The sequence below is a fragment of the Actinomycetospora sp. ABD4_176 genome (assembly GCF_056311855.1).
In genome coordinates this window covers 2,994,094-3,050,978 of record NZ_CM149974.1, presented here as the reverse complement: position 1 = coordinate 3,050,978, position 56,885 = coordinate 2,994,094, and the positions used below count along the sequence as shown (strand labels likewise).

The following is a 56,885-nucleotide window of genomic DNA, read 5'->3' as shown; positions in this document are numbered from 1 at the left end:
ACCTGCTCGACCCGGTCGACGAGGTGCGCCGCGTCGCGCGCGGGGTGGTCGGCGCGCTGCTGGTGCGCCCCGCCGCCGTCGCGAGCGCCGAGGACTTCGCCCGCCTGCGCCGCCTCGCGGGGCTGCTGGCCGCGCTGGGCGACCGGCTCGCGGCCCACCCGCCCGTCGGGGACCTCGGGGGCGTGACCGACCCGGCTCTGCTGGCGGTCCTCGACGTGGCCCCGGCCCGGCCCGGTCCGCGGGGCGCGCTCGCCCGGTGTGCCGTGCGACGGCGGGAGCGGCTGCTGTTCGGCTCCTGAGACGCCGCAAGTCGTCCGCAAGCGCCGTCGCCGACGCTCACGGTGTGTCGATCACCCCGGTCGGCCGCACCACGAACGGAGCAGCAACGATGACCGCTACGGCCCCGACCCGGACCGAAGACCTCCTCGGCATCACCCTGGGCCACCGCGCGATGTGCGCCGACACCCGCCGTCTCGCCGACCTCGCCGCGCGCATCGCCTCCGGCGCCGAGCGTGTCGACCGGGCCCGGGGCGCCGCGCTCGCTCGCTGGATCGGGCGGGTGGCCGACGAGATCCACCACCACCACGAGGCCGAGGACGACGTCCTGTGGCCGGTGCTCGAGCGCTGGGCGGGCGACCGCGTCGACCTCGCCGCGCTCACCGACGACCACGCCGCCCTCGACCCGCTGCTGGGCGAGGTCCGCGCGGCGGCGGAGGAGCTGGCGCGCGTGCCGGCCGCGGCGATCCCGGGCCACCCGGCCGCCCGGCTGCTCGCCCAGCACCTGGCCGCCCTCGCCGACCTCCTCGCCGAGCACGTCGCCGAGGAGGAGCGCGACCTGTTCCCGGTCATCCTCGCGCACGTGCCGCAGACCGACTGGCACGCCGTCGAGACCGCGGTGCGCGACCGCGCCGGGGACATGCCGTTCGTCCTGCCGCGGGTGGCGGCGGCCGCGACCCCGGAGCAGATGGCCGACCTGCGCCGCGCCGCCGGCCCGGTGCTCACGGTCCTGCTGCCGGTCACGCGCTGGCGCCTGCGCCGCGCCGAGAAGGTGGTCTTCGGCGAGGCCACCCTGTGAGCGGCGGGCCTCAGACGTGGGCGTCCACCGCCCACAGCGGCGACACCGGGCCCACGCCGGCGCCCAGCGGGTAGGACTCGGCGACCGCGCGGCGGATGTAGCGCTCGGCCGAGGCGACGGCATCGGGCATCGCGAGGCCCCGGGCCAGCGCGGCGCAGGTGGCGCTGGCCAGGGCGTCGCCCGCGCCGTGGACGTGCGGGGTGTCGATGCGGGGGCCGGAGAACTCCCAGGTCCGCTCGCCGTCGAAGAGCAGGTCGGTGACCTCCGGCGACCCGCGCAGGTGCCCGCCCTTGACCAGCACGTACCGCGGGCCCAGCGCGTGCAGCGCCCGCGCCGCCTCGAGGGCGCTCGCCGCGTCGGTGACGGTCACGCCGACGAGCAGGCGGACCTCGTCGAGGTTCGGGGTCGCGAGGGCCGCGCGGGGGAAGAGCCGGGTGCGGATGGCCTCCATCGCGTCCTCGGCGAGCAGCGGCTCCCCGGCCATCGACGCCGCGACGGGGTCGACGACGAACGGGACGGCCTCCTCGGCGCGCCCGATCCCCACCTCGTCGACGACGTCGGCGACCGCCTCGATGATCGTCGCCGAGGCGAGCATCCCGGTCTTCGCCGCGCCCACCCCGATGTCGGTGACCACCGCCCGCACCTGCGCCGCGACCGTCTCCGGCGGCACGAGGTGCACCCCGGAGACCCCGAGCGAGTTCTGCACGGTCACCGCGGTGACGGCCACGCACCCGTGCACGCCGCACGCCGTCATCGCCCGTAGGTCGGCCTCCAGCCCGGCGGCGCCGCCCGAGTCGGAGCCGGCGATCGTCAGCGCGCGGGGCGGGGTCTCGGCCATCAGGACATCATCGCTGCCGGGTATGTGAGCAGTTGCCGACCCTATAGGGGCGGCAACTGCTCACGTGGGTTCCCACGCGGCCACCGACCACAGCGACGACACGGGCCCGTGGCCGGCGCCGAGCGGGTAGGCGTGGTCGACCGCGCGGGTGATGTACGCCTTGCCCAGCGCCACGGCGTCGACCAGCGCCATGCCCCGCGCCAGCCCCGCGGTGATCGACGACGCCAGCGAGTCCCCGCCGCCGTGACTGTGCACGGTGTCCCGGCGCGGCGAGGTGAACGCGTGCTCGGTGCCGTCGGCGCCCACGAGCAGGTCGGTGACCTCCGACGAGTCGGCGAGGTGCCCGCCCTTGACCAGCGCCGCGCCCGCCCCGAGGTCGATCAGCGCCCGGGCCGCCTCCCGCGCCGTGGCGTCGTCGACCACCTCGACCCCGACGAGCAGGCGCACCTCGTCGAGGTTCGGCGTGACGAGCGTGGCGCGCGGGACGAGCACCGTGCGCAGGGTCTCGAGCGCGTCGTCGGCCAGGAGCTGGTGGCCGTGCATCGAGGCCGCGACGGGGTCGACGACGAACGGCACGCGCGTGCCCAGCCCGACCTCGTCGCCGGCCGCGGCCACCGCCTCGATGATCTCGGTCGACGCGAGCATGCCGGTCTTCGCGGCGTCGACGCCCATGTCGCCCGCGACGGTGCGGATCTGTGCGGCGACGACGTCGGGCGGGATCGCGTGGAAGCCCTCGACGCCGACGGAGTTCTGCACGGTCACCGCGGCGATCGCGACGGCGCCGTGGACGCCGCAGGCGGTGAACGCGCGCACGTCGGCGGTGATCCCGGCGCCGCCGCCGGAGTCGGTGCCGGCGATCGCCAGCGCGACGGGCGGGGTGGGTGCGGGCATCGTCGTTCCTCCCATGCCGGCATGACCCGGCTGGTCCGGCGGTCGGCGGCCACCAGCCGCCCTCTCAGCCCGCTCCCGGCGGACTCCCGCGTGGTGCCGCCGGGGTGCCCGGCGACCGCGCGGACGCTAACCGCCGACCCGGGCGCCCGGCAACGCGACCGGCCTCGTGCGTGATCTTCTGAGCCATAGCTCGATGATCACGCACATGGTCAGTGGTCGGTCAGCTCCGACGGCACGGCGAGCACGTCGACCATCGCCTCGCCCCGCAGCACCGTGACCGGCATCGTCCGCCCGATCGAGGTCGCGAACAGCCGCCGCTGCAGGCCCTGCGCGTCGCTGACCGGCTCGCGGTCCGCCGACACCACGAGGTCGCCCGCGTGCAGCCCGGCGCGCGCGGCGGGGCTGCCGGGCACCACCTCGGCCACGCGCAGCCCGCGCGGGCGCCCCAGGCGCGCGGCGACCTCCGCGGGCAGGGGCGCGGGCGCGCCGACCAGCCCGAGGTAGCCGCGGCGCACGCGGCCGTCCTCGCGCAGGCTCGCGAGGATGCGCCGGGTGGTCGCGGTGATCGGCACCGCGAGGCCCAGGCCCACCCCGGCCACCGCGGTGTTGATGCCGACCACCCGCCCCGACGCGTCGGCGAGCGCGCCGCCGGAGTTGCCCGGGTTCAGTGCGGCGTCGGTCTGGATGACGTCCTCGACCACGCGGCTCGCGGTGCGGCTGCGCACCGGCAGCGCCCGTCCCAGCCCGCTGACCACGCCGGCGGTGACCGATCCGGCGAGGCCCAGCGGGTTCCCGACGGCGACGACGAGCTGCCCGACGACGAGCCGCCCCGCGTCGCCCATCTCCAGCGCGGGCGGGGTCGGGTCGGTGGTCGTGAGGACGGCGAGATCGGAGAGCGGGTCGGTGCCGCGCACGGTGACCCGGCCCTCGCTGCCGTCGGCGTACGCCACCTCGCCCGCGCGGTGCCCGCCGACGACGTGGGCGTTCGTGACCAGCACCCCGCGGTCGAGGACCACCGCCGACCCGCTGCCCCGGCCCGCCCGCACCGCGGCGACCGACGGGCCCACGGCGGCCGCGACCGTGCTCACGGTGCGGGAGTAGGCGTCGAGCTCGTCCATGCTCTCGTGCTTACACCGTTGCAGAGGGGCGGGTCGTCCTGTCCGCTGTGGGCGGAAGCGCGGGTGATCAACGGGGCGTTCGCGCGCGTAGAGGCAGCGAACAGCGCGTTCGGTGCAACACCCCGGACCTCAGTGGCCGAACGGGTCCGGGTCGACCCCCGGCATCCAGGAGTTCCCGGGGACGCCCCAGCCGTGGTCGCGCACGGCGCGCTTGGCGGCGCGGCGGTACCGGCCGACGAGGCGGTCGACGTAGAGGTACCCGTCCAGGTGGTCGGTCTCGTGCTGCAGGCAGCGGGCCAGGTAGCCCGTTCCGGTGACGACGACCTCGGCCCCGTCGACGTCCGTGCCCCGCACCTCGGCGTACGCCGCGCGCCCCGTCGGGAACGACTCGCCGGGCACCGACAGGCAGCCCTCCTCGTCCTCGTCGGGGTCGGGCATGGTGCCCGGCGGCGGGTCGGCGGTCAGGACGGGGTTGACGACGACGCCGCGTCGGCGCTCCCCGCCCAGCTCGGGGTCGGGGCAGTCGAAGACGAACACCCGCCGGTCGTCGCCGATCTGGTTGGCGGCGAGCCCGACCCCGTTCGCGGCGTCCATCGTCTCGAAGAGGTCGTCCACGAGCGTTCGCAGCGACTCGCCACCCAGCTCCTCGGGCGCGACGGGCCGCGTGGGCCGGTGCAGCACCGGGTCGCCCAGGATGACGACGGGCCGAACGGTCACGGCGGGCACCGTAGTGCCCGCCGCCGGTCGCGTTCCCACGCCTGGAGTCCCCGCGCTGTCGGGGCGTCGTGCTGTAATGGAGGGGTCCGAATGACAGGCGTGTCATTCGGTTCGGCAGGCGTGCTGGGCAGGAGGCGAGGAGCGTGGCGGACGCCGTTCGGGTGCAGCCCCCGCAGGACGAGCCCTCGGACGGGCTCGACCGGCGCGATCGCGAGATTCCTCGCGTTCGAGCGCCAGTGGTGGAAGTACGCGGGCGCCAAGGAGCAGGCGATCCGCGAGCTCTTCGACATGTCCGCCACCCGCTACTACCAGGTGCTCAACGCCCTGGTCGACCGGCCGGAGGCCCTCGCGGCCGACCCCATGCTCGTGAAGCGCCTGCGGCGCCTGCGCCAGAGTCGGCAGCGGGCCCGTGCGGCGCGTCGCCTCGGTGTGGAGCCCCGTTGATGGTCTCCTGATCCCCGAACGGTCATCCGCTCGAGCGAGCGGCGAGGCGGACGCGACGTCCGCTGAGGGGAGCAGGAGATGACAGGGCCCGGGTCCGACGCCTCACGGATGCGGATCGCGGGCATCGTGCTGCTCGCGATCGCGGGCGTCGCCGCCGTCGTCGGCCTGCTCGCCCTCGGTGGTGAGGGGCCCTCCAGTCCCACGGCCGCGCCCGCGAGTCCCGCGCCGCCCCTGCCCGGCGCGACCGGCAACGGCTCGCCGGTCCCGCCGCCCCCGAACCAGGCCGGGGTCCCCGGCGCGCTCCCGGGCCAGCCCGGTGGGCCCGGCCAGCCGGGCCAGCCCGGCCAGCCCGGTGCCCTCCCCGGCGGTGTGCCCGGTCAGCCCGGCGGGCCGGGCGCGCCCGGTGGCGTCGGTGCCGGTCCCGCGGTCGGCGCGCCGATCGTGCCCGGCGGCGGTGCCCCGGCGCCCGGCGGCGCCGGCGCGGTCGCCGGTGGTTCCGGTGGCGGCTCGGGCGGTGGCTTCGGTGGCTTCGGCGGCGGGTCCGGCGGTGGTGGCGGCAGCGCCGGCGTCAACCGCGCGGTCGAGGTCCGGGTCTTCAACAACTCGACGATCGTCGGGCTCGCCGACCGTGCCGCCGGGCAGATGCGCGCCGAGGGCTGGAACGTCGTCGAGGTCGGCAACTACCCGAGCGGCGTCATCCCCGAGAGCACGGTCTACTACCGGCCGAACACCGGCGAGCAGGGCGCCGCGGAGGCCATCGCCCGCGACTTCGGGCTGCGCGTGATGCCCCGCTTCGACGGCATCGCCGGCGCCTCGCCCGGCGTCATCGTGATCGCGACGAACAACTGGGGCCAGAACCGCGGCTAGCGGCCGGCGACGGAGCGGATCCGCGGACACTCAACGTCAGCGGAGCCACTCCGCTGACAGTCAGTTCTCGCCGGCTAGTTCTCGCCGGCTAGTTCTCGCCGGCGTAGGCCTCCAGCGCGGCGAGCTGGCGCGGGTCCAGCGAGGGCCGCACGGCCTCGCGGGCGGTGGCCAGGTCCTGCGCCGACACCTCGGTGGACTCCAGCGAGGTCCGCATCGCGGTCAGGGCCGCCTCGCGGACCAGCGCGGCGCAGTCGGCGGCCGAGTACCGGTCGAGGTCCCGGGCGAGCGCGTCGAGGTCGACGTCGTCGGCGAGCGGGGTGTCGCGCGACGCGGCCCGCAGGATGTCCGCGCGGGCGGCGGCGTCCGGCGGCGGCACGTACACGCGGCGCTCGAGGCGCCCGGGCCGCAGCAGCGCCGGGTCGATGAGCTCGGGGCGGTTGGTGGCCCCGAGCACGACGACGTCGCGCAGCGGCTCGGCCCCGTCCAGCTCGGTGAGCAGCGCGGCGACGACCCGGTCCGCCACGCCGGCGTCCGTCGACCCGCCGCGGCGCGGGGCCAGCGCGTCGATCTCGTCGAGGAACACCAGCGCGGGAGAGGCCGCCGCGGCGCGGGCGAACAGCGAGCGCACGGCCCGCTCGGACTCGCCGACGTACTTGTCGAGCACCTCCGCACCCTTGACCACGAAGACGTTGAGGGCCCCCGTGCCCGCCAGCGCCCGCACGAGGAACGTCTTGCCGCACCCGGGCGGGCCGTAGAGCAGCACCCCGCGCGGCGGTGAGACACCGAGGCGCGCGAACGAGTCGGGGTAGCGCAGCGGCCAGAGGACCGTCTCGGTGAGCGCCTGCTTGGTCTCGACCATGTCGCCGACCCGCTCGAGCGTCAGCCCGCCCGAGGACAGCGTCTGCGACCCCGACGACAGCGACGCCGGGCGCACCGAGCTCACCGCGCCGAGCAGGTCGTCGGTCTGCAGCGTCGGGTCCTCCTCGCTGGCCCCGACGCGCAGCGCCGCCCGCACGGCCGCCTCGCGGCGCAGGGCGACGAGGTCGCCGGCCACGAACCCCGGGGTGCGGGCGCCGACGGCGGCGAGGTCGACGTCCTTCGCGAGCGGCACGCCGCGCAGCAGCACGCGCAGCAGCTCGGCGCGGTCGCGGTCGCCGGGGGCGGGGAGGGTGAGCTCGCGGTCGACGAGGTCGGCGCCGCGCAGCCGCGGGTCGAGGGCCTCCGCGTGCCCCGAGGTCACCACCAGCGCGGTCCCCGGCGTCGCCACGGCGCGGCGCAGCGCCTCGAGCACGAGGGTCGACAGCGGCGGCGGGTCCGTGGCCGGCAGCAGCACCTCGCCGTCGGTGACGATCAGGACCGTCGGGCCGCTCGCGGTCGCGTCGTCGACGGCCTCCCGGACGCGCGCGGCGGCGGCGCCCGCCTCGATCGCCGCGGCGGCCGGGGCGTCGAGGCGCACCACCCGCACGCCCTGCTCGGCGGCGACGGCGCGCACGAGCGTCGCCTTGCCGACCCCTTCCGGCCCGCTGACCAGCACACCCAGTCGCGGCGCGGCCCCGAGCCGTTCGAGCAGGTCGGGGCGCTGGAACACGAGGTCGAACCATTCGCCGAGACGGCGGGCGGGCTCGGCCTGGCCGATGAGGTCGGCGACGGCGACGGTCGGCTCGGCCGGTGCCTCCTCGGGGGCGGGGGTGGGCACGGAGCTCAACGTGGAGGCAGCCGGTCCGGCGGAGCCGACGACCGACGCCGGCGACCTCCCCGCGCGGGCGCCGGGTCCGGGGCCCGCGGCGTCCGCGGCGGCGACCCCGGCGGGCATCGCGGCGGGTGAGGCGGGGGGTCCCGTGCCGGTGCTCGCCCCGTTGCGCCACCTCACGACCGTCGTCGGTGCGACGACGAGGGCGGCCGCGGGGTCGGCGCCGCCCGGGGGCTCGGCGGCGGTGACGGTGACCAGCTCGGTGGTCCAGGTCCCGCCGAGCGCCGCGGCGAGGCCCCGGCGCGCGCCGGCGGCGTCGGCGCCCGGGACGGGCGCGAGGTCCTGGGGCAGCAGGGAGAGCGTGTCGCCGGGCAGCAGGACCTTGCCGGTCAGCGCCAGGCGCAGCGTCTCCGGGGCGAGCGCCGCGGTGGCGAGCCGGGAGCCCGCGAGCTCGACCTGGCGCGCGACGGCGACCGGTGCGGCCGCCACCCCGACCGTCGAGCCGTCGACGACACCGGCGTTGACCATCGTCGTCTCGTCCAGCACCGCCGTGCCCGGGCCCGCGTGGTCGCCGGCGGGGGCGACGAGGGCCGCGGTCGTCCGCACACCGGTCACGCGCACCGCGTCCCACGCCTCGACGCCCAGGGCCGCGATGACCTCGGGGTGCAGGCGCACCACCCCGCGACGCGCGTCGCCGGCGGAGGTGCCGAGCCGGGCGAGGAGGTCGATGCCGTCCGGGGCGCTCACCGGCGGCCGTCCCGGTCGCGGCGCAGGCCGAGCCGGCGGGAGCCACGGGGCCGGGGTCCGCGCTCGCCGTCACGGGCTCCGTCCCGCCGCCCGTCGCCCCGGCCGTTGCGCTCGGCCGGAGGGGCCGGCGGGGCGGGCGGGAGCGGCGGGGAGTCCCCGGGTCGGAAGCGGTCGCGGTCCCGCTCGCGCTGGTCGCGGTCGCGGCCGATGTTGCGGGCCGCGGAGCCCGCGCGGGCGGCGGCGCCCGCGACCCGCCGGCGCAGCGGGCGCCCGGGCGGCGCGAGGCCGAGGCGACGGTGGGCGCGGCGCACGGCCCGGCGCTGCCGCGGCGGCACGTGCCAGACCTCGGGGTGCCGGCCCAGCCACCGGTAGCGGCTGACCGCGTAGGGGATGTGCAGCAGGTAGGCCGCGACGGCCACCCCGTAGACCACGAACGGGAACGTCACGAGCGCCGCCGCGGCGAAGGCGACCGCGACCAGCAGGGGCGCGACCAGCGGGGGCGGCACGCGGACGCTCTTCAGCGAGGCCGTCGGCACCCGGCTGATCATGAGCGTGCCGACCAGCACCGTCCACACGGCGACCACGACGGGCTGGGACCAGAACCCGGGCCCGAGCTGGATCTCGAGCGCCAGTGGGGCCAGCGCCACGAGCGCGCCCGCGGGGGAGGGCACGCCGACGAAGAACTCACCGGCATACGGCGGCGCCTCGTCGTCGTCGGAGAGCGTGTTGAAGCGGGCGAGGCGCAGCGCCGCGGACACGACGAGCACGAGCGCGACGACCCAGCCGATCCGGATGTCGTCCAGCGTCCAGAGGAAGAGGATCAGGGCCGGTGAGACGCCGAACGAGACGCAGTCCGACAGCGAGTCCAGCTCGGCACCCATCCGGCTCGTCGCGTCGAGCAGGCGGGCCAGGCGCCCGTCGAGCGCGTCGAACACCGCCGCGAGGGCGATCGCGGCCAGGGCGGCGACGGGGTTGTCCGAGATCATGAACTGCACGCCCGAGAGTCCCGAGCACAGCGCGAGGACGGTCACCGCGTTGGGCAGCAGCCGCACCCCGCGGCCGCCGGGGCGCTCCGCCACGGTCTCGGGGGTCATCGTGTGCCGCGACCGGCTCGGTCGGCGGGCGGCAGGTCCGCCAGCACCGTCTCGCCGCCCACGGCGCGCTGGCCGGGCTCGACGTGGATCGTGCTGCCCGGCGGCAGCAGCAGGTCGACCCGCGAGCCGAACCGGATGAGCCCGTACACCTCGCCCGCGCGGACCTCGTCGCCCGCTGCGGCGTCGCACACGATCCGGCGCGCCACCAGCCCGGCGATCTGCAGGACCACCAGGTCGTGGCCGCCGGACTGCTCGGTGCCGTGCACCCACAGCGCGGTGCGCGCGTTGGTGTCGCTGGCGGCGGGGAGGTCGGCGGACAGGTACCCGCCCGGCCGGTGCTCCACGGCCTGGACCTGCCCGTCGACCGGCACGCGCTGGACGTGCACGTCGTAGACCGACAGGAACACGCTGACCCGCGGACGCGGACCGGGCGGCAGGCCGAGCGCGACGAGGTCCTCGGGCGGCTCGGCGGTGTCGACGAGGCTCACGGTGCCGTCGGCGGGCGCCACGGCGATGCCGTCGCGCCGCGGCGTCGTGCGCGGCGGGGCGCGGAAGAACGCGGCGACGCCGGCGGTGGCCGCCAGCGCGGCGAACGTGCCGCGACCCCGCAGGGCCCGCAGGCCGAACGCGGCGGCCGCGACCGCCCCGATGACGGGGGCGCCGCCGGGGTGCAGCGGCGGGATCGTGTCGCGGACGAGGGCGAGTGCGTGCCGCACGGTGCCGGCGGGGCCGGTCGGGACGGCGTGCTGGGCGGGGGAGTGGTCGGACGAGACCATCGGCGGTACGGATCCCTCTTCTCGACGGCGCGCGCGGGCAACCTATCGGCTCGGGTCGTCTCGCGAGTGACGTGGGAAGGCCGGGGATGGGGCCGGGGCCGCCATCCCCCGAGACGGCGACCCCGGCCGGGAACCGCTCGTCCGCTCCCCAGCGACAAGCGGTTGGTCTCACCCGGCGGCGTCCGGACACACGTGCGTGGTCCATGACACCTGTCACACATGGTGCCCGATGTCGCGCGCCGGCGGAAGGCCGAGTCGCCCCAACGGTGCAACGGGGCCGCTCGACGGGAGGCTCGACCGGTGCTCGACCCGTGCTCGTCCTGCGCAGCCGGGCGCTCCATCGAGCCACCCGGGACTCACCCGTCCAGGAGCCACACCTCGGCGGTCTCGCCGGCGTCGACGTGCGTGACCTGCTCGTCCACCACGATCAGGCAGTCCGCCCGGGCCAGGGCGGCGAGCAGGTGCGACCCGGCACCGCCCACGGGTGCGACGGTCCCCGCCACCGCGTCGATCCGTCCCCGACGGAACTGACGGCGCCCCGCCGGCTTGTCCAGCGGCTCGGCGAGCCGCGCCCGCACCCGTGGACGCTCCGGCTGCTGGTGGCCGAACGCGGCGCGCAGGGCCGGGCGGACGAACACCTCGAACGACACCAGCGAGCTCACCGGGTTGCCGGGCAGCGTCACGACGGCCACCTCGCCCGCCGGGCCCGCGTGGTGCCCGAGGCCCTGCGGCATCCCCGGCTGCATCGCCACCTTCGTAAACGTGACGCCCCGGCCCGTGAACGCGTCCTTGACGACCTCGTAGGCGCCCGCGCTCACCCCGCCGGAGGTCATGACGAGGTCGACGGGGTCGTCGGCGCGCGCGGCCAGGGCGTCGTCGAGGGTGCGGACGAACTGCTCGACGTCGTCGGGCACGAAGCGCAGCAGCTCGGCGCGCCCGCCGGCGTCGTCGACCGCGGCCGCGAGCATCGGCCCGTTCGACTCGTGGATCTGCCCGTGGCGCAGCGGCTCGCCGGGCGCCACCAGCTCCGAGCCGGTGGAGAGCACCAGCACCCGCGGGCGGCGCCGGACCGGCAGCGTCCCGGAGCCGACCGCCGCGGCCAGCCCGACCTGGGCGGGCCCGAGCAGCGTGCCCGCCTCGAGCACGACCTCCCCGGCCGTGACGTCCCCGCCCGCCCCGCGCACGTTCTGCCCGGCCTCGACGGCCCGCTCGACGCGCACCCGCTCGGTGCCGCCGTCGGTCCACTCGACCTGCACCACCGCGTCCGCGCCGGCGGGCATCGCGGCGCCGGTCATGATCCGGTGTGCGGTCCCGGCCGCGAGCGGCGGACCGTCGGTGCGCCCGGCGGGGACGTCGGCGGCCACGGGCAGGTCGGCGGGGGTCTCGGGGGTCACGGCGGCGAGGTCCGCGCTGCGGACCGCGTAGCCGTCCATCGCGGAGTTCGCGAACGGCGGCAGCGGGTGCGGCGACACGAGGTCCTGCGCGAGCACGCGGCCGCGGGCCGCTCCGAGCGGCACCCACTCCGTCGCGGTCGGGGCGAACAGCGCGGAGACGGCGGCGGCGTGCTCCGCGACCGGGCGCATCGCCGTGGGATCGCCGTGGTCGTGCCCGTGCCCACCGTGCCCGTGTCCCGTCACGGCGGGCATCGTGCCGCCCGGGCCGGTGCTCCGCGATCCGGCCCGGTGCGGGGTGTGCGCGGCGTTAGGGTCTGCGGCGTGGCGGACCGGAACACGCAGGACCTGACCGGGCAGCGGCTCGGCCACTTCCGCGTGGACGGCGTCATCGGCCGCGGCGGGATGAGCGTGCTCTACCGGGCCACCGACACGCGGCTCGGGCGCCGGGTCGCGCTCAAGGTCATCGACGAGGCCCTGGCCGCCGACCGCGAGTTCCGTGAGCGGTTCGCCGACGAGGCCCGCAACACCTCCGCCGTCGACCACGCCCACGTCGTCCCGCTCTACGACTTCGACGAGACCGACGGCCACCTCTACATCGCGATGCGTCACGTCGAGGGCCCCGACCTCGCGAGCGTCATCGACGGCCGCCCGCTGACGGTCGCGCGGACGCTGCGCCTGCTCGGCCAGGTCGCCGACGCGCTCGACGCCGTGCACGCCCGCGGTCTGGTGCACCTCGACGTCAAGCCGGCGAACGTGCTGGTGACGACGCGCGAGTCGGCCGGCGAGCACGTCTACCTCGCCGACTTCGGGCTCACCCGGCGCGGCGCCACCGGCCACCGGACCTCCGGGGGAGACTTCCTCGGCTCGCCCACCTACGCCGCGCCCGAGCACCTCCGCGGCGAGCCGGTCGACGCCCGCACCGACGTCTACTCGCTGACCTGCGTGCTCTTCACCTGCCTCACCGGGCGCGCCCCGTACCTGGGGTCGGTCACCGAGGTCATCGACGGCCACCTCGCGGGCGAGGTCCCGCCGATCACCGACCTCGTCGCCCTCGACCCCCGCATCGACGACGTCGTGCGCCGCGGCATGGACCCCGACCGCCCCCGGCGCCACGAGTCCGCGAGCGCGGTGATCGAGGCGGCCCGGGGCGCGCTGACCGGGCCGGGCTTGGCGCCGCTCGTGGGCCCGGGCCCCGGTGCCGGACCTGGTGCCGGACCCGCTGGTGGCCCCGCGCGCCGGCCGTTCTCGCCTCACGCCCCGTCCGCGCCGGCCGGCTGGCCGCCCGGGCCCTCCTGGCGCGGGGTGCCGCCCGTGCCGGCGCAGCCCTCCCGGCGCGGCGCCCCGCCCGCGCCCCCGGTGCCCCCGGTCGCGCCGGTGCCCCCGGTGACTTCGGTGCCCGCTGTGGCCCCGGCGGCTCCGCCGCGCGCGCCGTCCGAGGTGGCGGCTCCGCCCCCGCGATCGGAGGAGGCGTCGCCCGGGGGCACGCCCCGTGCCGCCGGTTCCGACCCGGCGGGCTCGACCTCCGGCATCGACGACCCGTGTCCCGAGGACACGGGTCGGGCGTCCGTGTCGGCGTCCGAGCCCGCGGGCCAGAGCGGACGGCCGACCCCACCCCCGACCCCGCCCCGCGGCGGGTCGCCCGCGGTACCCCCGAGCACCGCGCCCCCGCCCGGCCCCCTGGCGGCCACGGGTCCGGGGACCGGCAGCGGCCCCCTCGCGGCCCCCGGCCCGTTCGCGGCGCCCGGCACGAGCAGCGCCCCGTTCGCCGCCCCCGGCCGGGGCAATGGCCCCGTCGTCGCGCCGGGCCAGGGCAGCGGCCCGTTCCCGGCTCCCGGCGCGTCGGGCCCGTTCCCCGCGCCGCACGGCACCCCGCCGGGGCCGTTGACACGCTCGTCGGTCGCCCCGCCGATGCGCCTGCGCGATCCCGTGCCGCCCGACCGCGACGGCTCCTTCACCCGCAGCGGCGGGCCGGGTCCGCGGCCGCTGGTCCCGATCATCGCGGTGGCGGCGGTGGTGCTCGTCGTCGTCCTGCTCGTGCTGCTCATCGTCTGAGCAGGCCCGGCCCGACACCCCCGTGGAGGTCGGTTGCACTCGCCCGCCCCGAGTGCCAGCATGGGTTTGGCACTCGGTATCGTCGAGTGCCAGGTCGGGACGGTGAGGCCGGCGCAATGGAGCCGGTCGTCCGTCGCGGGCACCGCGCCTGGCCGAGCACACGTGTCTCTCATCGGAGGACCACCCGCATGGCCAAGATGATCGCGTTCGACGAGGAGGCCCGCCGCGGCCTCGAGCGGGGCATGAACAGCCTCGCGGACGCCGTCAAGGTGACCCTCGGCCCGCGCGGCCGCAACGTCGTCCTGGAGAAGAAGTGGGGCGCGCCCACCATCACCAACGACGGCGTCTCGATCGCGAAGGAGATCGAGCTCGAGGACGCCTGGGAGAAGATCGGCGCCGAGCTCGTCAAGGAGGTCGCGAAGAAGACCGACGACGTCGCCGGTGACGGCACGACCACCGCGACCGTCCTCGCCCAGGCCCTCGTCCGCGAGGGTCTGCGCAACGTGGCCGCCGGTGCCAACCCGATGTCCCTGAAGAAGGGCATCGAGAAGGCCACCGAGGCCGTCTCGCAGCAGCTCCTGAAGTCGGCCAAGGAGGTCGAGACCAAGGAGCAGATCGCCGCCACCGCGTCGATCTCCGCCGGCGACTCGCAGATCGGCGAGCTCATCGCCGAGGCGATGGACAAGGTCGGCAAGGAAGGCGTCATCACCGTCGAGGAGTCGCAGACCTTCGGGCTCGAGCTCGAGCTCACCGAGGGCATGCGCTTCGACAAGGGCTACATCTCGCCCTACTTCGTCACCGACCAGGACCGGATGGAGGCGGAGCTGGATGACCCCTACATCCTGCTCATGTCCTCCAAGATCTCGTCGGTGAAGGACCTGCTCCCGCTGCTGGAGAAGGTCATGCAGTCCGGCAAGCCGCTGGCCATCATCTCCGAGGACGTCGAGGGCGAGGCCCTGGCGACCCTGGTGGTCAACAAGATCCGCGGCACCTTCAAGTCGGTCGCCGTGAAGGCCCCCGGCTTCGGTGACCGCCGCAAGGCGATGCTGGCCGACATGGCCATCCTGACCGGCGGCGAGGTCATCTCGGAGGAGGTCGGCCTCAAGCTCGAGTCCGCCGACCTCAACCTCCTCGGCCGCGCCCGCAAGGTCACGGTCTCGAAGGACGAGACGACGATCGTCGACGGCGCGGGCGCCGCGGACCAGATCCAGGGCCGCGTCACCCAGATCCGCTCGGAGATCGAGCGCAGCGACTCCGACTACGACCGCGAGAAGCTCCAGGAGCGCCTCGCGAAGCTGGCCGGCGGCGTCGCGGTGATCCGCGCCGGTGCTGCCACCGAGGTCGAGCTCAAGGAGCGCAAGCACCGCATCGAGGACGCGGTGCGCAACGCCAAGGCCGCGGTCGAGGAGGGCATCGTCGCCGGCGGCGGCGTCGCCCTGCTGCAGGCCTCGGTCGGCGACGTCTTCTCGGGCCTCGGGCTCGACGGGGACGAGGCCACCGGCGCCAACATCGTGCGCACCGCGCTCGAGGCGCCGCTGAAGCAGATCGCCCACAACGCCGGCCATGAGCCCGGCGTCGTGGCCGAGAAGGTCCGTGGGCTCAACACCGGTGAGGGCCTCGACGCCGCCACCGGCGAGTACAAGGACCTGATCGCCGCGGGCATCATCGACCCCGCCAAGGTCACCCGCTCGGCGCTGCAGAACGCCGCGTCGATCGCCGCGCTGTTCCTCACCACCGAGGCCGTCGTGGCGGACAAGCCGGAGAAGGGCGGCGGCGCGGCTGCCGACCCGACCGGCGGCATGGGCGGCATGGACTTCTGATCCACGCCTGAGCAGTCACGCGAAGGGCCCGCACCTCTCGGGGTGCGGGCCCTTCGTCGTGCCGCAGGTGGCCGGGTGCGCCGGGCCGGGGGGGCGAGGGACTCCCTCGCCCCGGACCTCAGCCGGCGCGCACCGACGTCGGCGCGGAGGCGTCGGCGTCCTCGTCCTGCGAGGTCGCGTAGAGGTCCCGGCGGAACCGCTCCCGGATGGTGACGACGGCGAGGAACGTCAGCGCCGCCGTGCCGATGATGTAGAGCGACACCGACCACGACGCGCCGGTGGCGGCGAGCAGCGCGGTCATGACGAACGGGGCCAGGCCGCCCGCGAAGACCGACGCGAACTGGTAGCCGAGCGAGGCGCCGGAGTAGCGGACGTCGGCCGGGAACATCTCGGCGTAGAGCGTGGCCTGCGGCCCGTACATCGTCGCGTGGATCGTGAAGCCGACGAGCAGGGCGAGGAAGACCAGCGGCACCGACCCCGTGTCGATCAGCCAGAACAGCGGGAACGCCCAGATCGCCATGCCGACGGTGCCGGCGAGGTAGAGCCGCTTGCGCGAGCCCATCCGGTCGGTGAGCGCGCCGAAGAACGGCATGGTGATCACCTGGGTGAGCCCGGCGCCCATGACGCAGAGCAGGATCGACGTCCGGGACAGGCCGACGGTCTTGGTCGCGTAGTCGAGCACGCCGCTGATGAGGATGTAGAAGGTCGCGTTGACGACGAAGAACGCGCCGGTGGCCTGCAGGATCTGGCGCCAGTAGCGGCGGACCGCCTCGAGCAGCGGCGCCTTGCTCAGCCCGGCCTCGCGCTTCGCGGCCGCCGAGCTCTCGCGCATCGCCCGGAACACCGGGGTGTCCTCGATCCTGAGCTGCACGTACATGCCGATGAGCACGAGGACCAGTCCGGACAGGAACGGCACCCGCCAGCCCCAGCTCGTGAACTGCTCCTCGGACAGCGTCGCGGTGAGCACCAGGAAGAACAGGTTGCCGGCGACGGCGCCGAGCACGGCGCCGGTCTGCACGAGGCTGCCGTAGAACCCGCGGCGCTCCGGCGGCGCGTGCTCGGTGAGCAGCAGCGCCGCCCCGCCCCACTGCGCGCCGACGCCGAGGCCCTGCACGAGTCGCGCGGCGACGAGCAGGATCGGCGCCCAGACCCCGATGCTCGCGTAGTTCGGCAGCACGCCGATCGCGAACGTCGCCACGCCCATGACGAGCATCGCCGCGACCAGCGGGGGCTTGCGGCCGTACCGGTCGCCCGCGTGGCCGGCGAGGATGCCGCCGAGGGGCCGCGCGACGAAGCCGACCGCGAACGTCGCGAACGACGCCAGCGTCCCCGCGACCGGGTTCGACGACGGGAAGAACTGCGGCCCCAGCACCAGCGCGGCGGCGGTGGCGTAGATGAGGAAGTCGAACCACTCGAGGGTCGTGGCGAACACGGCGGCCGTGGCGAGCCGGCCCATGCGGGGCGGCGTCGAACCGGGTGGCGCCGAACCGGGTGGCGGAGCCGGTGCTGCGGGACGGTTCTGTGTCACGGCGGTAGCCCCTCGGGTCGCGACGTCGCGTCAGGTACGAACGATCGTTCGTACCGTAGGAGCGCGGCCGTGCGGACGGCAAGCGCCGGACAGGACGACGGCGTGGGCCCCGGCGGACCGCAGCCGACCCCGCCCGACCCGGACCGATCCCGGCGGGGTGTCAGCGCGCGAGCGGGCTCTCCAGCAGCGCCAGGGCGTAGCGCGCCTGCTGCTCGGCGAGCTGGCCGCGCGAGAGCCGCCCGTCGGGCCGGTACCACTGCGCGACGCCGGCGAGGGCCGAGAGCACGGTGCGTGCGGCGTCGGCCGGGAAGGGCGTGCGGAACTCCCCGGACGCGACGCCCTGGGTCACGATCTGCTCGAACACCGCCTGCGTGGCGTCCCGGTCGACGACCAGGCGCTCCCGGTCCTCGCCGGCGAGGTAGCGGACCTCGTTGGTGGACACGACCATCGCGAGCTGGTGGTCCACCACGAAGCGCACGTAGGCCCGGACGGCCTCGCGCATCCGGGACACGGCGTCGTCGCCGGCGTCGTCGACCGCGACGTGCAGGCGGGTGACCAGCTCGTCGTTGGCGTGGCGCAGCACCTCGGCGAGCAGCCGCGACTTCGAGGGGAAGTAGTTGTAGAGGTTCGACAGGCTGGTGCCGGCGCCGCGCGCGACGTCGCGCATCGAGGCGCCGTGGAACCCCTTGTCGCCGAACGCCGCGAGCGCGGCGTTGAGGATCGCGGCCTCGTGGCCCCGGCCGGTGTCCCCGACGAGCGAGACCGTCGAACGCGCGTTCACGTCGTCCACCCTAGAGCCGCGGGGCACCCCGTCTTGACGGGTCGGCGGGACGGGTGGTGGATTGGCACACGAACAGTCGTTCGTGTGCGAGCCGGAGGAGCCTGCGTGACGGAGCTCGACGAGCGGCGGGGCACCGCGACCCCGGCCGCCGGGGACCGGTGGTTCGAGGACTTCGCGGTGGGGCAGCGGTGGACGAGCCCGCCGCGTCCGGTCACCGCGGACGACCTCGCCGACTTCACGCGGGTCAGCGGCGACGACCACCCGCTGCACGCCGGGCCCGACGCGATGCTGCAGGGGCCGTTCGGCGTGGCGGTGGCCATGGGCCTGCTGCAGCGGCTCGGCATCCACGGCGAGGCGGTGCTCGGCCTGCTCGACACCCACTGGGCCTACCGGCGCCCCGTCCGCGTCGGCGACGTCCTGACCCTCGAGGTCACCATCGTCCGGTGCCGGCGCACCTCCTCGGGCGACCGCGGGGTCGTCACGCGCCACATGCGGCTGCTCGATCGCGGCGAGACCGTCCAGGAGGGCACGACCGCCGCGCTGCTCCGGGCCCGCGGCACCGGCCCCGATCCCGCCGGGCGTGCGTTCGGCACGGTCGCCTGGGCCGAGGCCCTCACCGCCCACCTGGACGTGGCCGAGGACCTGGCCGGCTGGGACGGGACGGTGGGCCTGCGCTGCGGTGACGAGGGTGGTGGCGACGAGGTCCACCTGCGCCTCTACCGCGGGCGGGTCATCGAGGTCACCCGGCGCGCCCCGCGCGGCGCGACGTTCACCCTCGGCGCCGACGCGGTGACGTGGCTCGAGATCGTCGAGGCGCCCGAGAACCCCTTCATGCGCCTGGCGATGGCCGGCCGCTTCACCGTCACCGGCGACGGCTACGAGTACCTGCGGCTGACCGCCGCGTTCCACCGCCTCGTCGACGCCGCCCGGGAGATCGCCTGATGCGTGCCGACTACCTGACGGTCGGCGGCGGCCTCGCGTTCGTCGAGCAGCACGGCGACCCGGGCGCCCCGCCCGTGCTCTGCCTGCACACCGCGGGCCAGAGCGGGGTGCAGTGGCGCCACGCCGCGCCCGAGCTCGCCGACCGCGGGTACCGGGTCGTCGTGCCCGACCTGCCCGGTCACGGCCGCTCCGAGCCGGCGCCGGGCGGGCCGGTCACCGACCTCGGCGTCTACGCCGCGTGGTGCCTCGAGCTGTTCGCGCACCTCGGGCTGCGTCGGCCCGCGGTCGTCGGGTGCTCGATCGGCGGCAAGATCGCCCTGGACCTCGCGGCCCGCGCATCGGAGCAGCTCGCCGCCGTCGTCGCCATGGCCGCCGACGCCCACACCGGTGGCCGGCCGTCGGTGCGCGGCCTGCGTCGCGAGTTGTCCGACGTCGCCGCGCCCAGCCGCACCGACCGCACCTACCTGGGCACGCTCGCCGTCGTCGGGCGCGACGTGCCCCGCGAGCGGGCCGAGCTCATCGCGACGATGCACCGGCGCGAGGATCCGGCCGTGTCCACCTCCGACCTCATCGGCTGGACCTCCCACGACCTGCGCGAGCAGCTGCCCCGCGTCACCTGCCCGACCCACCTCGTCGTCGGGGCCGACGACCTGTGGCTCGACGTCGCCCGGGTCCGCGCGGCGGCCGCGCTCGTCCCGGGCGCGCGGTGCACGGTGCTCGAGGGCATCGGGCACTACCCGATGGAGGAGCTGACGGACGCCGCCGCGGTGATCGACGGCTGGCTGACCGAGATGACGACCGTGCGGGAGGCCTCGTGACCACCACCGCCCCCGCGCCGCACACCGTCGGCCGCTTCCCCGCGCCCGGCGAGGTCCCGGCCGACCTTCCGGACCTGCTCGGCCGGCTCGCGCGGCGCGATCCCGACGTCACCGCGGTGCTCGACACGACCCCCGACGGCGTCACGCACCCCGTCGGCCGCGGGGAGCTCTGGCGGCGCGTGCGCGCGCTGGCCGAGGAGCTGCGCGAGCGCGGCCTCGGTCCGGGCGACGCGGTCGCGGTGTGGATGCCGAACTGGAGCGACGCGCTCGTCTGGCAGGCCGCCGTCGCGGCGCGGGGTGCACACGTGGTCGGCGTCAACACCCGCTACGGCGTGGAGGAGGCCGCGCACCTGCTCGAGCGGTCGCGGCCGCGCCTCGTCGCCCTGGCGCAGGGCTTCCACGGCCTGGACCTGCACGAACGCCTGCAGGCCGCCGCCCTGCAGTCCGGCGTCACCCCGGAGGTCGCCGTCGTCACCGGTCCCTCCGGCCCCGCGCCCGACCTCCCCGCCGCCGACGTCGGCGCGGGCGCCTGGACCCCGCGCCGCGACGACGGCCCCGAGCCCGCGCGCTCCGACCCCGGCGCCCTCGCGGTCGCGTTCACCACGTCCGGCTCGACGGGCCTGCCCAAGCTCGCCGCGCACACCGGCTCCGCGGTCCTCGCCCACGCCGTCGCCGACGCCGCCGTGCTCGGACTCGCCGAGGGCGACGTGGTGCTCGGCGCGCTGCCGCTGTCCGGGGTGTTCGGCTACAACGCGGTGATGGCGGGACTCGCGGCCGGCGCGTCGGTGCTGCTCGAGCCCACCTTCGACGCCGACCGGGTGCTCGACCACGTCGAGGCCCACCGCGTCACGCACCTGGCCAGCGGTGACGACCTGGTGCTGCGGCTCCACGAGGCGTGGTCCCGGCGTCCCCGCGACCTCGGCAGCTGGCGCTGGTGGGGCGTCGCGGACTTCCAGGGCCGCTCCCACGAGCTCGCCGCCTGGCTCGGGCGCGAGTTCGGGACGCGCGTCGCGGGCGTCTACGGGTCGTCGGAGGTCTTCGCGCTCACCGCGACCTGGCCGGCCGACGAGCCCGCGCCCGCGTGCTGGGCCGGTGGGGGACGGGTCGTGCACCCCGACATCGCCGTGCGCGTCGCCGACCCGGACACCGACACCCTGCTCGCCCCCGGGCAGGAGGGCGAGCTGCAGTTCCGCGGGCCGAACGTCGTCGACGCCTACCTGGGTGCCGAGGTGTCCGACGCGTGGACCGCCGACGGCTGGTTCCGCTCCGGTGACCTCGGCGTGCTCGTCGACGAGGGCGCGTTCGTCTACGTCTGCCGGCGCGGCGACGCGCTGCGGCTGCGCGGCTTCCTCGTCGACCCCGCGGAGATCGAGCGGCGCCTCGCCGCCCACCCGGACGTCGCGACGGCGAAGGTGGTCGGCGTCCCGGACGCCGAGGGCGCCACCCGGGCGGTCGGCTTCGTCGTCGGCACGGCGGGCGCGGCGCCGTCGGGGGACGATCTGGTCGCGTGGTGCCGCGAGGTGCTCGCGGCGTTCAAGGTGCCGGCGGCGGTCCACGTCGTCGACGCCATGCCCACGACGTCCGGCACCAACGGCACCAAGATCAAAGCGGCGGAGCTGAGACGGTGGGCTCTCGAGAGGAGCTGACGTGCGCGGCGTGTACCTCCCGGGCGGCCGGCGGGTCGACCTGCGCGACGTGCCCGACCCGGAGCCCGGCCCCGGGCAGGTCGTCGTGGACGTCAAGGCCTCGACGATCTGCGGCAGCGACCTGCGCGCCATCTACCGCGAGCACCTCGGCGAGGGCCCGGAGGCCTACCAGGACGTGATCGGCGGCCACGAGCCCTGCGGGCAGGTGCTCGCCGTGGGGCCGGACGTCGAGCGCCTCGCCGTCGGTGACCGCGTCGTCGTCTACCACATCAGCGGCTGCGGCCAGTGCGACGAGTGCCGCCGCGGCTACCAGATCAGCTGCACCTCCACCCGTCGCCGGGCCTACGGCTGGCAGCGCGACGGCGGGCACGCCGAGCGCCTCCTCGCCGAGGAGCGCGACCTGCTCGTCCTGCCCGACGGCCTGACCTACCTCGACGGCGCGTGCGTGGCGTGCGGGTTCGCGACGGCCTACGAGGCGCTGTGCCGGGTGGCGCTCGCGGGGGGCGAGCAGGTGCTGGTCACCGGTCTGGGGCCGGTGGGGCTCGCGGTCGGGATGCTCGCCGCGGCCATGGGCGCCCCGTGGGTCGTCGGCACCGACCCCTCGCCCGAGCGGCGCGCGCTGGCCCACCACCTGGGGGCGGTGGACGTCGCGGTGGAGTCCGCGGAGGAGCTCGACGACCTGCTGGGGGACGGCGCCGAGGTCACCGTCGACTGCTCCGGGGTCGGGGCGGCCCAGCTCACCGCGCTGCGCCACACCCGCCGCCACGGCCGCTGCGCGCTGGTCGGGGAGGGCGCGATGCTGACCGTCGACGTCAGCGAGGTGATCATCCACCGGCAGCTGACCGTCCACGGGTCGTGGGTCGCGCCGACGTGGCGGATGGCCGAGCTGCTCGAACGCCTCGCGCGCTGGGATCTCCACCCCGAGCGCGTGGTCACCGACCGCTTCGCGCTCGACGACGCCGCGCGGGCCTACGAGGTCGCCGACGCCGGTGCGGGCGGGAAGGTCGGGATCGTGCGCGACTAGCCCGGCGGCGCAGGGAGGTCTGTACCCAGCGCGTCGGCTCGCCTACGGTGCGTCGACAGTAAAGCGAGCGTGAGGAGCACGGATGAGTCAGGTGTCCGGTACGACGAGTACCGAGCGTCATCAACTCCCGGTCCGCACCCTCGTCGCGGCCAGCATCGGCAACGCGGTCGAGTGGTTCGACTGGACGATCTACGCGACGTTCGCCGTCTACTTCTCGTCCCAGTTCTTCGACAAGTCGTCCCCGACGCTCGCGCTCATCGGCACGACCAGCACCTACGCGCTCGCGTTCTTCTTCCGCCCACTCGGCGGGGTGTTCCTCGGGCGGCTCGCCGACCTGCGCGGACGCCGTTTCGCCATGCTCGTGACGATCCTGCTCATGGCCGGCGGGTCGCTCGTCATCGCCGTCCTGCCGACCTACCAGGCGGTCGGGTACCTCGCGCCGATCCTGCTCCTGCTCGCCCGGATCGCCCAGGGCCTCAGCCTCGGCGGCGAGGTCTCCAACGCGAGCGCCTACCTCGCCGAGATCGCCCCGCCGAACCGTCGCGGGCGGTACTCCAGCTTCTTCTACATCTCGACCGGCACCGCCCTGCTGGCCGCGAGCCTGCTGGGCCTGCTCCTGACCAGCACGCTCACCCGCCCCCAGCTCGAGTCGTGGGGCTGGCGCATCGCCTTCGTCGTCGGCGGCGTGCTGGGCCTCGTCGGGCTCTGGCTGCGTCGCACCCTGGCCGAGACCGAGCAGTTCGAGGCCAACGTCGAGACCGCCCGGGCGACGAAGAACCCGCTGCTCAAGACGCTGACCCACTACCCGAAGTCGGTGCTGCAGCTCTTCGGCTTCACGCTGCTCTCGACACTCTGCTACTACACGTTCTTCAGCGCGCTGACCCCGTTCGCCGTGCAGTTCCGCGACGCGTCCGGCAGCGACGTGTTCCTCGCGCTGTCGATCGGCACCGTCGTGTTCATCGCCGGCCAGTACCCGATGGGCGCCCTGGCCGACCGGTTCGGGCGCAAGCCGCAGATGCTGGTGTGGTCGGGCGCGTTCGTGCTGCTCACGGTGCCGTTGAGCCTGCTCATCACCGACCGGCCACCGCTGATCAATCTGATCATCGTGTTCTCGGTCGGCCTCGGGCTCTACTCGGTGTTCTCCTCCATCGCGCCGGCGATCATGAGCGAGATCTTCCCGACCGAGCTGCGCGCCCTGGGCATCGGCGCCTGGTACAACCTGACGGTCGCGATCTTCGGCGGGACCGCGCCCCTGCTCATCGCCGCGCTCTCCGGCGCCGGACGGCCCGACCTCTTCTTCTGGTACGTCTCCGGCGGCGCGCTGATCGCCTTCCTCATCATCCTCACGCTGCCCGAGACGAAGGGCCGCGAGCTGATGTAGGGGACGAACCGGGCGGGTGGTGGCACGCTGGAGGGCATGGAGTTGCTCCGGACCGTGCTCAACCTCCTCTGGCTGGTGCTCGCCGGGGTGTGGATGGCGCTCGGCTACCTCGTCGCCGGGATCATCTGCTGCCTCCTCATCGTCACGATCCCGTGGGGGATCGCGTCGTTCCGGATCGCGCTGTTCGCGCTGTGGCCCTTCGGCAGCCGCATCGAGCGTCGCTACGACGCCGGTGTGGGCTCGACGCTGGGCAACATCGTGTGGTTCGTCGTCGCCGGGTGGTGGCTCGCGATCGGGCACATCGTGACCGCGATCCCGCTGGCGGTGAGCATCGTCGGCATCCCGTTCGCGTGGGCGAACCTCAAGATGATCCCGGTGTCGCTCACGCCGCTGGGCCGCCGGATCGTCGACACCGACGACCCCCGCGGCTTCGGCGTCGAGGGCCACCACGCCGCGCCGCCGGTGGGGTCGCGCTGAGCCCCGCTCCGGCGTCGACCGGGAGGTCGTAGCGCCGGCGGATGCTCGAGCCGTGCCGGCGCACGTCCACGCCGTCGACGTGCAGCCAGATCGTCGTGGTCGACGCGGTGTCGGTGACGCGGTGGATGTCGCCGGGCGGCAGCAGCCCGGTCACGCTGCCCGGTCCGGCCACGCGCCGTCGCCGGCGACGTGCAGGAGGTGCTGGCGGTCGTGGTCCGGGTCCCCGACGCACTGCTCCGGCGCGAGCAGGCGCGGGTCGCCGAGGTGCGGCGCCACGGCGTCGCCCACGGCGTCGACCCGGGGCATCCCCGCGACAGAGCCGCGAACGGCGTTGTCCAGGTCGGTGGCCAGGGCGAGCAGGGCGGGGGAGATCGGGGTGGTGATCGTCGTGGTCACGGTGGACTCCACCCTCACGCGGCGGCGATGCCGAGAACCCCGGCGCGCAGGTCGGCGGTGACGGTGACCCGGTGGCCGTCGGTCTCGAGCGAGACGATCGGCAGCACCGAGGCGAGCAGGACGCGCATCGCCGTGTTCTCGGCGACGACGCCGGCGACGAGGCGCGCGTAGCGCTCCTGCCGCCCGCGGGCGGCGATCGCCACGAGCAGCCGGCGCCCGAGCCCCTGGCCCCGCCGGGCGTCGACGACCTCGATCGCGAGCTCCACCTCGCGCAACCCGGTCCCGACGAGCCGCGCGATCCCGATCGGTGCGCCGTCGGGACCGAACGCGGCGACCGCGATGTGGCGGCGGCCGTCGACCGCGGCGAGGGTGCGCCTATCGCGCCGAACAGCCGGGGCGTGGCGCCGTCGACGGGCGCACCCCTGCTCGGGATGCTTTGGTTTCCGAAGCATCCCGAGCGAGTCCGGAGATCAGGTGGGGATGCGGGGGCGTCCGCCGGGTCGGGGTCTTCGGTCGGTGTCGACGTACCAGGGTGGGGTGAACCAGGGTCGGCCGTCGATCATCTCGATCTGCCACTCGCCGTGGTGGATGAGTTGGTGGTGGTAGCGGCAGAGCAGGCACATGTTGTGCAGGGCGGTGGCTCCGCCGTCGTACCAGGGGCGCAGGTGGTGGGCGTGGCAGCGGCGGGGTCGGCGGGTGCAGCCGGGGAAGGCGCAGCCGCGGTCGCGCTGGTTGAGGGCGCGGCGCAGGGCGTCGGGGGCGGTGCGTTGGGTGCGGCCGACGTCGAGGGGTTCGGAGCGGGTGCCGAGGATCATGGGGATGATCTCGGCGTCGCAGGCCCAGCGGCGCACGGTGGCGGGGTCGACGTGGTGGCCGGAGTCGAGGGTGCCGTAGCCGCCGCGCTGGTCGAGGGCGGCGCAGAGCCAGCGGTGGTCGATGGTGATCGTGAGCAGGGCGCGGCCGGGCCGCTCGGTCCACCCACCCGACGAGGGGGCGGGGTGGGGACGGCGGGGTGCGGGGATCAGCGCGAGCGCGGGCGCGGCGACCTCGGGCTCGGCGACCCGGGGCTCGGCGCCGCGCTTGGCCGCGCCGTCGGCGTCGCCCGCGGCGGGCGGGTCGGCGTCGGGTGCGGGGTCGGTGTCGCGGTGTTCGTGGCGGGTGTCGGTGGCCAGGCCGCGGGGGCCGCGGGCGTCCTGGATGAGGTCGGTGAACGCGTCGGCGTTCCGCTTGACCAGGCCGCGCTCGTCGTCGGCACCCGCGGGGGCGGCCAGCACCCCGAACACCTCGATGACCATCTCGGCGTCGAGCGGGTCACCGAGGCGGCCGGTGAACCACAGCGACCCGTCGCGGCGGCGCAGGAACCGCAGCTCGTCGCGGCTGTTCTCGCCGTCGGGTGGGGCGGCGCCGTCGGGGTCGTAGAGGTCGACGAACTTCTTGGCCAGCACCCGCAGCATCCGCGGCGGCAGCACCTGGGCCTGCTCGGCGAGCGTGCGCTCCACCCCGGACCACTCCTCGGGTGGGGGCGGGGCCATCAGGGCGTCGAGCCGGCGCATCGTCTCCCGGATGATCTTCACGTGGGCGGGGTCGATCGCCCCCGCGGCCAGCGCGTCGGCGGTGGCGGGCAGCCGGGCGGGCAGCGGTTGGCCGTGCATCGTGCTGCGCGGGCACAGGTCGGCGGCCTCGGCCACGAGGCGTGTCGCGTCGGCGCGGTCGAGGTTGTCGCGGTCGGCGAGCAGCGCCTCGGTCGACCGGTAGCCGGTGGCCACCGCCGTCCCGAGCTCGGCGAGGGCCGCGATGCTCTGCAACCGGCGGAAGTAGCCAGAGCGCTGGGCGACGACGTCCGCGCGGGCGCGCGCGAGCGCCTCCCGCTCGGCCGCACCCACTCCTTCGCTCATGTGTTCGAACCTAGCCGAGGCCCCCGACAACGACGCCGGAGATCCTGAGACCGCCTCAGCTGCTGCCGACGACCGCCGGGAGCTCACCCCACCGCAGCGGCCCGGGACGGCCCGACCACCTCGTCGGCCACCCAGCGCGCCACGCCCGGGGGCCAGGGCGCGGGCAGCCCGAGCACGAGGTGAGAGAACCCGGCCTCGACCGCCGCGGCGGCGCCGTCGCGGGTGGCGCCGGGGTCGTCGTAGGCCACCGGTAGGAAGATCGAGCGTGTGATCTCCGCGGGGTCGCGGCCGATCTCGGCGCAGTAGCGGTCGAGGAGCGCGCTGCGCTCGACGGCGTCGGGGAGATCGCCGCCGGGGATGTTCCACAGGTCGGCGTGCCGGGCGACCACGCGCAGCGTCGCCGACGCCCGGCCTCCGATGAGGATCGGCGGGCGGGGCCGCTGGGCGGGCTTCGGGTTGCCCCACGCGCCCGTGACCTGCACGTGCTCGCCGTGGTGGTCGAACGGCGCGTCCTCGGTCCACAGTCGCTCGATGACGGTGCAGGCCTCGTCCAGCGCGGCCACCGAGTCGCCGAAGTCGTGGTACGGCAGGCCGTGGGCCTCGTACTCGCGGCGCGCCCACGGGACGCTGGGGCGGGAGCCGGCCCCGATGCCGAGGTCGAGCCGCCCGCCGGAGACGTGGTCGACCGTCGTCGCGATCTTCGCGAGCAGCGCCGGCGGGCGGATGCGGTTGCTCGTCACCATGACGCCGAGGCGCAGCCGGCGCGTCCGGGCCGCGAGCGCCGAGAGCAGCGTCCAGCCCTCGAGGATCGGGCCGTCCGGGTCGCCGCCGATGGGCAGCAGGTGGTCGAACAGCCAGGCGTGCTCGATCTCGGGGACCTCGTCGGCCTCCTCCCACACGCGCAGCACATCGGCGTACCCGACCTGCTGCGGCGCGGTCATGATGCCGAAGCTCGTCGCGGTCACGGCCGTCTCCCCTCGCCGGTGCGCGTCCGTCTACCCTGGCGAGACGGAACGCGGTTCCACCAACAATACGGAACAATGTTCCGTTTGTCGACGGCGGGGACGGGCATGAGCGAGGAGACGGGGCGGGCGCCGCGGCGCCGGGCCGACGCGCGGCGCAACGAGAGCGCGCTGCTCGACGCGGCGGCGGCGGTGTTCGTCGCGTCCGGTGTCGAGGCGCCGGTGCGCGACATCGCCGCGAAGGCCGGCGTCGGGGTCGGCACGGTGTACCGCCACTTCCCGACGCGCGCGGACCTCGTCGTCGCGGTCTACCGCCACCAGGTCGAGGCGTGCGCCGTCGCCGGCGAGCAGGCCCTGGAGCACGCCGACAGCCCGTTCGCGGCCCTGCGGGGCTGGATCGACGTGTTCGTCGACTTCCTCGTCACCAAGCACGGCCTGGCGGGCGCGCTGCAGTCCGACGACCCGCAGTTCCAGGTGCTGCACGCCTACTTCCTCGACCGCCTCCTGCCCGTCGGCACCCGACTGCTCGAGGCCGGGGTGGTCGCGGGCGAGGTGCGCGACGACATCACCGCGTTCGAGCTGATGCGCGGCGTCGGCGGGCTGTGCATCGGCCCGGCCGACGACCGCTACGACGTGCGGCACACCGTCGGGGTGTTCCTCGATGGCATGCGGGCGGCCTAGAGGCTCCTAGGACTGCGGGTCGGGGCGCTCCGACTCCGGCTCGCCCTCGGACTCGGTGCCCGGGATCGCCGGGCCGAGCAGGTCGTCGGCGTCGACGATGCGGTAGGCGTAGCCCTGCTCGGCGAGGAAGCGCTGGCGGTGGGCGGCGTACTCGGCGTCGACGGAGTCGCGCGCGACCACCGAGTAGAAGTGCGCCTGCCGGCCGTCGCCCTTGGGGCGCAGGAGGCGCCCGAGGCGCTGGGCCTCCTCCTGGCGTGACCCGAACGTCCCCGACACCTGCACCGCGACCGACGCCTCGGGCAGGTCGATGGAGAAGTTCGCGACCTTCGACACGACCAGCACCGGGATCTCGCCCCGGCGGAACTGGTCGAACAGGACCTCGCGCTCCTTGTTCTTCGTCGAGCCCTGGATCACCGGGGCGTCGAGGGCCACGCCGAGCTCGTCGAGCTGGTCGAGGTAGGCACCGATGACCAGCGCGGGCTCGCCGCGGTGGCGCTCGAGGATGCTCCGGACCACCGGGATCTTGGTGTTCGCGCAGGCGCAGAGCCGGTAGCGCTCGTCGGCCTCGGCGGTGGCGTAGATGATCCGCTCGTTGTCGGTCATGGTCACGCGGACCTCGACGCAGTCGGCCGGCGCCACCCAGCCCTGGGACTCGATGTCGCGCCACGGGGCGTCGTAGCGCTTCGGGCCGATGAGCGAGAACACGTCGCCCTCGCGGCCGTCCTCGCGCACCAGCGTGGCGGTGAGGCCGAGGCGGCGGCGCGACTGGAGGTCCGAGGTCATGCGGAACACCGGCGCGGGCAGCAGGTGGACCTCGTCGTAGATGATGAGGCCCCAGTCGCGGGTGTCGAAGAGCTCCAGCGCCCGGTACTCGCCCTTCGACTTGCGGGTCATCACCTGGTAGGTCGCGATGGTGACCGGGCGGATCTCCTTGCGCTCGCCCGAGTACTCGCCGATCTCCTCCTCGGTCAGCGACGTGCGCGCCACGAGCTCGCGCTTCCACTGCCGGCCGGCCACGGTGTTGGTGACGAGGATGAGCGTCGTGGCCCCGGCCTTCGCCATGGCCGCCGCGCCGACCAGGGTCTTGCCGGCCCCGCAGGGCAGGACGACGACGCCCGAGCCGCCGTGCCAGAAGCCCTCGACGGCCTCGGCCTGGTAGTCGCGCAGCTCCCAGTCGTCCTGGACGAGCGAGATGGGGTGCGCCTCGCCGTCGACGTAGCCCGCGAGGTCCTCGGCCGGCCAGCCGACCTTGAGCAGAGCCTGCTTGAGCCGGCCGCGCTCGGACGGGTGCACCGCGACGGTGTCGTCGTCGATGCGGTCGCCCAGCATCGGGGCGATCTTCTTGTTGCGCAGGACCTCCTCGAGGACCGCGCGGTCGTTCGACAGCATGACCAGTCCGTGGACCGGCGAGTTGGTCAGCTGGAGGCGCCCGTAGCGGCCCATGGTGTCGACGACGTCGACGAGCAGGGCCTGGGGCACGGCGTAGCGGGAGTACTGGACGAGGGCGTCGACGACCTGCTCCGCGTCGTGCCCGGCGGCCCGGGCGTTCCACAGCGCCAGCGGCGTCACGCGGTAGGTGTGCACGTGCTCGGGTGCGCGCTCCAGCTCGGCGAACGGCGCGATCGCCTGCCGAGCGGCGGGCGCGGCCTCGTGGTCGACCTCGAGCAGCAAGGTCTTGTCGGACTGGACGATGAGCGGTCCGTTGCCGGGCTGACTCAACCTCTCGACCTCCGGGCTCGTCGACGGGTGGTCCGTCCCATTGTCCCCCGCGACACCGACAGGCCGCCGGGCGGAGCAGGGACACCGCTCGGGGAGCGCCGCCGAACGGCCGGTCATTCCCTCGGGCACGACCGTTACAGTGGGCGCGCCCGACCCACCTGGGCTCGACCCCGCCCTCGAGGAGTGACCACCGACCCGATGGGCTGACGGCGCCGTACACGTCGGCGTCCCGGCCCGCCCGTTGCGTGGATCCCGCGCGGCCCCGCCGCCCGTGGACCCCGCACCGACCGCCCTGGACGCCTGACCACGCTGATGCGCTCGCCCGCCCTGCTCCCCGTCCGTCGTGCCGACGTGTCACCGCACGGCCGCACGGTGTCACCCACCTGCCACGCCGCCCGGCGGTCGGGGCGCACCCTAGCCCATCGCTCGTCACCCAGCGTCGACCAGGGACGCGTTCGGCGTGGGGGCGCGCCGGGCGACCTCCGACCGACCGGCGGAACCGGGAGGACCCGTCCGTGACCACCCACGAGCGAGCACCCGAGCGCACGCCGGTGCGCTACCACGACCCGCGCGACGGCCGCTCCGTCGACGACCGCTCCGGCGGCGACTGGACCGAGCGCCTGGCGCTGCGCAACTGGAGCCTGCCGGTCAAGCTCGCGGCGGTCCTGCTGGTGCCGACGCTGTTCGTGCTGACGCTGGGCGTGCTGCGCATCGTCGAGGAGACGAGCGAGGCGGCGTCGTACGACAACGTGCAGCAGGCGGTGGCCCTCGAGGACAGCACCGCGCAGGTCCTGGGCGACCTCGCCGACGAGCGCTCGGCCGCCGCGGTCTACGTCGCGGCCAACCGGGCGGGCGGCTCCGGGCCGGTCGAGGAGCGCATCGCGGCGACCAGCGAGGCCGTCTCGCAGCTGCGCCGCGCGGCCGGGTCCGCCGACTCGCTCGACCAGCAGACGACCACGGCCCTCGACCAGGCCGACGCCGAGCTCGAGCAGCTCGACCGGCTGCGCGACGACGTCATCGACGGCCGCATCGACGCCGCCGGCGCGATCGCGCGCTACACCGAGACCATCGACAGCGTCGAGGTCTTCGACCGCTCGCTCTCGCGCGAGGCCGCCGACCCGAGCGTCGCGGGCCTCGCGTCCGGGCTGTACTCGCTGTCGGTGGTGCGCGAGGAGGACGCCTACGTCCAGGCCGTCGTCGCCGCCGGGATCGCCGCGGGACGCATCGACGCCCCCTCGATCGACCAGGCCCGCAACGCGACGCTGCGCCGCTCCATCGCCGTCGACGACTTCCGCTCGGCGATCGGCTCCGACAACGCCGCGCTCGCCGACGCCGTCGTCGGGCCGGACGTGGACAACCGCGACCTGCTCGCCCAGGTCGTGCTCGGCCGCGGCGCGGCGGGCCTGCCGCTGCAGGTCGCGGGGCCGGACTGGGAGCGCGCGTCGGCCGCGGTCGAGGACCGCGACGCCGCGACCGCCGAGCAGCTGCGCGGCCAGCTCCAGGAGCAGGCCGGCGCGCTGCAGGCCAGCGCGCGGAGCAACGCCGGCATCTCGTCGGTGGTCCTGCTGCTGGCGCTGATGGCCGGCGCGGCGGTGGTCTTCTTCGTCACCCGCTCGCTGCTGCGGCCGCTGCGGCTGCTGCGCCGCACCGCGCTCGACGTGGCCGAGCGGCGCCTCCCGCAGGCCGTGCGCAGCCTGCGCGAGGGCGAGACCCCCGACACCACGATCGTCCCCACACCGATCACCACCCGCGAGGAGATCGGGCAGGTCGCGCGGGCGTTCGACCAGGTCCACGAGCAGGCGGTCCGGCTGGCCGCCGAGCAGGCGGGCCTGCGCTCCGCCTTCAACTCGATCTTCGTGAACCTGTCGAGGCGCTCCCAGGCGCTGGTCGAGCGCCAGCTGCGCCTCATCGAGCAGCTGGAGAACTCCGAGGAGGACCCGGAGGCGCTCTCCAACCTCTTCCAGCTCGACCACCTCGCGACGCGCATGCGCCGCAACTCCGAGAACCTGCTCGTCCTCTCGGGCACCGACCTGTCGCGTCGCGGCAGCCGCCCGGTGCCGCTGGTCGACGTGCTGCGTGCCGCGGCGTCGGAGGTCGAGCAGTACCAGCGCATCGACCTCGCCCAGCTCCCGCAGGCCCAGCTGCTCGGTCGCACGGCGAGCGACGTCGTGCACCTCGTGGCCGAGCTCCTCGAGAACGCCACCACGTTCTCCGCCCCCGACACCCGCGTGCGGGTGCAGGCGACGCAGAACGGCGACGGCTCGGTACTCGTGGAGATCCTCGACTCGGGCGTCGGCATGAGCGAGGAGGACCTGCACGAGGCCAACGTGCGCCTCGACTCGCCGCCGACCGTCGACGTCTCCGCGTCCCGGCGCATGGGCCTGTTCGTGGTCGGCCGCCTGGCCACGCGCCACGGCATCACCGTCGAGCTGCGCAACCGCGAGGACGGGGGCGTCGCCGCGACGGCCCTCGTGCCCGCGTCCGCGGTGCTCGCCGTCGTCGACCAGGGTGCGGCGCCGGTCGGTGCCGGCGCGGCCGTGCGCGGCGGCGAAGGGTCGGCGGGTGCCGGCGCGGTGCCGGAGCAGGCGCGGGGCGGCGTCAACGGCCTTCCCCAGCGCAACCGGCGCGCGCCCGGCGCGCCCGGCTCGTACTTCTCGCCCGGCGTCGACCCCGCGCAGGAGCAGGGTGGACCCGGCACCAACGGCAGCCCGAACGGCGGTCAGAACGGCAGCCCGCACGGGTCGCCGGAGCAGCGCGCGGTCCTGCCGCGCCGTGGTGGCGCGACCGGCGCGACCGGCGCGCCCGGCACCAACGGGCACAGCCACGCCCGCCCGGAGGGCGCCGTCGGGGGAGGACCCGCCGGCGCGTCCGGCCCGGGCGGTCCTGCGGGTCCGGGTGGTCCTTCGGGTCCGGGTGGTCCCGGGCGCCGGCCCGGTCCGGCCGAGGCGGGGCCGGCCCCGCGCCCGGAGCGCGAGCCCGCCGCCGAGCCCGCCGCGGACGAGCAGGAGGCCGTCGCCGAGGCCGCGCCGGCCGACGCCGCGCCCGAGCAGGCCCCGCAGGCCGTGCGGCCGTCCGGCGAGCGGTCCGAGCCGTCCGAGCAGGCCGGCGACGCCGAGGAGGCCGGGCGCCACGGGTTCGTCGGCGGCGCGGCGGCCGCGGCGGGCGGCGCCGCCGCCCTCATCGGTGCGGCGGCGGCGCGCCGGCGCAGCCGCCGGTCCGAGGAGCCCGGTCCCGCCGACGCGGACGAGGGGCACGCGGAGGAGGACGCCGAGGCCCCGGTCGAGGCACCCACCGGTCCCGAGGTCGACGCGGACGTCGCGGAGCCCGTGCCCGACGAGGCGGACGACGAGGGGCGCGACCGGCGTCCCGCCGGCGCGCCGCACGGCCCGCCGCCCGGTGCGCAGCACGGCCCGCTGCCGGGGCGCCCCGGCCAGCCCGGCGGCCCGGGTGGCCCCGGGGCGCCGACGGGCCCCGGCGGCTACGGCGGCGGTGGCGGCACCGGCACGCCCGGGCCGGCGGGTCCCGCCGGCCCCGTGTGGGGCCCGCCCCCCGGCGGCCCGGGACGGCCCGGCGGTCAGGGTGGTCCCGGCGGTCCGGGCGGGCCCGGTGGCCCGCCCCCCGGCTGGCGTGGCGGCCCGCCCGGCCGCGGTCCCGGCGGTCCGGGTGGTCCCGGCGGCCCGGGTGGTCCTGGCGGCCCGGGCGCCCCGAACGGGCCGTACGGGCCGCCGCGCCGGCCCGCCGCCGGCCCGCCCATGTGGAACGGCGCCCCGGTGGTGCCCCCGCCCGGTCCCACGCCGGCGGGCGAGGAGCAGGCCGACGCGGTCCCGGCGGACGAGGTCGTCGCCGACGAGGCGCCGGTCGAGGAGGCGCCCGAGCTCTTCGTCGACGAGGACCCCGAGGTCGAGGCGCTCGTCGAGGACCGGTCCGAGTTCGCCGTCCCCGAGGCGCCCGCGACCGGGGACGCGCCCGGCACCGGCGAGTCCGGCGAGGACACCGGCGGCGCGAAACCGTTGGCCGAGGGCCTGCCCTCCCGCACGCCGAGCCGGCGGGGCACGTTCCCGCTGCGCCCGCGCGTCGTGCAGACCCAGCGGCGGCCGGGCCTGGGTCCGGACACGCCGCACCCGGGGACGCCGGTGCCCTCCGCGTCCGACGGTCCGGCCGCCGACGAGCCCGAGTCCACCGACGCCACGGCCGACGCCACGGTCGACGCCGCCGCCACGAGCGCGCACGAGCACCCCGAGGCCCCGGCCGGACCGGCGCCGCTGCCGCAGCGCCGGGCCCCGGGCACGCCCGCGGGAGACCAGGGCGCCGAGGACACGGGCCGCGGACCCGGGGCCTCGGACGACACCGAGGAGGCGGCGCCGGGCGAGCCCCGTGGCATCCGTCCCTCCGGCCGGCGGCTCCCGCCCAGCGGCGCGCCGTTCTCGCCCGGGATGGCGCCGCGGCTGCGGCCGCGCCGCCCGGCGGGCGAGCCGGCCGAGGAGCGGGAGCCCGCGGAGCCGCCGGCCCAGGACCCGACCCACGAGCCGGCCCCGCCGGCCCCGGAGCCGACGGCACCGGAGACGGCGGCACCGCACCAGGGCGCGGTCCAGGACGCGGTCCAGGACACGGCCCCGGCGCCGCCCGGACCGCCGGCACCGGCCGGCACGGAGCCCGGCGCGCCCCTCCCCGGCGGCGGCCCGCTGCCGTCGCGGGCGCGGCGTCCGCGGGGCACGGACGGGCCCCCGGCGCCGTTCGGCCCGCCGTCGGCGATGCCGGGCGGTCCGGACCGCCTGTTCGACCCGACGCCGTCGGGCGAGGGCAACGGGCACCCGCGCAACGGGGGCCGCACCCCCGGCCGCGCGGTTCCCGAGCGCCTGCCCGGGCGGGCGGGGGTCCCGCAGCGGGAGCGGACGCCGATCTACGACGAGGTCGCGTCCGCGTGGTTCCGCGAGGCACCGCCGTCGGCGGGCCCCGACGAGGCCGAGTGGGCCTCGGCGTCCGGTGACGAGGGATGGCGGGCGGCCGCGGCCACCGCCGACGCCCTCGACGCCGGGGTGAGTGCGGGCGGCACGACCGAGGCCGGTCTGCCGCGGCGCCGGCCTCGGGCCCAGCTCGTGCCCGGGGCCGCGCGCTCCGGGGGCGGGGCGCCCGGCGACGGTCCCGCACCCCCGGGGCCGCGTCGCAGCGCCGACGCGATCCGCGGGCGACTGGCGAGCTATCAGCGAGGTGTGGCCGACGGGCGGACGACCCGTGCGGCCCGACCGGCCGAGACCGAGGGCGAGCCGCCGGCGGCCCGCCCCGGGGACGAGGAGGAGCAGTGACCGGAGCCCAGTCGCAGCCGAGCCGCTTCGGCTGGTTGGTCTCGAACTTCGCCGAGCGGGTGCCGGGGGTGGCGCACGCGGTCGTCGTGTCGGCCGACGGGCTCCTGCTCACGGCGTCCAACCGGCTGCCGCGCGACCGGGCGGACCAGCTCGCCGCGGTCGCGTCCGGCCTCATCAGCCTCACGCAGGGTGCTGCGCGCTGCTTCGAGGCCGGCGAGGTCGTCCAGACCGTGGTGGAGATGGAGCGGGGGATCGTGCTGCTCATGTCCATCAGCGACGGGTCGTGCCTGGCGACGCTGGCCGCCCCGAACTGCGACATCGGGCTGGTCGGCTACGAGATGACGCTGCTCGTCGACCGCGTCGGGCAGCTGCTGACCCCCGAGCTCCGCGCCGAGCTGCAGGGGTCAGCGGTGCGATGACCGTGTCGAGGGGGTGACGACCGGTGAGCGATGACCGCGGCGACTCCTTCGCCGACGTCCTCAACGGGATCAGCGGGCCGGGGCCGAAGCCGCGCGGCGAGCGCCGCGGGCTCTTCCGGCGTCGGCGCGGTGCCGAGCCCGAGGAGACGCCGCCGGAGGTCACGCCGACCGACCGCCGGGACGACTCCGGTTCCCCGGCCGGCGGCACCGTCGCCCCCGACGGCTACCTCTACGGCGAGGGCGTGCCCGGCGGCCCCGACGGCGCCCACGCCCTGCCCCCGGGCGAGCCGCAGACCGCGCCGTACGGTCTCCCGCAGCCGGGCCCGCCGCGGCACGAGCTGCCCGAGCCGGAGGCGCCGGGCGAGCGCGCCGAGGACGTCGCGATCGTGCGTCCCTACGCCTGGACCGGCGGACGGACCCGCCCGGTCTACGACCTCGCCATCGAGACGCTGGTCTCGGTCGGCGGGGCGGGCCGCGACCCGTCGCGGATCCCCCAGTACGAGCACCGTGCCGTGGCCGAGCTGTGCCGCGAGCCCCGATCGGTCGCGGAGGTGGCGGCGATGATGTCGATCCCGCTCGGCGTGGCCCGGGTGCTCATCGGCGACATGGCCTCGCAGGGCACCGTCGTGGTGCACCAGACCGCCTCGACCTCGGGCGACGTCCCGGACCTGGCGTTGATGGAAAGGGTGTTGAGTGGACTTCGACGGCTCTGACGCAGCGGTCGCGGCCGAGCCGGTCCCGACCACCACGTCGGCCAAGATCGTCGTGGCCGGGGGGTTCGGGGTCGGCAAGACGACGTTCGTGGGCTCGGTCTCCGAGATCGACCCGCTGACCACCGAGGCCGTGATGACCGACGCCAGCTCGGGTGTCGACGACCTGTCGGCGGTGCCGAACAAGCGCACGACCACGGTGGCCATGGACTTCGGCCGGGTCTCGCTCGACTCCGACCTGATCCTCTACCTGTTCGGGACGCCCGGGCAGGACCGGTTCTGGTTCATGTGGGACGACCTCGTGCGGGGTGCGATCGGCGCGGTCGTGCTGGCCGACACCCGGCGGCTCGCCGACTGCTTCGCCGCGGTCGACTTCTTCGAGGACCGGCGGCTGCCCTACGTGCTCGGCGTGAACTGCTTCGACGGCGTCCTGCGCCACGACATCGAGGACGTCCGCGAGGCGCTGGCGATCGACCCGTCGGTGCCGATCCTCACCGTCGACGCCCGCGACCGGGAGTCGACGAAGCAGGCGCTCATCGCGCTGGTGGAGCACGCCATGCAGGTCTGGGCGGTCGGCGCCCGCGCCTGACGCCCGCCCGCCTCGGTACGGGTTGCAGCGAACGCGCTGTTCGCTGCTTCTAGGCGCGCCAACGCCGCGTTCGCATCCGGCCCAGCGGTGATCGACGGGGACTTCGTACGCCTAGAAGCAGCGAGATACCCGTTCGCTGCGTAGACCCCGGGCCGCGCCTCAGCGGTCGGCGAGCACGCTGACCGAGGTGATGCGGTGCAGCGCGAACGACAGCGGCGTCCCGCCGAGTGTGGCGCCGTTGGTCTCGCCGTCGTCCTCGATGCCCTCGAGCACGCCGCCCCCGACGCGCAGGGGGCGCACGACGCGTTGGGACGCCGTGCCGTGGGCGTCGACGTAGCCGATCCACACGCTGCGCCCGGACCGGGCGGCCTCGGCGAGCACCGCGACGGTGGCCGACGCCGCGGTCCGCCCCGAGCCGGCGCCGGTGGCGCGACCCCGGGCGGCGGTGGCGGCCCGGTCGCCGGCGCGCAGCTGGGCAACCAGCGCGGTGACCTGGTCCTCGGAGAGGGCCGGCGTGGTGCCGATCGCCCGCTCGGGACGCCGGGCCGGGGTGCGCCGGCCGCGGGGGCGCAGGTCGAGCACGCCGCCGACGTCGTCCTCGGCGACCGGTGACAGGCCCGCCTCCCGCAGGGCCGCGAGCACCTCGACCAGCGGCTGGGAGCTGACGAGCACGGTCGGCGCGATGCGGCGCAGCTCGAGGCGCTCGGCCTCGGGGTGGGCGAGCACCTCGGCGACGAGGGCCTCGTCCTCCGAGCGCAGGAACGACGCGGCCGCCCCGCCGCGCAGGCGCCCGTGGCGGCGGGCGACGTCGTCGACGAGGTAGGTCAGGCCCTGGGGGACCGGGGTGGCCGAGCGGGTGGCGAACAGGTCGTGGAGGTCGGCGGCGGTCTGTCCGAGGTCGAGCGCGCGGCGCACCGACGCCTCGCTGATCCGGTAGACGGTCGCACCGCCCGCGGACTCGACGTCGGCGACGCGGTCGAGCGCGGCGGCGAGCCCGGGCTCGAGGCGTCCGGGGGCGACCGCGGTGAGGTCGGCCTGCAGGAGCACGTGGTCGACGGGGTCGGGCAGCGCCCGGCGCAGCGCCGCGGCGGCGGCGCCGTCCGGGTCGTCGCCGGGGCCGCGGGCGGGGACGAGCAGCTCGCGGGTCGCGGAGGTGACGGCGTCGAGCGCGACGAGCCCGAGGGTCGTCGCCTCGCGCAGCACCGTGCGGATCATGTCGTCGCGCCGGCGCCCGCCCCGGCGCGGCGCACGCCAGGCGAGGGAGGCGACGAGGTCGTCGGCGCTCGGGGGGCCGTCGCCGTCCTCGAACTCGCAGAGCCGGTCGAGGACGCGGCGGCGCAGCGCCGGCGCCCAGGGCCGGCGGGCCTCGTCGGAGAGCGGGCCGATGAGCTTGTCGCCGACGTCGCGCTCGCCGACCAGCGACGGGGCCCGCGGCGTCTCGAGCCAGCCGCGCGCGAGCATCACCCAGCGCACGTCGGGGCCGGCGGCGAGCCAGCGGTCGACGGTGACCGTCGGCGTCCAGGCCGCGGCCCCGCGTCCGTTCTCCGGGCCCTCGGAGACCGCGACGAGCCCCGCGCCGGCGAGCACCTCGACCAGCAGCGCCGCGTCCTGCTCGGTGAGCCCGAGGTCGCGGGCGACCCGCCGCAGGTCGCGCACACCGAGGCCGCCGGAGCGCAGCACCGCGGGCGGCGCCGTCGACCACGCCGTGAGCACGGCCTCGGCGCGACGGGTGAGCTCGAGGATCTCGCCGGCGGCGGTGGCGTCGACGTCGGCGGCGCTGTGGTGGCGCGGCGCGGGCATGGGGTCGGCGAGGGCGACGTCGCCGAGCGGGCGGTCCCCGCGCACGCCGAGGGCGGCCTCGCGGGTGAGCTCGACGGTCTCGTGGTCGACCCGGTGCAGCAGGCCCGCCGCGAGCAGGCGCCCGACCGGGCCCTCGTCGGGACCCTGCGCGCGGCTGCGCCCCACCGGCCCGTCCGCGGCCAGCGCGTCGACCACGGCCCACTCGTCGGCGGGCAGCGCCTCGACGACCGCCGCGGGGTCCTCCGCGGTGGCGATCGCGGAGAACTCCGGCGCGGGCCGGCCGAGACCGCCGGGGTAGCGCACGGACACCTCGCGCAGCGCGGGCACGGCGCGCAGGCCGGTGGTGGCCCCGGGGCTCCCCGCGTCCGCGCGCGGCAGGGCGGGCTCGATGCTCGAGCCGTCGGGCCAGACGAGGGCGCGGGTCTGCAGGTCGGCGAGGGCGGCGCGCCCGGCGTCGGCGCGGTCGGGGCCGAGGAGCGCCAGCACGTCGCCGGCGGCCGCCGGCGCCTCGTCGGCGCGCACGACGAGCAGCGCGTCGACCACCTGGAGCGAGAACGCGTCGAGGTCCTCGCACGCCCGGCCCACCGACATCCGCACGCTCGCCCGCGTGGCCACGACGCCGGTGTCGGCGGGCGCGGGCAGGGCGAGGTCCGGGCGGGCGCGCAGCAGCGCGCCGAGGGCGTCGTCGTCCTGGGCGCGCAGGTGCTCGGTGAGGGTCCGGCCGGACATCGCCTCCACGGTAGTCGGGGTCTCCCGCGGACACCCCCGAGGTGCGGCAGGATGGGTCCGGTCGACCGGGAGCGACCCGGGGGCCCGACGCACCACCAGTGAGGAGCCAGCGAGATGGCCGACCACCGCGCGAGCGAGGACCAGCCGGAGGCGGGGGCCGCGGAGTCCGAGGAGACGCCCCGCCAGGACCCCTGGTGGCCGGAGGTCGACGGCGGTCACCCCATCACCGAGCTCATGGCCCCGACCCAGGGCTCGCCCTCGCCGTACGGTGAGACCCAGTTCCCGCTCCCGGCCGACCAGCTCGGGTACGAGCACCCGGTCACCGAGATCAACCACTCCGGCTGAGCACCCGGGACGCGCCGCCGGGCCGGGCGGACGTGACGGTCGCGGGCCTGCTGCTCGCCGCCGGCGGCGGGCGGCGCATGGGCCGGCCGAAGGCCGCGGTCGAGCTCGCCGGCGAGCCGCTGGTCCGCCGGGCCGTGGCAGCGCTGCGCACGGCCGGGCTCGACCCGGTGGTCGTGGTGCTGGGTGCGGGCCTGCCGGAGGTCGCCGAGCTGCTCGGTGAGGGTACGACCTGGGTGCCCGCGCCGGGCTGGGACACCGAGGGCCAGGCGGCCTCGCTGCGCGCCGGCCTCGAGGCCCTCGAGAAGACCGACGTCACGGCTGCCCTCGTCGCCCTCGTCGACACCCCGGGGATCGGCCCGGAGGCGCTGGCGCGGGTCGCGGCCCGCGCCGAGGGACCCGACGTGCTCGCGCGCGGCGCGGTGGACGGGCGCGCCGGGCACCCGGTGCTGCTCGGCCGGGCGCACTGGGAGGCTGTGCGGGCGGCGGCCACGGGCGACGCCGGCGCGCGGGAGTTCCTGCGCGGCCGGGACGACGTGGCGGTCGTGGAGATCGGTGACGTCGCGGTGCCCGACGACCTCGACACCCCCGACGACCTGCAGCGGTGGACCTCACGGGAGGAGGCGGGACGATGACCGTTCCCGGACCGGGCTACGCGATCACGGCACGCGTGGAGGCCCCGGCGAGCGCGACCGCCGCGGGCGACCTCGCCGTGGCCGTCGGACGCGTCGGCGGGGTCATGACGGCGTTCGACGTCGTCGAGTCGCGCACCGACTCGATCATCGTCGACATCAGCTGCAACGCCCTCTCCGAGGAGCACACCCACCAGATCACCGACGCCCTCGACGCCCTCGACGGGGTGCGGGTGCGCAACGTCTCCGACCGGACGTTCCTCGTCCACCTCGGCGGGAAGATCGAGGTGACCGCCAAGGTCGGACTGCGGACCCGCGAGGACCTCTCCCGCGCCTACACCCCCGGCGTCGCCCGCGTCTGCCAGGCGATCGCGGCTCGTCCCGAGGACGCGCGGAGCCTGACCATCAAGCGCAACACCGTCGCCGTCGTCACCGACGGGTCGGCGGTGCTCGGGCTCGGCAACCTGGGCGCCGCGGCGGCGATGCCGGTGATGGAGGGCAAGGCGGCGCTGTTCAAGCGCTTCGCGGGCGTCGACGCGTGGCCGGTGTGCCTGGACACCCAGGACACCGAGGAGATCATCCGCACCGTCGAGGTGCTCGCGCCGGCGTACGGCGGGATCAACCTCGAGGACATCGCGGCGCCCGCGTGCTTCGAGATCGAGGAGCGGCTGCGCGACGCGCTCGACATCCCCGTCTTCCACGACGACCAGCACGGCACCGCGGTGGTCGTGCTCGCCGCCCTGCGCAACGCGCTGCGCGTCGTCGGCAAGGACATGAACGAGTGCCGCGTCGTGGTCTGCGGGGTGGGCGCGGCCGGCTCGGCGATCATTCGGCTGCTGCTCCCGCTGGCGCCCGCGGACCTCCTGGCCGTCGACGTCGAGGGGATCATCCACCCAGACCGGGCGGGCCTGCACCCGAGCCTGGCGTGGGTCGCCGAGCAGACCAACCGCGAGCGCGCGACGGGCGACCTGCACGACGCGATGCCCGGCGCCGACGTCTTCATCGGGGTGTCGGCGCCGAACCTGCTGCGCGAGGCCGACGTCGCGGGCATGGCCGACAAGGCCGTGGTGTTCGCGCTGGCCAACCCGGACCCGGAGATCGACCCTTCGATCGCGCAGCGCCACGCCCACGTCGTCGCCACGGGGCGCTCGGACTACCCGAACCAGATCAACAACGTGCTCGCGTTCCCCGGCATCTTCCGTGGCCTGCTCGACGCCCACGCGCGGGGCATCACCGACGAGATGCTGCTGGCCGCGGCCGCGGCGATCGCGGACGTCGTCGCCGAGCCCAACCCGCTGTTCATCGTGCCCAGCGTCTTCGACTCCACCGTGGCGCCCGCCGTCGCCGGGGCGGTGCGCAAGACCGTCGAGCGCGCCCGGGAGGAGGGCGCGGGGCCGGTCGCGATCGGCGACGCGCTGGCGCTCGGCGAGGAGACCGCGCGCGCCGTGGAGGCCTCCGATGACTGAGCGGGACGGCCTGACCCACGTCGACGCCACCGGCGCGGCGCGCATGGTGGACGTCGGCGACAAGGAGGTCACGCGGCGCACGGCGACGGCGACGGGCGTGGTGCGCACGACCCGCGAGGTCACCGCGGCCCTGCGCGACGACACCGTGCCCAAGGGCGACGCGCTCGGGGTGGCCCGGGTCGCGGGCATCATGGGCGCCAAGCGCACGCCGGACCTCGTGCCGCTGTGCCACCCGATCCCGCTGGCCGGCGTCACCGTCGACCTCGACGTCGCCGACGACCACGTCACCATCACCGCCACCGCCCGCAGCGCCGACCGCACCGGCGTCGAGATGGAGGCGCTGACGGCGGTGGCCGTGGCCGGGCTGACCCTGCACGACATGATCAAGGCCCTGGATCCGGCGGCGACGCTGGACGGCGTGCGCCTCGAGCGCAAGGAAGGGGGACGCTCCGGTGTCTGGACCCGCCCCGACGGACGCTGAGCCGAGCGAGCCGACCGGACCGACCGGGCCGGCCGACCCGACCCGGCGCGCCCGCGTCGTCACCGCCTCCAACCGCGCCTCGTCGGGGGTCTACACCGACCGCGGCGGGCCGATCATCGTCGACTGGCTGCGCGCCATGGGGTTCACGACGCCCGACCCCGTCGTCGTCCCCGACGGCGAGCCGGTCGCCGCCGCGCTGCGGGAGGCGGTCTCCGACGGCGCGCACGTCGTCGTCACCACCGGCGGCACCGGCATCGCGCCCACCGACGCCACCCCCGAGGCGACCCGCGCGGTCGTCGACTACGAGGTGCCCGGGCTCGCCGACGCGATCCGGCGCGCGGGGGCGGACAAGGTCCCGACGTCGGTGCTCTCACGTGGCGTGGCCGGGGTGGCCAGGCGCACCCTGGTGGTGAACCTGCCCGGCTCCCCGGGCGGGGTGCGCGACGGCCTGGCCGTGCTCGAGCCCGTGCTGGCCCACGCCGTCGACCAGATCCTGGGAGGGGACCACCAGTGAGCGCTCCGGAGACCGCCCGCGTGCTGCGCGCGACCGTCACCGAGGAGCCCCTCGACGTCGCCGAGCACGCCGCGCTGGTCGACGACGCGGCCGCCGGCGCGGTGGTGACGTTCGCCGGCGTCGTGCGCGACCACGACCACGGCCGCGGGGTGACCGCCCTCGACTACGAGGGCCACCCCACCGCCGCCGCCGTCGTGGCGACGGTGGCCGCGGACGTCGCGGGGCAGTTCCCCGGCGTGCGGGCGCTCGCCGTGACCCATCGCGTCGGCCCGCTCGGGATCGGCGACGTGGCCCTGGCCTGCGCCGTGGCCGGCGAGCACCGCCGCGAGGCATTCGACGCCTGCAGCGAGCTCGTCGACGCGGTCAAGCGCGAGCTGCCGGTGTGGAAGCGCCAGGAGTTCACCGACGGCACCGAGGAATGGGTCAACTGCCCCTGAGCGGCTGACCCGGGGGAGCGAGGGCGTCCTCCGCGGCGTGGGACGCAGCCGGGGACCCCCTCGCTCCGCACCGGGCGGCGTCAGCCCATCGACAGCGTCTGGCCCGGGAAGATCATGTTCGGGTCGGTGAGGACGTCGCCGTTCGCCTGCGCGATCGAGCGCCAGCTCGACCCGTGGGACGCGGCGATCGAGCTGAGCGTGTCGCCGGCCCGGACGGTGTAGCTGCCCGCGGACGGGGTGGCGCTGCGGACCTGGCGGGCCTCGGAGCCGGAGCCGGAGTCGGAGCCCGAGTCGGAGCCCGAGTCGGAGCCCGAGTCGCTCCCGGCGTCCTGGCTCTCGGCCTCGTCGTCGTCCCCGGAGCCCGAGGACGAGCCCGACGACGAGCCCGACGACGAGGACGAGCTCGAGGAACCCTCGTCCGAGGACGGCACGCTGCTGTTGGGCGAGTCGTCGGTCTGCCCGGTCTTGCGCGAGCAGGTCGGCCAGGCGTTCATGCCCTGCCCGGCCTTCACCCGCTCGGCGACGCGGATCTGCTCGGCGCGGCTGGCGTCCTCGGGCTCGCCGGAGCCGCCGAAGGCGCGCCAGGTGGAGTCGGTGAACTGCAGTCCGCCGCCGAAGCCGTTGCCGGTGTTGATGCCCCAGTCGCCGCCGCTCTCGCACTGGGCGAGCGCGTCCCAGTCGGTGTCGGCGTGGGCGGCCGGCGCGGCGAGCAGCGCGGCCGGGACGACGGGGGCGCCCGCCGCGACGACGGCGAGGGTGGCCCGGCCGACGCGGCCGGGGCGGCGCGGGGCGCGGTGACGCCCCCGACCGGCCGGGGCAGCGGGGGAGGGAGCAGAGGGCGCTGCGGGCAGCGCGGGGCGCACGGTGTCCACGGGTCTCCACGAGGCCGCGCCGGTCCCCGCACCGGGCCGTCGCGCGAGGGGGAGCGGACAGCGGGAGCACCGGTGATTCGAGGCCCTGTCCGGGCACGCTGCTACGGGGGAACGGGACCCGCCGGACAGGGCGGCGCGCGGGCTCCGGTCGGCGCCGCCGCGCGGGCCGACGTGACGACGGTAGATCTCCGCGACCGTGGCGGCCGGTGGCTCTCAGCTGTGTGAAACCGGGTCGAAGTCACGAACAGGTGACGAACGTGCAGCTCTCGGGCCTCGGTGTGACGCAGCGCGAGTGCCCGCCACGGCCTGTCGCTGAGAGGTGTGTCGCGCTTCACAATGTTGCGGACGGGGAGTTCGCGCGCCTCGAGGCCGCGAACAGCGCGTTCGCTGCGACACCGCGCCCACCCGGGCCGCGAACGACGACGACCCCGGTCCAGCTCGGGGCAGGACCGGGGTCGTCGAAGCGCTCGGGGGAGGGGTCAGCCCACCTTGAGCTGCTGGCCCGTCGCCAGGGTGTCCGGGTCGGCGAGGCCGTTGGCCTGCGCCAGGGACGCGACGGATGTGCCGTGGGCCGCGGCGATCCCGCTGAGGGTGTCGCCACTGACCACGGTGTAGGCGCCGCCCGCGGCCTGCTTCGCCGAGCTCGAGCCCGCGGCGGAGATGCTCTCGGCGCCGGAGTCCGAGTCCGAGGAGCTCGACTCCTCGTCCGACGAGGAGGACGACGAGGAGGACGACGACGACGAGGACGAGGACGAGCCCGTGTTCGGGGAGTCGTCGGTGTTGCCCGTCTTCTTCGAGCAGGTCGGCCAGGCGTTCATGCCCTGCTCGGCCTTGACCCGCTCCGCGACGCGGATTTGCTCGGCGCGGCTGGCGTCCTCCGGATCACCCGAGCCGCCGAAGGCCTCCCAGGTGGAGTCGGTGAACTGCAGCCCGCCGCCGAACCCGTTGCCGGTGTTCGTGCTCCAGTCGCCGCTGCTCTCGCACTGGGCGAGCTCGTCCCAGTCGGTGTCGGCCGACGCGATGCCCGTGCCCAGCGCGAGCGGGGTCGCCGCCATCGCACCCACCAGGGCGAACTGCGCCGCTCGCCGTCCGAGGGCGCGCGCCAGCGACATTTCGGTGTTCCGAGCCATGACCTCTCTCCGTACCGCGCCGCGCGGGCAGGGCCTCGCGAGCGGGTCGACGGCCGGTTCCACGCGGCCTCACCGCCCGTGGGTGCTCGGGGAAGCACCCGGGGCCTCTCGTTCCTCGCGCCCGTCCGGTCCGCCTCTTTCGTTTCGGGGCTCTCTGATCCGGGACCGCTGGACGGGCGTCGGCGCGGCGGCCCCGGATGTGTCCGGCCCCGCACACACCGATCCGGCGTGTCGTCGGGAACCGCTGTCGAACGGTACGGAGCACACGTCGTCTTTCAACCCGTGCTCTGGCGACCGTCGTCACCCTCCTGCGACCTGACCGTGACCTGACGAGGAACGAATCCCCTGCTGTGAGCGGGAGATGATCACGGTTCGGTTGATGTTTCACCGGTGTAGCACAGATCCAATGTGTGCGTGGCCTCACGGTGCCGGCGCGTCCGTTCGGAGCAGGAACCCTCAGGTCGAGGGGTGTCCTGCCCGGTCGTCCGGTGGCTACCCCCTCGGTGCTGCGGGATGCTGGACCGGTGAGCGTGACCACCGAACCCACCAGCCCGGACGACCTGGCGCGCGCCCTCGACGGCACCGGCTACCTCGCCGACGCGGGCCTCGCCTCCGCGGCCTTCCTGGCGCTGCGCATGGGTCGCCCCCTGTTCTGCGAGGGCGAGCCGGGGACGGGGAAGACCGCCCTCGCCCAGGCGCTGTCCCAGGCGCTCGGGCTGCCCCTCGTGCGCCTGCAGTGCCACGAGGGCATCGACGCCGCCCAGGCGCTCTACGACTGGGACTTCCCGCGCCAGCTCCTGCACCTGCGCGCCCTCGAGGCGTCCGCCAGCGCCTCGCACACCGAGCTCGACGTCGACGCCGTCGAGTCCTCGCTCTACGACCGCCGCTTCCTGCTCGCGCGCCCCGTGCTGCAGGCATTGCAGGACGCGCCGTGCGTGCTGCTCGTCGACGAGGTCGACCGCGCCGACGACGAGTTCGAGGCGTTCCTCCTCGAGGTGCTCGCCGAGAACTCCGTCACCATCCCCGAGATCGGGGTCGTGCGCGCCGAGACGCCGCCGCTGGTCGTGCTGACCTCCAACCGCACCCGTGAGGTGCACGACGCGCTCAAGCGCCGCTGCCTCTACCTCTGGCTCGAGCACCCCGACCTCGCCCGCGAGACCGCGATCCTGCGCCGGCGCCTGCCCGACCTGCCCGAGGCGCTCGCCGAGCAGGTCGCGCAGGCGGTGCACGGGCTGCGCGGGCTGGACCTGCTCAAGCCGCCCGGTGTGGCCGAGTCGATCGACTGGGCGCAGGCCCTGCAGCTCGTCGGGGCCCGGCACCTCGACCTCGCGTCGGCCACCGCGACGCTGGGCGCGGTGCTGAAGTACCGCGAGGACGCCGACCGGGCGCGGGACAAGCTGGACGCCCTGCTCGCCTCATGAGCAGCACCGGTGACCGGGGTGGGAGCAGCGACGCACCCGCCCCCCGCCAGCACGCCGGTGCCCTGCTCGCCGCCGGCGTCGTGGAGTCCCTCAGCGGGGAGTCCACGCCCGATACCGACGCGGTCCTCGAAGACTTCGTCGCGTTCACCCGCCTCGTGCGCAACGCCGGCGTGCCCGTCACGACCGACCGCGTCGCGGCGTACCTGCAGGCCCTGCGCCTGAGCGACCTGCGCAGCGAGGTCGCGACGTACTGGGCGGGGCGCCTGACGCTGTGCGGCGACCCCGACGACGTCGTGCGCTACGACCACGCCTTCGCCGCCTGGTTCTCCGCCGACCCGCGCGACCAGCGCATGGGCCGCCCGGCGCCGCCGAAGCCGCGCATCTCGACGATGGCGGCGCTCACCGATCCGCCACCGGGCTCGGGCACCGGCGACGAGGACGAGGAGACCCCGGAGCTGCGGGTGGCCGCGTCCGGCGAGGAGATCCTGCGCGACCGGGACATCGCCGAGCTCTCGATCGGCGAGCGCGAGCACCTCCGGCAGCTGCTCGCCCTCCTGCGCCCGGCCCCGCCGAGGCGCCGGGCCCGTCGCCGGCGCGCCGCGCGGCGCGGCGAGCCCGACCCGCGGCGCACGCTGCGCGCCGCGCTCGCCAACGGCGGGGAGATCACCGACCTGCGACGCCGCGCCCGCCGCGAGCGCCCGCGCCGGGTGGTGCTGCTCATCGACGTGTCCGGCTCCATGAGCCCGTACGCGGACACGCTGCTGCGCTTCGCGCACGTCGTCACCCGCCGCACGCCGACGGCCGTGGAGACGTTCACGCTCGGCACCCGGCTGACCCGCGTGACCCGCGAGCTGCGCCAGCGCGACGCCGAGCGCGCGCTGGCCGACGCGGGGCGCGCGATCCCCGACTGGTCGGGCGGCACCCGGCTCGGCGAGGTGCTGCGCGCGTTCCTCGACCGCTGGGGCCAGCGCGGCGTCGCCCGGCGCGCGGTGGTCGTCGTGTTCTCCGACGGCTGGGAGCGCGGGGGCGCCGACCTGCTCGGCGAGCAGTCCGCGCGGCTGCGGCGCCTGGCCCACAAGGTGGTCTGGGTGAACCCGCACGCGGGCAAGAGCGGCTACGAGCCCGTGCAGGGGGGAATCGCAGCGGCCCTCCCGCACGTTGACCGGTTGCTGGCGGGTCATTCCCTCACCACATTGGCCGAGCTCCTGGAGGTGCTGCGGGATGCGTGACGTGCTGCCGACCCTGGAGAGCTGGTGGGCCGACGGGCGCCCGACCGCGCTCGCGACCGTCGTCGGGACCTTTCGCTCCGCCCCGCGCCAGCCCGGCGCCTCGATGCTCGTCGGCGACGACGGCCAGGCGGTCGGGAGCGTGTCGGGCGGCTGCGTCGAGGGCGCGGTCTACGAGCTCGGCTCCGGCATCCTGGAGGGCACCGACGAGGCGACCCTGCAGCGCTACGGCGTCTCCGACGACGACGCGTTCGCGGTCGGGCTGACCTGCGGCGGCATCCTCGACGTGTACGTCGAGAAGGTCGACCGCGAGTCGTTCCCGCAGCTGGGGGCCATCGCCGAGGCCGTGCGCGAGCACCGCTCGGTCGCCGTCGCCACCGTCGTCTCCGGTCCCGCCGAGCGCCTCGGACGCCGGCTGGTCGTGTGGCCGGAGGAGGTCGAGGGCAGCACCGGCTCCGCGCGCCTCGACGACGCGCTGCGCGACGACGTCCGCGGCCTGCTCGCCGCCGGGCGCTCGGCGCTCGTGTCCTACGGCACCGACGGCGAGCGCCGCGGCGAGGGCCTGCAGGTCTTCGTCGAGTCGTTCGCCCCGCCGCCCCGGCTCATCGTCTTCGGCGCCATCGACTTCGCCGCCGCCGTCGCGCGCATCGGCACGTTCCTCGGCATGCGCGTGACGGTCTGCGACGCCCGCCCGGTGTTCGCGACCTCGAGCCGCTTCCCCGAGGCGCACGAGGTCGTCGTCGAGTGGCCGCACCGCTACCTCGCGAAGGAGGCCGAGGCCGGGCGCATCGACTCCCGGACCTCGCTGGCCGTGCTCACCCACGACCCGAAGTTCGACGTGCCGCTGCTCGAGGTGGCGCTGCGCCTGCCCGAGATCGGCTACATCGGCGCCATGGGCTCGCGGCGCACCCATCTCGACCGCCGCCAGCGCCTGCTCGAGGTTGGGGTCACCGAGGAGGAGCTGGCGCGCATGTCCAGCCCCATCGGCCTCGACCTGGGCGCGCGGACCCCGGAGGAGACCGCGGTGTCGATCGCCGCGGAGATGATCGCCCAGCAGTGGGGCGGACGGGGCACCCCGCTCTCCGACCGCGAGGGCCCCATCCACACCGAGTCCAACGTCGAGCCCGCGGTGTCGGCCGCGTCGCTGGACGCCGCCCTCAGCCAGACCTAGGCGACACGGGCGGTCAGCAGCAGGTACTCCCAGTCCATGACGAGGCCCTCCCCGTCGCGGGCGTGGCGCTGCGCGACGGCCGCGATCTCCCGGTCGAGCTCCGCGGTGCGCTGCGCGTCCGCGGCGTTGGTGCGGTAGGCGACGATCGTCGGCCCGTAGGTCTCCTTCCAGTAGGAGCGGAAGCCGTCGGGGGTGTCGAACGCGTCCACCGTCACGGTCCGGCGCCGGGCCTCGACGTCGGTGACGCGGTCGCCGAGCAGCGCCCGGACGTGCGCCTCGTCGCCCCACAGCGGTGGCGGCTGGGCGCCGGGCGGCGGCGGGGGTGCGAACGGCTTCATCGTCCTGAACAGGTCGCCGACGAAGCCCTCGGGTGTCCAGCTGACGAGGCCGATCCGGCCGCCGGGACGCACGACGCGGACGAGCTCGTCGGCGGCCTGCTGGTGGTGCGGCGCGAACATGACGCCCACGCACGAGGTGGCGACGTCGAACGTGTCGTCGTCGTAGGGCAGCGCCTCGGCGTCGGCCTCCTGCCACTGCAGCGTGACGCCCGCGCGCTCCGCGGCCGCGCGGCCGGCGACGAACAGCTCGGGGGTGAGGTCGGCGGCGACGACGTCGGCGCCGGCGAGGGCCGCGGGTACGGCGACGTTCCCGGTGCCCGCGGCGACGTCGAGCACCCGCTCGCCCGGACGGATCCCGGTGGCGGTGACGAGGACGGGACCGAGCTCGGCGATGAGCCGGGCGGCGACGTCGGGGTAGTCGCCCAGGCCCCACATCGTGCGGTGCCGGGCCTTGAGGGCGGCGTCCGCGGCGCGGGCGTCGGTGGCGGCGGCGTCGGCCTCGGCCTCGGTGGTGGTGGCGGTGGGGGTGGCGGTGGTCGTGTCGGTCATCTCGGTGTCTCCCGTCCGGTGCGCCGGCGTCCTGCCGGCCGGTGGGAGAGCAGCCTCCGCTCACGCGCCGGCGTGGTCATCGGGAGGACCTCCCTAGATTCCCGCCCGGGGACTAGGCCGATCGGGACATTCCAGGGGTGATGTCGATCACGTAGAGTAATGCTGGTGGACCTGCTCGAGCGTGAGGACGAGCAGCGCCTCCTCGCGCGCGCGTGGGCCGAGGCGTGCTCCGGGACGGGCTCGATCGTCGTGCTCGCCGGGGAGTCCGGCATCGGGAAGACGTCGCTGGCCCGGGCCTTCGCCGCCGGTCTCCGGGCCGGCTCCGGTGACGCCCAGGTCCTGTGGGGCGTCTGCGACCCGCTGGGCGTGCCCCGCCCGCTCGGCCCGCTGCACGACGTCGCCGCCGACCTCGGCGAGCCCGTCACGCGACTGCTGCACACCGGCGCCCCGCCGCACGAGATCCACCGCGCCCTGCTCGACGCGCTCGCCGAGCGCCCGCTGCTGCTGGTCGTCGACGACCTGCAGTGGGCCGACGAGGCGACCGTCGACCTGCTGCGCTTCCTGCTGCGCCGCGTCGCCCGCACCCGCTCGCTGGTCCTCGCCACCTACCGTGCCGACGAGCCCGACCCCCAGCCCGCCCTGCGTGCCCTGCTCGGCGACGTGGCGCGCAGCCCCGCCGCGACCCGGGTGGAGCTCGGGCCCCTGTCGGTCGCGGCGGTCACCGCGCTGGTGGGGGAGCGCGCCATCGACCCCGCCCACCTGCACCGCCTCACGCGCGGGAACTCGTTCTTCGTGACCGAGGTGATCAGCCAGGACGGGGACACGCTGCCCGCGTCGGTGCGCGACGCCGTGCTCGCCCGCACCGCGGGGCTCGACCCCGAGGCGGGGGACCTCGCGGACCTGCTCGCCTGCGCCCCGGGCCCGGTCCCCGACGCCCTGCTGCCCGCGCTCGGCGCCGGCCTCGGGCCGCTGCGCACCCTGGACACGGCGGGCCTCATCGCCCGGGACCGGCGCGGCATCACGTTCCGCCACGACATCTGTCGGCTCGCGGTCGCGGGCGCCATCCCGCCCGGCGGGGAGATCGCCCTGCACGGGCGGATGCTCGCCGCGCTCGAGACGCTGCCCGACCCCGACCCCGCCGTGCTCGCCCACCACGCGCTGGCCGCCGGCGACGACACGCGCGTGTTCCGCTACGCCGCGCGGGCCGGGCGCGTGGCGGCGGGCGCGGGCGCGCACACCGAGGCCGCACGCTTCTTCACCACCGCGCTCGAGCACGCGCCCGGCGAGGCCCTCGAGGCCCTCGAGGCCCGCGCGAGCCTGGGCGAGCTGCTCGCGCACGAGCTCTTCCTCACCAACCGGCTCGGTGAGGCGATCGCCGCCTGCCACCGCGCCATCGCGTGGCGGCAGGCCGTGGGCGACCTCGACGGGGTCGGCGCCGGGCACCGGTCCCTGGCCTCGTTCCAGTGGTACCACGGCGACCGCGCGCGAGCCGTCGAGCACGCGACCACGGCGATCGAGGTGCTCGGCCCCCGCGCCACGCCGGGCAGCCCCGCCGCCGTGCTCCTCGGGCACGCGCTCGCGGCCCGCGGGTTCCTCGCGATGCAGGACAACGACCTCGCCACCGCCCGCGAGCTGCACGACCGGGCCCGCGCCGTCGCGGCGGACGTCGGCGACGACGCCCTCGAGGTCCGGCTGCTCATGCTCGACACCGTCGTCGCGATGCTGGCGGGCGAGGGCTCGGCGCGCGGCCGGCTCCTGGGCGCGCTGGAGGCGGTCGGCGACGACGTCAAGGTCGAGCACTCCACCTGCTGGACCCAGCTCGCGAACCTCGACGTCGAGCAGCGCCGCCTCGACGCGGCGGAGAAGGTGCTCGACCGGAGCCTGCCGCTCACCGTGCAGTGGGAGTACCCGATCTGCGAGCACTGGCAGCGCGGCGTGCGCGCCCGCCTGCGCGTGCTGCGCGGCGCCTGGGACGAGGCCGCCCACGACGCCCGCGGCGTGCTCACCGAGAGCGGGTCGATGCTCACCCACACCTGGCCGTCGCTGGTGCTCGGGCTCGTCGCGCTGCGCCGCGGGGAGGCCGAGGCCGACGCCCACCTCGAGCGCGGCTGGGACATCGCGCGCCACTTCGGCGAGCCGCTGCGCCTGCTGCCCGCGGCGTCGGCGCTGGCCGAGCGCTGCTGGGTGACCGGCGCGCCCGACGCCCGCCTCGGTGACGTGCTCGCCGTGCTCGCCGAGGCCGGTGCGCGCCCGGGCACCGAGTGGTCCGCCGCCGAGCTCGCGGTGTGGCTGCGCCGGCTCGGACACCCCGCGACCCCGCCCCTCCTGCCCGCCGAGGGCCCCGACCGCCTGCTGCTCGACGGTGACGCCGCCGGCGCCGCGCGGGCGTGGACCGCGCTCGGCGCGCCCTACGAGGCGGCGCTCGCGCTCGTCGACACCGGCGACACGGCCGAGATCTTCACCGCGCTCGAGACGTTCGACCGCCTGGGCGCCGACGCCGTCGCGGCCAAGGTGCGCCGCGACCTGCGCGGGCGCGGCGTCGCCGGTGTCCCCGCCCGCCCGCGCGCGACGACGCGGACGAACCCCGCGGGCCTCACCCCGCGCCAGGTCGACGTCCTGCGCCTGCTCGCCGAGGGCCTGACCAACGCCGGCATCGCCGGGCGCCTGTACATCTCCGAGAAGACCGCCGACCACCACGTCTCGGCGATCCTCGCGAAGCTGGAGGTGCCCTCCCGCCGCGAGGCCGCCGCGGCCGGTCGGCGCCTCGGGCTCGTACCGGATCGTCGCGTCGCCCGGGCCTAGGTGGTCACGCGGCGCAAGATGGGGAGCGGGCACCGACGCCCTGACCGCGGTCCGGACGCGATGGTTCGGCCATGTCCGTCACCGAGCGTCACACCGCCCCCCGCGGCGAGATCGCGACGGCCGTGCGCGACCTGGCGCCGGTCGCCCTCGGCCTCGCTCCCTTCGCCCTCCTCATCGGCGTCACCGGCGCCCGCTCGGCGGCCGGCGGCGGCACCGCGGTGCTCTCCTCGGTCCTGCTGCTCGGCGGCAGCGCCCAGCTCACCGCGCTGACCCTGCTCGCCGGTGGCGCGGCCACCGGCGCGGTCGTCGCCACCGTGGCCGTCGTCAACGCCCGCTTCCTGCTCTACGCGGCGGCGCTGGAACCCCGGTTCCGCGACCAGCCGACGTGGTTCCGCTGGCTCGCGCCGCACTTCGTCGTCGACCCCACGTACGCCATGGTCGCGGGACGGACCGACCTCGACGACCCGGCGCGCTTCCGCCGCTACTGGCTGACCGCGGGCGGCGGGCTCGCCGCGGCCTGGATCGCGATGACCGCGCTCGGCGCGCTGCTCGCGCCGGTGCTGCCCGCCTCCGCGGCCCTGACCGTCGCGGCGCCCGCGATGTTCCTCGCGATGCTCGTGCCGCACCTGCGCGCCCGGTCCGGTCGCGTCGCGGCCCTCGTCGCCGCGGTGGTGGCCGTCGCCGCCGCCGCTCTCCCGGAGGGCCTCGGCCTGCTGACCGCGATCGCCGCGGGGGTCGTCACGGCGACCGCCGCCGACCGCCCCACCGACCACCCGACCGACCGGAGCCCTTCATGACCCTCCTCCTCGCGGCCGTCGCCACGCACGGCCTGCGCACCGTCCTCATCACGCTCGTCCCGGCCCACCGGCTGCCGGCCCTGCTGCGCCGCGGCCTGCCCCACCTCGCACCGGCCGCGCTCGCCGGCCTCGTAGCGACGTCGCTCGTCACCACGACGGCCTCGGCGTCCGTGCCCGTCGCGGTCCCGGCCGCCCTCGCCGTCGCCGCCCTCGTCGCGTGGCGGACCCGCCACCCCGCCCTGCCCGTCCTGGCCGCCGTCGCGGTCACCGTCCTCGCGGAGGTCCTGTCGTGACCCGCACCCTGCTCGGCGTCTGGGCCCACCCCGACGACGAGACCTTCCTGTCCTCCGGCCTGGTCCTCGCCGCGCGCGAGCGGGGCGACCGCGTCGTCCTCGCCACCGCGACCCGCGGCGAGCACGGCACCGACGACCCCGCCGCCTGGCCGCCGGCGCGGCTCGGGCGCCACCGCGAGCGCGAGCTCGAGGCGGCGCTGGCCGTGCTCGGCGTCGACGAGCACCGCTTCCTCGGCCACCGCGACGGCGCCTGCGCCGACGCCGCCGAGCCGCTCGCCGCGCGGGCGATCGCGTCGATCATCGAGGAGGTGGCCCCGGACAGGATCGTCACCTTCGGCCCCGACGGCGTCACCGGGCACCCCGACCACCGCGCCGTCGGCCGCTGGACGACCCGCGCCCGCGACGCCGTCGCCCCCCACGTCGAGCTGCTGCGGGCGGTCCTCGCCCCCGGGTTCACGCGCCGCTTCGCCGACGTCAACGCCGCCTTCGGGGTGTTCGTGGACGAGCCCGCCGGCGAGGTCGTGCCCGGCCTGCACCTGCGCCTGGACGGCGCCCACCTCGACCGCAAGATCGAGGCGATGCTCGCCCAGGGCAGCCAGACGCGGCGCCTGGTCGACGGCGTCGGCCTCGCGACGTTCCGCCGCTGGTGGGGCGAGGAGGCGTTCCTGGTGGACGCCGGAGCAGAGGCCGGAGCAGAGGCCGGAGCAGAGGCCGCAGCAGAGGCCGGACCGGGCGGGCTCGCGCCGTCGAGGGCGGCGTGAACGGCGTGTGACCTGCGCCGCGAGGCCGTCCGATCGGGCGCGACCGAACCCGTTCGACACCCTGCCGTCGCCCGGTCGTCGTCTGTAACGTGGGCCTCATCGTCGCCGGCAGGAAGGGGGCAGCGTGGTCCTCGTCGACAGCGTGACCCGTGCGGGAGAGTCGGTCATCGCCCATCGCCGCGCCGTGGAGCCGGTGGTCGGGGCGTCCGCCCTCCCGACGGCCCCCGCGGCCAGCCCGGCCGACCGGGCGGCGGCGCGGTCACGCACGGGGACCACGCGGCTCGCGAAGTTCCACGTCCCGGAGATCCTCTTCGGCCCCGGCTCGCTGTCGGAGGCGGCCCACGCGGCGGTCCGCCTCGGGGCCCGCCGGCCCCTGCTCGTCACCGACCCCGGGCTCCGCGCCGCCGGCTGGCCCACCCAGCTCGGCGCCCACCTCGCCGAGGCCGGGCTGCGCCCGACGGTGTGGTCGGGCGTCACGCCCAACCCCAAGGACCACGAGATCGCCGCGGGCCACGTGGCCTACCGCGAGCACGGCTGCGACGTCATCGTCGCGCTCGGCGGCGGGTCGGTGATCGACGCGGCCAAGGGCATCGCGCTGCTCGCGGGCAACGGGGGCACGATCCTCGACTACGAGGGCGTCGACCGGATGGCGCTGCCCATCCCGCCGCTGGTCATGGTGCCGTCCACCTCGGGCACGGGCGCCGACGTCTCGCAGTTCTGCATCGTCACCGACACGGCGCGCAACACCAAGATCACGATCCTGGGGCGCGCGATGGTGCCCGACGTGTCGGTCGTCGATCCGTCGCTGCTCACGACCATGCCCGACTGGCTCAACGCCGCCACCGGGCTCGACGCGCTCACCCACGGGATCGAGGCCTACGTCTCGCGCGCCCACAACCCGCTGACCGACCACCACGCGCTGCAGGCGATCGCGCTGGTCGGTGAGCACCTCGAGCGCACGATGGACCACCCCGCCGAGGAGGGCGCGCGCACCTGCATGGCGCAGGCCGCGCTCGAGGCGGGGCTCGCGTTCACCAACGCGATCCTCGGTGCCGCGCACGCCATGAGCCACCAGGTCGGCGGCCTGCTCGACCTGCCGCACGGCGTCATCAACGGGGTGCTGCTGCCGCACGTCATCCGCTTCAACGCCGAGCCCGACCCGCACCGGTTCGTGCCGATCGCCCAGGCCCTGGGCCTGCCCGGGCAGATCGTGCCCGACTCGACGGCGGGTGCCGCGGAGGCCGCGGAGTGGGCGGCCGCGGAGGTCCGCCGGCTCGGCGACGAGCTGGGCGTGCCCAAGGGCCTGGGCGAGATCGGGGTCACCGAGGCGGACGTGCCGGTGCTGTCGGCGATGACGCTGGCCGACGCCTGCCTGTCCACCAACCCGCGCGAGGCCGACCAGGCCGACATCGAGACGCTGTTCCGCGCGGCTCTGTAGACCCGATGTCCGTCGACCACCACGATCTGGACCAGCTCACCGGCATCCGGTCGGGCAAGCCGTCCTTCTACATCGAGTACCTGGCCTCGGCCGAGCGGCTGCGCCGGGTCATCCACGCCCTCGACCGGATCTCCCGGGCGCTGGTGCGCACCACCGAGGGCCCCGGCACGCTCGTCCGCGCGGTGGCGGAGGCCGCGGCCGACCACCTGACCGCGCACTGGGTGGTCTTCGCCCTCGCCGACGGCGCGCTGCCCGAGGCCGCGCCGCGCCACCTGGTGCTCGGTCCGGCGGGCGAGGAGGTCGGGGCCGACGACCCGGAGCTGCCGCCGTGGGTCGTCGCGCACCTGCGCGCGGTGCACGCCGGCGAGGGGCACACCCACGTCGTCACCCCGGCGTCGGACCCCGCGCACGACCCCCACCACCTGCACGTCCCGGTGCACCTCGACGGCGACGTCGTCGGCGAGATCGTTGCGTGGACCGGCGCCGAGCGGGCCATCGACGCCACCGACGCCTCGGTGCTGCGCGTGCTCGCCGGGCAGACCGCCGCGGCGCTGCAGAACTCGGCGCTGCACCAGCGCACCATGCGGCTCTACGGCGAGGCGAGCCGGCACGCCGAGGACCTCGCCGCGCGCAACGAACAGCTCCAGCACACCCGCGACGCGCTGACCGTCGCCCGCCAGCGCGAGGTGCTCGACTCCGAGCGGCACCGGATCGCCCGCGAGCTGCACGACTCGGTGACGCAGTACGCGCTCTCGGCGGGCATGCAGATCGAGGTCGTCCGCTCCGAGATCCGCGACGAGGGTCAGCGCGAGCGCCTGGGCACCGCCAAGGCGCTGACGCGGCGCGCCGTGGAGCAGCTGCGCTCGGCGATCTACGCGCTCAACCACTCCGG

The 56,885-nt window shown here is 76.1% G+C and carries 48 protein-coding genes and 2 pseudogenes (2 of these 50 only partly in view); 31 read left to right on the top strand and 19 right to left on the bottom strand.

Features of this window, described 5'->3' with window-relative positions; translation table 11 throughout:
• Together ACYX4T_RS14725 and ACYX4T_RS14720 are read left to right on the top strand one after the other, a co-directional pair.
• Window positions 1–299, top strand: the 3' portion of a protein-coding gene (locus ACYX4T_RS14725) for a hypothetical protein (protein WP_476010048.1). The gene continues 205 nt to the left of window position 1, outside the view; 299 of the gene's 504 nt are visible here — the last part of the coding sequence; its start codon lies off the left edge, out of view; the stop codon is at window positions 297–299.
• A gap of 89 nt (window positions 300–388) precedes the next feature.
• A complete protein-coding gene (locus tag ACYX4T_RS14720) occupies window positions 389–1,075 on the top strand; it encodes a hemerythrin domain-containing protein (protein WP_476010047.1) in 687 nt (228 codons plus the stop codon).
• Between the two features lie 10 nt (window positions 1,076–1,085).
• Here ACYX4T_RS14720 and thiD (ACYX4T_RS14715) read toward each other — a convergent pair whose 3' ends face one another.
• From thiD (ACYX4T_RS14715) to ACYX4T_RS14700, 4 genes are all read right to left on the bottom strand, one after another.
• Window positions 1,086–1,913: a bifunctional hydroxymethylpyrimidine kinase/phosphomethylpyrimidine kinase gene (gene thiD, locus ACYX4T_RS14715; protein ID WP_476010046.1), complete on the bottom strand. Its 828-nt coding sequence runs from the start codon at window positions 1,911–1,913 to the stop codon at window positions 1,086–1,088.
• Window positions 1,914–1,973: 60 nt separating this feature from the next.
• A complete protein-coding gene (thiD, locus tag ACYX4T_RS14710; protein ID WP_476010045.1) occupies window positions 1,974–2,804 on the bottom strand; it encodes a bifunctional hydroxymethylpyrimidine kinase/phosphomethylpyrimidine kinase in 831 nt (276 codons plus the stop codon).
• A 209-nt stretch (window positions 2,805–3,013) separates the two neighbouring features.
• Window positions 3,014–3,922 carry a S1C family serine protease gene (locus tag ACYX4T_RS14705; protein WP_476010044.1) on the bottom strand — a complete coding sequence of 303 codons (909 nt, stop codon included), beginning with the start codon at window positions 3,920–3,922 and terminating at the stop codon, window positions 3,014–3,016.
• Window positions 3,923–4,051: 129 nt separating this feature from the next.
• Window positions 4,052–4,639, bottom strand: coding sequence for a peptide deformylase (locus ACYX4T_RS14700; protein ID WP_476010043.1), 588 nt, complete (start codon window positions 4,637–4,639; stop codon window positions 4,052–4,054).
• A gap of 143 nt (window positions 4,640–4,782) precedes the next feature.
• Here ACYX4T_RS14700 and ACYX4T_RS14695 point away from each other — a divergent pair.
• Both ACYX4T_RS14695 and ACYX4T_RS14690 read left to right on the top strand, forming a co-directional pair.
• Window positions 4,783–5,083 (top strand): annotated as a pseudogene (locus ACYX4T_RS14695) (DUF3263 domain-containing protein).
• 78 nt (window positions 5,084–5,161) lie between these two features.
• Window positions 5,162–5,950, top strand: coding sequence for a LytR C-terminal domain-containing protein (locus tag ACYX4T_RS14690; protein ID WP_476010042.1), 789 nt, complete (start codon window positions 5,162–5,164; stop codon window positions 5,948–5,950).
• A gap of 88 nt (window positions 5,951–6,038) precedes the next feature.
• Here the strand turns inward: ACYX4T_RS14690 and ACYX4T_RS14685 are convergent, their stop codons facing one another.
• From ACYX4T_RS14685 to moeA, 4 genes are all read right to left on the bottom strand, one after another.
• Window positions 6,039–8,387, bottom strand: coding sequence for an AAA family ATPase (locus ACYX4T_RS14685; RefSeq protein WP_476010041.1), 2,349 nt, complete (start codon window positions 8,385–8,387; stop codon window positions 6,039–6,041).
• Window positions 8,384–9,481 (bottom strand): CDP-diacylglycerol--serine O-phosphatidyltransferase, encoded by a 1,098-nt coding sequence (gene pssA, locus ACYX4T_RS14680; protein ID WP_476010040.1) that lies wholly within the window; start codon window positions 9,479–9,481, stop codon window positions 8,384–8,386. The genes ACYX4T_RS14685 and pssA overlap by 4 nt, the downstream gene beginning before the upstream one ends.
• The gene (locus ACYX4T_RS14675; RefSeq protein WP_476010039.1) at window positions 9,478–10,257 is read right to left on the bottom strand and encodes a phosphatidylserine decarboxylase; all 780 of its coding nucleotides are present in this window, start codon (window positions 10,255–10,257) and stop codon (window positions 9,478–9,480) included. Before ACYX4T_RS14675 ends, pssA begins: the two co-directional genes overlap by 4 nt.
• A gap of 356 nt (window positions 10,258–10,613) precedes the next feature.
• A complete protein-coding gene (moeA, locus tag ACYX4T_RS14670; protein WP_476015280.1) occupies window positions 10,614–11,840 on the bottom strand; it encodes a molybdopterin molybdotransferase MoeA in 1,227 nt (408 codons plus the stop codon).
• Between the two features lie 132 nt (window positions 11,841–11,972).
• Here moeA and ACYX4T_RS14665 point away from each other — a divergent pair, with 132 nt between their 5' ends.
• Window positions 11,973–13,703: a serine/threonine-protein kinase gene (locus tag ACYX4T_RS14665; protein WP_476010038.1), complete on the top strand. Its 1,731-nt coding sequence runs from the start codon at window positions 11,973–11,975 to the stop codon at window positions 13,701–13,703.
• 188 nt (window positions 13,704–13,891) lie between these two features.
• Window positions 13,892–15,523 (top strand): chaperonin GroEL, encoded by a 1,632-nt coding sequence (groL, locus tag ACYX4T_RS14660; protein ID WP_476010037.1) that lies wholly within the window; start codon window positions 13,892–13,894, stop codon window positions 15,521–15,523.
• Between the two features lie 118 nt (window positions 15,524–15,641).
• Here groL and ACYX4T_RS14655 read toward each other — a convergent pair whose 3' ends face one another.
• Window positions 15,642–16,979, bottom strand: coding sequence for an MFS transporter (locus ACYX4T_RS14655; protein ID WP_476010036.1), 1,338 nt, complete (start codon window positions 16,977–16,979; stop codon window positions 15,642–15,644).
• 232 nt (window positions 16,980–17,211) lie between these two features.
• The gene (locus ACYX4T_RS14650) at window positions 17,212–17,832 is read right to left on the bottom strand and encodes a TetR/AcrR family transcriptional regulator (protein WP_476010035.1); all 621 of its coding nucleotides are present in this window, start codon (window positions 17,830–17,832) and stop codon (window positions 17,212–17,214) included.
• A 105-nt stretch (window positions 17,833–17,937) separates the two neighbouring features.
• On the opposite strand from ACYX4T_RS14650, the gene ACYX4T_RS14645 reads away from it, so the two are divergent.
• The 6 genes from ACYX4T_RS14645 (at window position 17,938) to ACYX4T_RS14620 (ending at window position 24,120) form a co-directional block, all read left to right on the top strand.
• Window positions 17,938–18,774 carry a MaoC/PaaZ C-terminal domain-containing protein gene (locus ACYX4T_RS14645; protein ID WP_476010034.1) on the top strand — a complete coding sequence of 279 codons (837 nt, stop codon included), beginning with the start codon at window positions 17,938–17,940 and terminating at the stop codon, window positions 18,772–18,774.
• Entirely contained in the window at window positions 18,774–19,592 is an 819-nt protein-coding gene (locus ACYX4T_RS14640) for an alpha/beta fold hydrolase (protein WP_476010033.1), read from the top strand. The genes ACYX4T_RS14645 and ACYX4T_RS14640 overlap by 1 nt, the downstream gene beginning before the upstream one ends.
• Window positions 19,589–21,238: an AMP-binding protein gene (locus tag ACYX4T_RS14635; RefSeq protein ID WP_476010032.1), complete on the top strand. Its 1,650-nt coding sequence runs from the start codon at window positions 19,589–19,591 to the stop codon at window positions 21,236–21,238. The genes ACYX4T_RS14640 and ACYX4T_RS14635 overlap by 4 nt, the downstream gene beginning before the upstream one ends.
• A 1-nt stretch (window position 21,239) precedes the next feature.
• A complete protein-coding gene (locus ACYX4T_RS14630; protein ID WP_476010031.1) occupies window positions 21,240–22,262 on the top strand; it encodes a zinc-dependent alcohol dehydrogenase family protein in 1,023 nt (340 codons plus the stop codon).
• A gap of 82 nt (window positions 22,263–22,344) precedes the next feature.
• Complete coding sequence (locus ACYX4T_RS14625; RefSeq protein WP_476010030.1) at window positions 22,345–23,643, top strand: MFS transporter; 1,299 nt, start codon at window positions 22,345–22,347, stop codon at window positions 23,641–23,643.
• Window positions 23,644–23,679: 36 nt separating this feature from the next.
• The gene (locus ACYX4T_RS14620) at window positions 23,680–24,120 is read left to right on the top strand and encodes a YccF domain-containing protein (protein WP_476010029.1); all 441 of its coding nucleotides are present in this window, start codon (window positions 23,680–23,682) and stop codon (window positions 24,118–24,120) included.
• A 150-nt stretch (window positions 24,121–24,270) separates the two neighbouring features.
• Here the strand turns inward: ACYX4T_RS14620 and ACYX4T_RS14615 are convergent, their stop codons facing one another.
• The 4 genes from ACYX4T_RS14615 to ACYX4T_RS14600 form a co-directional block, all read right to left on the bottom strand.
• Window positions 24,271–24,516: a hypothetical protein gene (locus ACYX4T_RS14615; protein ID WP_476010028.1), complete on the bottom strand. Its 246-nt coding sequence runs from the start codon at window positions 24,514–24,516 to the stop codon at window positions 24,271–24,273.
• 14 nt (window positions 24,517–24,530) lie between these two features.
• A complete protein-coding gene (locus ACYX4T_RS14610; protein ID WP_476010027.1) occupies window positions 24,531–24,968 on the bottom strand; it encodes an N-acetyltransferase family protein in 438 nt (145 codons plus the stop codon).
• A gap of 18 nt (window positions 24,969–24,986) precedes the next feature.
• The gene (locus tag ACYX4T_RS14605) at window positions 24,987–26,411 is read right to left on the bottom strand and encodes an HNH endonuclease signature motif containing protein (RefSeq protein WP_476010026.1); all 1,425 of its coding nucleotides are present in this window, start codon (window positions 26,409–26,411) and stop codon (window positions 24,987–24,989) included.
• A gap of 83 nt (window positions 26,412–26,494) precedes the next feature.
• Window positions 26,495–27,352: an LLM class flavin-dependent oxidoreductase gene (locus ACYX4T_RS14600; protein ID WP_476015279.1), complete on the bottom strand. Its 858-nt coding sequence runs from the start codon at window positions 27,350–27,352 to the stop codon at window positions 26,495–26,497.
• A 129-nt stretch (window positions 27,353–27,481) separates the two neighbouring features.
• On the opposite strand from ACYX4T_RS14600, the gene ACYX4T_RS14595 reads away from it, so the two are divergent.
• Window positions 27,482–28,054 (top strand): TetR/AcrR family transcriptional regulator, encoded by a 573-nt coding sequence (locus ACYX4T_RS14595; RefSeq protein ID WP_476010025.1) that lies wholly within the window; start codon window positions 27,482–27,484, stop codon window positions 28,052–28,054.
• Between the two features lie 6 nt (window positions 28,055–28,060).
• Here the strand turns inward: ACYX4T_RS14595 and ACYX4T_RS14590 are convergent, their stop codons facing one another.
• Window positions 28,061–29,773, bottom strand: coding sequence for a DNA repair helicase XPB (locus tag ACYX4T_RS14590; RefSeq protein WP_476010024.1), 1,713 nt, complete (start codon window positions 29,771–29,773; stop codon window positions 28,061–28,063).
• 515 nt (window positions 29,774–30,288) lie between these two features.
• On the opposite strand from ACYX4T_RS14590, the gene ACYX4T_RS14585 reads away from it, so the two are divergent.
• From ACYX4T_RS14585 to ACYX4T_RS14570, 4 genes are read left to right on the top strand one after another with little or no spacing between them, the layout of a single operon-like run.
• Window positions 30,289–35,076: a sensor histidine kinase gene (locus ACYX4T_RS14585; protein ID WP_476010023.1), complete on the top strand. Its 4,788-nt coding sequence runs from the start codon at window positions 30,289–30,291 to the stop codon at window positions 35,074–35,076.
• Complete coding sequence (locus ACYX4T_RS14580) at window positions 35,073–35,495, top strand: roadblock/LC7 domain-containing protein (protein ID WP_133825801.1); 423 nt, start codon at window positions 35,073–35,075, stop codon at window positions 35,493–35,495. Before ACYX4T_RS14585 ends, ACYX4T_RS14580 begins: the two co-directional genes overlap by 4 nt.
• A 23-nt stretch (window positions 35,496–35,518) precedes the next feature.
• Window positions 35,519–36,208 (top strand): DUF742 domain-containing protein, encoded by a 690-nt coding sequence (locus ACYX4T_RS14575; protein ID WP_476010022.1) that lies wholly within the window; start codon window positions 35,519–35,521, stop codon window positions 36,206–36,208.
• A complete protein-coding gene (locus ACYX4T_RS14570; RefSeq protein ID WP_476010021.1) occupies window positions 36,189–36,794 on the top strand; it encodes a GTP-binding protein in 606 nt (201 codons plus the stop codon). Before ACYX4T_RS14575 ends, ACYX4T_RS14570 begins: the two co-directional genes overlap by 20 nt.
• Before the next feature lie 159 nt (window positions 36,795–36,953).
• Here the strand turns inward: ACYX4T_RS14570 and ACYX4T_RS14565 are convergent, their stop codons facing one another.
• Entirely contained in the window at window positions 36,954–39,323 is a 2,370-nt protein-coding gene (locus tag ACYX4T_RS14565) for a helicase-associated domain-containing protein (RefSeq protein ID WP_476010020.1), read from the bottom strand.
• Window positions 39,324–39,437: 114 nt separating this feature from the next.
• On the opposite strand from ACYX4T_RS14565, the gene ACYX4T_RS14560 reads away from it, so the two are divergent.
• The 5 genes and pseudogenes from ACYX4T_RS14560 (at window position 39,438) to ACYX4T_RS14540 (ending at window position 43,195) form a co-directional block, all read left to right on the top strand.
• Window positions 39,438–39,668, top strand: coding sequence for a hypothetical protein (locus ACYX4T_RS14560; protein WP_476010019.1), 231 nt, complete (start codon window positions 39,438–39,440; stop codon window positions 39,666–39,668).
• Between the two features lie 32 nt (window positions 39,669–39,700).
• The gene (locus ACYX4T_RS14555) at window positions 39,701–40,300 is read left to right on the top strand and encodes a nucleotidyltransferase family protein (RefSeq protein ID WP_476010018.1); all 600 of its coding nucleotides are present in this window, start codon (window positions 39,701–39,703) and stop codon (window positions 40,298–40,300) included.
• A complete protein-coding gene (locus tag ACYX4T_RS14550) occupies window positions 40,297–41,763 on the top strand; it encodes an NAD-dependent malic enzyme (RefSeq protein ID WP_476010017.1) in 1,467 nt (488 codons plus the stop codon). Before ACYX4T_RS14555 ends, ACYX4T_RS14550 begins: the two co-directional genes overlap by 4 nt.
• Complete coding sequence (moaC, locus tag ACYX4T_RS14545) at window positions 41,756–42,244, top strand: cyclic pyranopterin monophosphate synthase MoaC (RefSeq protein ID WP_476010016.1); 489 nt, start codon at window positions 41,756–41,758, stop codon at window positions 42,242–42,244. Before ACYX4T_RS14550 ends, moaC begins: the two co-directional genes overlap by 8 nt.
• Window positions 42,216–43,195: pseudogene (locus ACYX4T_RS14540) on the top strand (molybdenum cofactor biosynthesis protein MoaE). The gene moaC and the pseudogene ACYX4T_RS14540 overlap by 29 nt, the downstream one beginning before the upstream one ends.
• An 80-nt stretch (window positions 43,196–43,275) precedes the next feature.
• Here the strand turns inward: ACYX4T_RS14540 and ACYX4T_RS14535 are convergent.
• Both ACYX4T_RS14535 and ACYX4T_RS14530 read right to left on the bottom strand, forming a co-directional pair.
• The gene (locus tag ACYX4T_RS14535; protein WP_476010015.1) at window positions 43,276–44,067 is read right to left on the bottom strand and encodes a transglycosylase family protein; all 792 of its coding nucleotides are present in this window, start codon (window positions 44,065–44,067) and stop codon (window positions 43,276–43,278) included.
• Window positions 44,068–44,546: 479 nt separating this feature from the next.
• Window positions 44,547–45,197 carry a LysM peptidoglycan-binding domain-containing protein gene (locus ACYX4T_RS14530; RefSeq protein WP_476010014.1) on the bottom strand — a complete coding sequence of 217 codons (651 nt, stop codon included), beginning with the start codon at window positions 45,195–45,197 and terminating at the stop codon, window positions 44,547–44,549.
• A gap of 530 nt (window positions 45,198–45,727) precedes the next feature.
• Here ACYX4T_RS14530 and ACYX4T_RS14525 point away from each other — a divergent pair.
• Genes ACYX4T_RS14525 through ACYX4T_RS14515 form a run of 3 tightly spaced genes read left to right on the top strand, consistent with a single transcriptional unit; the run spans window position 45,728 to window position 49,015 of the window.
• Window positions 45,728–46,618, top strand: a complete 891-nt coding sequence (locus ACYX4T_RS14525) for an AAA family ATPase (RefSeq protein WP_476015278.1) — start codon at window positions 45,728–45,730, stop codon at window positions 46,616–46,618.
• Window positions 46,615–47,847, top strand: a complete 1,233-nt coding sequence (locus tag ACYX4T_RS14520; protein WP_476010013.1) for a vWA domain-containing protein — start codon at window positions 46,615–46,617, stop codon at window positions 47,845–47,847. Before ACYX4T_RS14525 ends, ACYX4T_RS14520 begins: the two co-directional genes overlap by 4 nt.
• On the top strand, window positions 47,840–49,015 hold the full coding sequence (locus tag ACYX4T_RS14515; protein WP_476010012.1) for an XdhC family protein: 1,176 nt from the start codon (window positions 47,840–47,842) through the stop codon (window positions 49,013–49,015). The genes ACYX4T_RS14520 and ACYX4T_RS14515 overlap by 8 nt, the downstream gene beginning before the upstream one ends.
• Here ACYX4T_RS14515 and ACYX4T_RS14510 read toward each other — a convergent pair.
• Window positions 49,012–49,902, bottom strand: coding sequence for a class I SAM-dependent methyltransferase (locus ACYX4T_RS14510; protein ID WP_476010011.1), 891 nt, complete (start codon window positions 49,900–49,902; stop codon window positions 49,012–49,014). The genes ACYX4T_RS14515 and ACYX4T_RS14510 overlap by 4 nt on opposite strands.
• Before the next feature lie 165 nt (window positions 49,903–50,067).
• On the opposite strand from ACYX4T_RS14510, the gene ACYX4T_RS14505 reads away from it, so the two are divergent.
• The 6 genes from ACYX4T_RS14505 to ACYX4T_RS14480 form a co-directional block, all read left to right on the top strand.
• Window positions 50,068–52,704, top strand: coding sequence for an ATP-binding protein (locus ACYX4T_RS14505; protein WP_476010010.1), 2,637 nt, complete (start codon window positions 50,068–50,070; stop codon window positions 52,702–52,704).
• Window positions 52,705–52,775: 71 nt separating this feature from the next.
• Entirely contained in the window at window positions 52,776–53,501 is a 726-nt protein-coding gene (locus ACYX4T_RS14500; RefSeq protein ID WP_476010009.1) for an AzlC family ABC transporter permease, read from the top strand.
• A complete protein-coding gene (locus ACYX4T_RS14495; RefSeq protein ID WP_476010008.1) occupies window positions 53,498–53,794 on the top strand; it encodes an AzlD domain-containing protein in 297 nt (98 codons plus the stop codon). Before ACYX4T_RS14500 ends, ACYX4T_RS14495 begins: the two co-directional genes overlap by 4 nt.
• The gene (locus ACYX4T_RS14490) at window positions 53,791–54,555 is read left to right on the top strand and encodes a PIG-L deacetylase family protein (protein ID WP_476010007.1); all 765 of its coding nucleotides are present in this window, start codon (window positions 53,791–53,793) and stop codon (window positions 54,553–54,555) included. Before ACYX4T_RS14495 ends, ACYX4T_RS14490 begins: the two co-directional genes overlap by 4 nt.
• A 142-nt stretch (window positions 54,556–54,697) precedes the next feature.
• Window positions 54,698–55,993, top strand: a complete 1,296-nt coding sequence (locus ACYX4T_RS14485) for an iron-containing alcohol dehydrogenase (protein ID WP_476010006.1) — start codon at window positions 54,698–54,700, stop codon at window positions 55,991–55,993.
• 5 nt (window positions 55,994–55,998) lie between these two features.
• Window positions 55,999–56,885: the 5' portion of a MadS family sensor histidine kinase gene (locus ACYX4T_RS14480; RefSeq protein WP_476010005.1), read on the top strand. 484 nt of this gene lie beyond the right edge of the window; 887 of the gene's 1,371 nt are visible here — the first part of the coding sequence; the start codon lies at window positions 55,999–56,001; the stop codon falls past the right edge of the window.

What these genes read in the sequence shown, in the direction of transcription:
- ACYX4T_RS14720 (WP_476010047.1), top strand. Translation starts at nt 389, where the DNA reads ATGACCGCTACGGCCCCGACCCGGACCGAAGACCTCCTCGGCATCACC.
- thiD (WP_476010046.1), bottom strand. Translation starts at nt 1,913, where the DNA reads ATGGCCGAGACCCCGCCCCGCGCGCTGACGATCGCCGGCTCCGACTCG.
- thiD (WP_476010045.1), bottom strand. Translation starts at nt 2,804, where the DNA reads ATGCCCGCACCCACCCCGCCCGTCGCGCTGGCGATCGCCGGCACCGAC.
- ACYX4T_RS14705 (WP_476010044.1), bottom strand. Translation starts at nt 3,922, where the DNA reads ATGGACGAGCTCGACGCCTACTCCCGCACCGTGAGCACGGTCGCGGCC.
- ACYX4T_RS14690 (WP_476010042.1), top strand. Translation starts at nt 5,162, where the DNA reads ATGACAGGGCCCGGGTCCGACGCCTCACGGATGCGGATCGCGGGCATC.
- pssA (WP_476010040.1), bottom strand. Translation starts at nt 9,481, where the DNA reads ATGACCCCCGAGACCGTGGCGGAGCGCCCCGGCGGCCGCGGGGTGCGG.
- ACYX4T_RS14675 (WP_476010039.1), bottom strand. Translation starts at nt 10,257, where the DNA reads ATGGTCTCGTCCGACCACTCCCCCGCCCAGCACGCCGTCCCGACCGGC.
- moeA (WP_476015280.1), bottom strand. Translation starts at nt 11,840, where the DNA reads ATGCGCCCGGTCGCGGAGCACGCCGCCGCCGTCTCCGCGCTGTTCGCC.
- groL (WP_476010037.1), top strand. Translation starts at nt 13,892, where the DNA reads ATGGCCAAGATGATCGCGTTCGACGAGGAGGCCCGCCGCGGCCTCGAG.
- ACYX4T_RS14655 (WP_476010036.1), bottom strand. Translation starts at nt 16,979, where the DNA reads ATGGGCCGGCTCGCCACGGCCGCCGTGTTCGCCACGACCCTCGAGTGG.
- ACYX4T_RS14640 (WP_476010033.1), top strand. Translation starts at nt 18,774, where the DNA reads ATGCGTGCCGACTACCTGACGGTCGGCGGCGGCCTCGCGTTCGTCGAG.
- ACYX4T_RS14625 (WP_476010030.1), top strand. Translation starts at nt 22,345, where the DNA reads ATGAGTCAGGTGTCCGGTACGACGAGTACCGAGCGTCATCAACTCCCG.
- ACYX4T_RS14620 (WP_476010029.1), top strand. Translation starts at nt 23,680, where the DNA reads ATGGAGTTGCTCCGGACCGTGCTCAACCTCCTCTGGCTGGTGCTCGCC.
- ACYX4T_RS14610 (WP_476010027.1), bottom strand. Translation starts at nt 24,968, where the DNA reads ATGCTTCGGAAACCAAAGCATCCCGAGCAGGGGTGCGCCCGTCGACGG.
- ACYX4T_RS14605 (WP_476010026.1), bottom strand. Translation starts at nt 26,411, where the DNA reads ATGAGCGAAGGAGTGGGTGCGGCCGAGCGGGAGGCGCTCGCGCGCGCC.
- ACYX4T_RS14600 (WP_476015279.1), bottom strand. Translation starts at nt 27,352, where the DNA reads ATGACCGCGCCGCAGCAGGTCGGGTACGCCGATGTGCTGCGCGTGTGG.
- ACYX4T_RS14595 (WP_476010025.1), top strand. Translation starts at nt 27,482, where the DNA reads ATGAGCGAGGAGACGGGGCGGGCGCCGCGGCGCCGGGCCGACGCGCGG.
- ACYX4T_RS14565 (WP_476010020.1), bottom strand. Translation starts at nt 39,323, where the DNA reads ATGTCCGGCCGGACCCTCACCGAGCACCTGCGCGCCCAGGACGACGAC.
- ACYX4T_RS14560 (WP_476010019.1), top strand. Translation starts at nt 39,438, where the DNA reads ATGGCCGACCACCGCGCGAGCGAGGACCAGCCGGAGGCGGGGGCCGCG.
- ACYX4T_RS14550 (WP_476010017.1), top strand. Translation starts at nt 40,297, where the DNA reads ATGACCGTTCCCGGACCGGGCTACGCGATCACGGCACGCGTGGAGGCC.
- moaC (WP_476010016.1), top strand. Translation starts at nt 41,756, where the DNA reads ATGACTGAGCGGGACGGCCTGACCCACGTCGACGCCACCGGCGCGGCG.
- ACYX4T_RS14530 (WP_476010014.1), bottom strand. Translation starts at nt 45,197, where the DNA reads ATGGCTCGGAACACCGAAATGTCGCTGGCGCGCGCCCTCGGACGGCGA.
- ACYX4T_RS14520 (WP_476010013.1), top strand. Translation starts at nt 46,615, where the DNA reads ATGAGCAGCACCGGTGACCGGGGTGGGAGCAGCGACGCACCCGCCCCC.
- ACYX4T_RS14515 (WP_476010012.1), top strand. Translation starts at nt 47,840, where the DNA reads ATGCGTGACGTGCTGCCGACCCTGGAGAGCTGGTGGGCCGACGGGCGC.
- ACYX4T_RS14510 (WP_476010011.1), bottom strand. Translation starts at nt 49,902, where the DNA reads ATGACCGACACGACCACCGCCACCCCCACCGCCACCACCACCGAGGCC.
- ACYX4T_RS14500 (WP_476010009.1), top strand. Translation starts at nt 52,776, where the DNA reads ATGTCCGTCACCGAGCGTCACACCGCCCCCCGCGGCGAGATCGCGACG.
- ACYX4T_RS14495 (WP_476010008.1), top strand. Translation starts at nt 53,498, where the DNA reads ATGACCCTCCTCCTCGCGGCCGTCGCCACGCACGGCCTGCGCACCGTC.